58 protein-coding genes (2 of these 58 only partly in view) are annotated in these 54746 nt (G+C 66.6%); 27 read left to right on the forward strand and 31 right to left on the reverse strand.

Features of this window, described 5'->3' with window-relative positions:
* The 4 genes from dgoD to LFT45_RS18975 form a co-directional block, all read right to left on the reverse strand.
* A protein-coding gene (dgoD, locus tag LFT45_RS18960; protein ID WP_236805124.1) for a galactonate dehydratase crosses the window boundary here: on the reverse strand, positions 1–724 show its 5' portion. Its footprint begins 425 nt before the window's first position; the window shows 724 of its 1149 coding nt (coding positions 1–724); it begins with the start codon at positions 722–724; the stop codon falls past the left edge of the window.
* A gap of 10 nt (positions 725–734) precedes the next feature.
* A complete protein-coding gene (locus tag LFT45_RS18965) occupies positions 735–1625 on the reverse strand; it encodes a carbohydrate ABC transporter permease (RefSeq protein WP_236805125.1) in 891 nt (296 codons plus the stop codon).
* Positions 1622–2560: a carbohydrate ABC transporter permease gene (locus LFT45_RS18970; protein ID WP_236805126.1), complete on the reverse strand. Its 939-nt coding sequence runs from the start codon at positions 2558–2560 to the stop codon at positions 1622–1624. Before LFT45_RS18970 ends, LFT45_RS18965 begins: the two co-directional genes overlap by 4 nt.
* A gap of 85 nt (positions 2561–2645) precedes the next feature.
* Entirely contained in the window at positions 2646–3932 is a 1287-nt protein-coding gene (locus LFT45_RS18975; protein WP_236805127.1) for an ABC transporter substrate-binding protein, read from the reverse strand.
* A 131-nt stretch (positions 3933–4063) separates the two neighbouring features.
* Here LFT45_RS18975 and LFT45_RS18980 point away from each other — a divergent pair, with 131 nt between their 5' ends.
* Positions 4064–4798, forward strand: a complete 735-nt coding sequence (locus tag LFT45_RS18980; protein WP_236805128.1) for a FadR/GntR family transcriptional regulator — start codon at positions 4064–4066, stop codon at positions 4796–4798.
* A 9-nt stretch (positions 4799–4807) separates the two neighbouring features.
* Here the strand turns inward: LFT45_RS18980 and LFT45_RS18985 are convergent, their stop codons facing one another.
* A complete protein-coding gene (locus LFT45_RS18985; protein ID WP_236805129.1) occupies positions 4808–5680 on the reverse strand; it encodes an NAD-dependent epimerase/dehydratase family protein in 873 nt (290 codons plus the stop codon).
* 289 nt (positions 5681–5969) lie between these two features.
* Between LFT45_RS18985 and LFT45_RS18990 the strand changes: the two genes are divergently transcribed.
* Positions 5970–6713, forward strand: coding sequence for a GAF and ANTAR domain-containing protein (locus LFT45_RS18990; protein ID WP_236805130.1), 744 nt, complete (start codon positions 5970–5972; stop codon positions 6711–6713).
* A gap of 6 nt (positions 6714–6719) precedes the next feature.
* Here the strand turns inward: LFT45_RS18990 and LFT45_RS18995 are convergent, their stop codons facing one another.
* A complete protein-coding gene (locus tag LFT45_RS18995) occupies positions 6720–7208 on the reverse strand; it encodes an Hsp20/alpha crystallin family protein (RefSeq protein WP_236805131.1) in 489 nt (162 codons plus the stop codon).
* Between the two features lie 379 nt (positions 7209–7587).
* On the opposite strand from LFT45_RS18995, the gene LFT45_RS19000 reads away from it, so the two are divergent.
* Entirely contained in the window at positions 7588–7776 is a 189-nt protein-coding gene (locus LFT45_RS19000; RefSeq protein WP_236805132.1) for a hypothetical protein, read from the forward strand.
* On the forward strand, positions 7766–8257 hold the full coding sequence (locus tag LFT45_RS19005; protein WP_236805133.1) for a hypothetical protein: 492 nt from the start codon (positions 7766–7768) through the stop codon (positions 8255–8257). Before LFT45_RS19000 ends, LFT45_RS19005 begins: the two co-directional genes overlap by 11 nt.
* A gap of 60 nt (positions 8258–8317) precedes the next feature.
* Here LFT45_RS19005 and LFT45_RS19010 read toward each other — a convergent pair whose 3' ends face one another.
* A complete protein-coding gene (locus tag LFT45_RS19010) occupies positions 8318–8932 on the reverse strand; it encodes a TetR/AcrR family transcriptional regulator (protein ID WP_236805134.1) in 615 nt (204 codons plus the stop codon).
* Between the two features lie 156 nt (positions 8933–9088).
* On the opposite strand from LFT45_RS19010, the gene LFT45_RS19015 reads away from it, so the two are divergent.
* The 3 genes from LFT45_RS19015 to LFT45_RS19025 all read left to right on the forward strand — a co-directional run bounded on the left by LFT45_RS19015 (position 9089) and on the right by LFT45_RS19025 (position 10667).
* On the forward strand, positions 9089–9319 hold the full coding sequence (locus tag LFT45_RS19015) for a hypothetical protein (RefSeq protein ID WP_236805135.1): 231 nt from the start codon (positions 9089–9091) through the stop codon (positions 9317–9319).
* 154 nt (positions 9320–9473) lie between these two features.
* On the forward strand, positions 9474–9947 hold the full coding sequence (locus LFT45_RS19020; protein WP_236805136.1) for a sensor histidine kinase: 474 nt from the start codon (positions 9474–9476) through the stop codon (positions 9945–9947).
* Between the two features lie 54 nt (positions 9948–10001).
* Complete coding sequence (locus LFT45_RS19025; RefSeq protein ID WP_236805137.1) at positions 10002–10667, forward strand: nucleoside/nucleotide kinase family protein; 666 nt, start codon at positions 10002–10004, stop codon at positions 10665–10667.
* Here the strand turns inward: LFT45_RS19025 and LFT45_RS19030 are convergent, their stop codons facing one another.
* From LFT45_RS19030 to LFT45_RS19040, 3 genes are read right to left on the reverse strand one after another with little or no spacing between them, the layout of a single operon-like run.
* The gene (locus LFT45_RS19030; protein WP_236805138.1) at positions 10668–10913 is read right to left on the reverse strand and encodes a hypothetical protein; all 246 of its coding nucleotides are present in this window, start codon (positions 10911–10913) and stop codon (positions 10668–10670) included.
* Positions 10914–10953: 40 nt separating this feature from the next.
* Complete coding sequence (locus LFT45_RS19035; RefSeq protein WP_236805139.1) at positions 10954–11496, reverse strand: hypothetical protein; 543 nt, start codon at positions 11494–11496, stop codon at positions 10954–10956.
* Positions 11497–11536: 40 nt separating this feature from the next.
* Entirely contained in the window at positions 11537–12571 is a 1035-nt protein-coding gene (locus LFT45_RS19040) for an LLM class flavin-dependent oxidoreductase (protein WP_236805140.1), read from the reverse strand.
* 142 nt (positions 12572–12713) lie between these two features.
* On the opposite strand from LFT45_RS19040, the gene LFT45_RS19045 reads away from it, so the two are divergent.
* Positions 12714–13550 (forward strand): alpha/beta fold hydrolase, encoded by an 837-nt coding sequence (locus LFT45_RS19045; protein ID WP_236805141.1) that lies wholly within the window; start codon positions 12714–12716, stop codon positions 13548–13550.
* 300 nt (positions 13551–13850) lie between these two features.
* Positions 13851–14381, forward strand: coding sequence for a hypothetical protein (locus tag LFT45_RS19050; protein WP_236805142.1), 531 nt, complete (start codon positions 13851–13853; stop codon positions 14379–14381).
* A gap of 94 nt (positions 14382–14475) precedes the next feature.
* Here the strand turns inward: LFT45_RS19050 and LFT45_RS19055 are convergent, their stop codons facing one another.
* From LFT45_RS19055 to LFT45_RS19085, 6 genes are all read right to left on the reverse strand, one after another.
* The gene (locus tag LFT45_RS19055; protein ID WP_236805143.1) at positions 14476–16539 is read right to left on the reverse strand and encodes an Ig-like domain-containing protein; all 2064 of its coding nucleotides are present in this window, start codon (positions 16537–16539) and stop codon (positions 14476–14478) included.
* 315 nt (positions 16540–16854) lie between these two features.
* Positions 16855–17871, reverse strand: coding sequence for a magnesium and cobalt transport protein CorA (locus LFT45_RS19060; RefSeq protein ID WP_236805144.1), 1017 nt, complete (start codon positions 17869–17871; stop codon positions 16855–16857).
* A gap of 175 nt (positions 17872–18046) precedes the next feature.
* A complete protein-coding gene (locus tag LFT45_RS19065; protein WP_236805145.1) occupies positions 18047–18445 on the reverse strand; it encodes a cupin domain-containing protein in 399 nt (132 codons plus the stop codon).
* Positions 18446–18680: 235 nt separating this feature from the next.
* Complete coding sequence (locus LFT45_RS19070) at positions 18681–19025, reverse strand: hypothetical protein (RefSeq protein WP_236805146.1); 345 nt, start codon at positions 19023–19025, stop codon at positions 18681–18683.
* Positions 19026–19334: 309 nt separating this feature from the next.
* Positions 19335–20066: a glutamine amidotransferase gene (locus tag LFT45_RS19080; RefSeq protein WP_236805147.1), complete on the reverse strand. Its 732-nt coding sequence runs from the start codon at positions 20064–20066 to the stop codon at positions 19335–19337.
* A 4-nt stretch (positions 20067–20070) separates the two neighbouring features.
* The gene (locus LFT45_RS19085; RefSeq protein WP_236805148.1) at positions 20071–20772 is read right to left on the reverse strand and encodes a FadR/GntR family transcriptional regulator; all 702 of its coding nucleotides are present in this window, start codon (positions 20770–20772) and stop codon (positions 20071–20073) included.
* Between the two features lie 127 nt (positions 20773–20899).
* Between LFT45_RS19085 and LFT45_RS19090 the strand changes: the two genes are divergently transcribed.
* The 3 genes from LFT45_RS19090 to LFT45_RS19100 are packed head-to-tail and all read left to right on the forward strand — an operon-like array spanning position 20900 to position 25122.
* Positions 20900–22288, forward strand: a complete 1389-nt coding sequence (locus LFT45_RS19090; protein WP_236805149.1) for an SLC13 family permease — start codon at positions 20900–20902, stop codon at positions 22286–22288.
* 51 nt (positions 22289–22339) lie between these two features.
* Positions 22340–23578 (forward strand): CaiB/BaiF CoA transferase family protein, encoded by a 1239-nt coding sequence (locus LFT45_RS19095; protein WP_236805150.1) that lies wholly within the window; start codon positions 22340–22342, stop codon positions 23576–23578.
* Positions 23579–23598: 20 nt separating this feature from the next.
* The gene (locus LFT45_RS19100; protein ID WP_236809441.1) at positions 23599–25122 is read left to right on the forward strand and encodes an acetyl-CoA carboxylase carboxyltransferase subunit alpha/beta; all 1524 of its coding nucleotides are present in this window, start codon (positions 23599–23601) and stop codon (positions 25120–25122) included.
* 84 nt (positions 25123–25206) lie between these two features.
* Here the strand turns inward: LFT45_RS19100 and LFT45_RS19105 are convergent, their stop codons facing one another.
* On the reverse strand, positions 25207–25818 hold the full coding sequence (locus LFT45_RS19105) for an NADPH-dependent FMN reductase (RefSeq protein WP_236805151.1): 612 nt from the start codon (positions 25816–25818) through the stop codon (positions 25207–25209).
* A gap of 254 nt (positions 25819–26072) precedes the next feature.
* Between LFT45_RS19105 and LFT45_RS19110 the strand changes: the two genes are divergently transcribed.
* The 3 genes from LFT45_RS19110 (at position 26073) to LFT45_RS19120 (ending at position 28568) form a co-directional block, all read left to right on the forward strand.
* Entirely contained in the window at positions 26073–26234 is a 162-nt protein-coding gene (locus LFT45_RS19110; protein ID WP_236805152.1) for a hypothetical protein, read from the forward strand.
* A 65-nt stretch (positions 26235–26299) separates the two neighbouring features.
* Positions 26300–28165, forward strand: a complete 1866-nt coding sequence (locus tag LFT45_RS19115) for a Na+/H+ antiporter (protein WP_236805153.1) — start codon at positions 26300–26302, stop codon at positions 28163–28165.
* 103 nt (positions 28166–28268) lie between these two features.
* Positions 28269–28568, forward strand: coding sequence for an antibiotic biosynthesis monooxygenase family protein (locus tag LFT45_RS19120; protein WP_236805154.1), 300 nt, complete (start codon positions 28269–28271; stop codon positions 28566–28568).
* On the opposite strand, the gene LFT45_RS19125 is transcribed toward LFT45_RS19120, so the two are convergent.
* Positions 28565–28924 carry a hypothetical protein gene (locus tag LFT45_RS19125; RefSeq protein WP_236805155.1) on the reverse strand — a complete coding sequence of 120 codons (360 nt, stop codon included), beginning with the start codon at positions 28922–28924 and terminating at the stop codon, positions 28565–28567. The genes LFT45_RS19120 and LFT45_RS19125 overlap by 4 nt on opposite strands.
* Positions 28925–29186: 262 nt before the next feature.
* On the opposite strand from LFT45_RS19125, the gene LFT45_RS19130 reads away from it, so the two are divergent.
* The 3 genes from LFT45_RS19130 to LFT45_RS19140 are packed head-to-tail and all read left to right on the forward strand — an operon-like array spanning position 29187 to position 32347.
* Entirely contained in the window at positions 29187–31028 is a 1842-nt protein-coding gene (locus LFT45_RS19130) for an ABC transporter ATP-binding protein (protein WP_236805156.1), read from the forward strand.
* A complete protein-coding gene (locus tag LFT45_RS19135; RefSeq protein ID WP_236805157.1) occupies positions 31025–31984 on the forward strand; it encodes an NUDIX hydrolase in 960 nt (319 codons plus the stop codon). Before LFT45_RS19130 ends, LFT45_RS19135 begins: the two co-directional genes overlap by 4 nt.
* Before the next feature lie 39 nt (positions 31985–32023).
* A complete protein-coding gene (locus LFT45_RS19140; protein ID WP_236805158.1) occupies positions 32024–32347 on the forward strand; it encodes a DUF6221 family protein in 324 nt (107 codons plus the stop codon).
* A gap of 65 nt (positions 32348–32412) precedes the next feature.
* Here LFT45_RS19140 and LFT45_RS19145 read toward each other — a convergent pair whose 3' ends face one another.
* The 6 genes from LFT45_RS19145 to LFT45_RS19170 all read right to left on the reverse strand — a co-directional run bounded on the left by LFT45_RS19145 (position 32413) and on the right by LFT45_RS19170 (position 36676).
* On the reverse strand, positions 32413–33255 hold the full coding sequence (locus LFT45_RS19145; protein WP_236805159.1) for an HNH endonuclease: 843 nt from the start codon (positions 33253–33255) through the stop codon (positions 32413–32415).
* A 28-nt stretch (positions 33256–33283) separates the two neighbouring features.
* Positions 33284–33886, reverse strand: coding sequence for a J-domain-containing protein (locus LFT45_RS19150; protein ID WP_236805160.1), 603 nt, complete (start codon positions 33884–33886; stop codon positions 33284–33286).
* 183 nt (positions 33887–34069) lie between these two features.
* Complete coding sequence (locus LFT45_RS19155) at positions 34070–34321, reverse strand: hypothetical protein (protein ID WP_236805161.1); 252 nt, start codon at positions 34319–34321, stop codon at positions 34070–34072.
* 350 nt (positions 34322–34671) lie between these two features.
* Positions 34672–35181, reverse strand: a complete 510-nt coding sequence (locus LFT45_RS19160) for an ASCH domain-containing protein (RefSeq protein WP_236805162.1) — start codon at positions 35179–35181, stop codon at positions 34672–34674.
* Between the two features lie 139 nt (positions 35182–35320).
* On the reverse strand, positions 35321–36208 hold the full coding sequence (locus LFT45_RS19165; protein ID WP_236805163.1) for an LssY C-terminal domain-containing protein: 888 nt from the start codon (positions 36206–36208) through the stop codon (positions 35321–35323).
* Complete coding sequence (locus LFT45_RS19170; RefSeq protein ID WP_236805164.1) at positions 36209–36676, reverse strand: hypothetical protein; 468 nt, start codon at positions 36674–36676, stop codon at positions 36209–36211.
* A gap of 130 nt (positions 36677–36806) precedes the next feature.
* Here LFT45_RS19170 and LFT45_RS19175 point away from each other — a divergent pair, with 130 nt between their 5' ends.
* The 3 genes from LFT45_RS19175 to LFT45_RS19185 all read left to right on the forward strand — a co-directional run bounded on the left by LFT45_RS19175 (position 36807) and on the right by LFT45_RS19185 (position 39210).
* Positions 36807–38084: a pyridoxal phosphate-dependent aminotransferase gene (locus LFT45_RS19175; RefSeq protein ID WP_236805165.1), complete on the forward strand. Its 1278-nt coding sequence runs from the start codon at positions 36807–36809 to the stop codon at positions 38082–38084.
* A gap of 194 nt (positions 38085–38278) precedes the next feature.
* Positions 38279–38578, forward strand: coding sequence for a hypothetical protein (locus LFT45_RS19180; protein ID WP_236805166.1), 300 nt, complete (start codon positions 38279–38281; stop codon positions 38576–38578).
* Positions 38563–39210 carry a phosphatase PAP2 family protein gene (locus LFT45_RS19185; RefSeq protein WP_236805167.1) on the forward strand — a complete coding sequence of 216 codons (648 nt, stop codon included), beginning with the start codon at positions 38563–38565 and terminating at the stop codon, positions 39208–39210. The genes LFT45_RS19180 and LFT45_RS19185 overlap by 16 nt, the downstream gene beginning before the upstream one ends.
* Before the next feature lie 71 nt (positions 39211–39281).
* Here the strand turns inward: LFT45_RS19185 and LFT45_RS19190 are convergent, their stop codons facing one another.
* Entirely contained in the window at positions 39282–39968 is a 687-nt protein-coding gene (locus LFT45_RS19190; protein WP_236805168.1) for a DUF2848 domain-containing protein, read from the reverse strand.
* Positions 39969–40116: 148 nt separating this feature from the next.
* Between LFT45_RS19190 and LFT45_RS19195 the strand changes: the two genes are divergently transcribed.
* On the forward strand, positions 40117–41511 hold the full coding sequence (locus tag LFT45_RS19195) for an MFS transporter (protein ID WP_236805169.1): 1395 nt from the start codon (positions 40117–40119) through the stop codon (positions 41509–41511).
* 7 nt (positions 41512–41518) lie between these two features.
* Here LFT45_RS19195 and LFT45_RS19200 read toward each other — a convergent pair whose 3' ends face one another.
* Positions 41519–42175 (reverse strand): GntR family transcriptional regulator, encoded by a 657-nt coding sequence (locus tag LFT45_RS19200; protein WP_236805170.1) that lies wholly within the window; start codon positions 42173–42175, stop codon positions 41519–41521.
* Positions 42176–42207: 32 nt separating this feature from the next.
* Here LFT45_RS19200 and LFT45_RS19205 point away from each other — a divergent pair, with 32 nt between their 5' ends.
* Positions 42208–43002: a carbon-nitrogen hydrolase family protein gene (locus LFT45_RS19205; protein ID WP_236805171.1), complete on the forward strand. Its 795-nt coding sequence runs from the start codon at positions 42208–42210 to the stop codon at positions 43000–43002.
* Between the two features lie 74 nt (positions 43003–43076).
* Here LFT45_RS19205 and LFT45_RS19210 read toward each other — a convergent pair whose 3' ends face one another.
* From LFT45_RS19210 to LFT45_RS19220, 3 genes are all read right to left on the reverse strand, one after another.
* The gene (locus LFT45_RS19210; protein ID WP_236805172.1) at positions 43077–43892 is read right to left on the reverse strand and encodes a putative hydro-lyase; all 816 of its coding nucleotides are present in this window, start codon (positions 43890–43892) and stop codon (positions 43077–43079) included.
* Between the two features lie 14 nt (positions 43893–43906).
* Positions 43907–45268, reverse strand: coding sequence for an MFS transporter (locus LFT45_RS19215; RefSeq protein WP_236805173.1), 1362 nt, complete (start codon positions 45266–45268; stop codon positions 43907–43909).
* 334 nt (positions 45269–45602) lie between these two features.
* Positions 45603–46277 carry a GntR family transcriptional regulator gene (locus LFT45_RS19220; RefSeq protein ID WP_236805174.1) on the reverse strand — a complete coding sequence of 225 codons (675 nt, stop codon included), beginning with the start codon at positions 46275–46277 and terminating at the stop codon, positions 45603–45605.
* A 104-nt stretch (positions 46278–46381) separates the two neighbouring features.
* Between LFT45_RS19220 and LFT45_RS19225 the strand changes: the two genes are divergently transcribed.
* From LFT45_RS19225 to LFT45_RS19240, 4 genes are all read left to right on the forward strand, one after another.
* Positions 46382–47140: a LamB/YcsF family protein gene (locus tag LFT45_RS19225; protein WP_236809443.1), complete on the forward strand. Its 759-nt coding sequence runs from the start codon at positions 46382–46384 to the stop codon at positions 47138–47140.
* 157 nt (positions 47141–47297) lie between these two features.
* Entirely contained in the window at positions 47298–48971 is a 1674-nt protein-coding gene (locus tag LFT45_RS19230) for a carboxyltransferase domain-containing protein (protein WP_236805175.1), read from the forward strand.
* Positions 48971–50734 carry an acetyl/propionyl/methylcrotonyl-CoA carboxylase subunit alpha gene (locus tag LFT45_RS19235; protein ID WP_236805176.1) on the forward strand — a complete coding sequence of 588 codons (1764 nt, stop codon included), beginning with the start codon at positions 48971–48973 and terminating at the stop codon, positions 50732–50734. Before LFT45_RS19230 ends, LFT45_RS19235 begins: the two co-directional genes overlap by 1 nt.
* A 189-nt stretch (positions 50735–50923) precedes the next feature.
* Positions 50924–52105 (forward strand): NADP-dependent isocitrate dehydrogenase, encoded by a 1182-nt coding sequence (locus tag LFT45_RS19240; RefSeq protein ID WP_236809445.1) that lies wholly within the window; start codon positions 50924–50926, stop codon positions 52103–52105.
* Between the two features lie 83 nt (positions 52106–52188).
* Here the strand turns inward: LFT45_RS19240 and LFT45_RS19245 are convergent, their stop codons facing one another.
* Both LFT45_RS19245 and acnA read right to left on the reverse strand, forming a co-directional pair.
* Positions 52189–53280 (reverse strand): isocitrate/isopropylmalate dehydrogenase family protein, encoded by a 1092-nt coding sequence (locus LFT45_RS19245; protein ID WP_236805177.1) that lies wholly within the window; start codon positions 53278–53280, stop codon positions 52189–52191.
* Positions 53281–53294: 14 nt separating this feature from the next.
* Positions 53295–54746, reverse strand: partial view of an aconitate hydratase AcnA gene (gene acnA / locus LFT45_RS19250; protein WP_236805178.1) — the 3' portion only. It continues 1212 nt past the right edge of the window; 1452 of the gene's 2664 nt are visible here — the last part of the coding sequence; its start codon lies beyond the right edge, outside the window — the gene reads right to left on this strand; it ends in the stop codon at positions 53295–53297.

The following is a 54746-nucleotide window of genomic DNA, read 5'->3' on the forward strand; positions in this document are numbered from 1 at the left end:
GCCTGCTGTAAAGCCGCTCGCCGGTGGACACCGGCGTGGTGGTTGAGGAGGTGAATTCCCGGAGCAGGTGGGTGTTCTCGGGAACCACCGGTTCCTCAAGGAAGAACGGCCGGAACGGTTCCAGCAGCGGTGCCACGCGCCTGGCGTTGGCAAGGCTGAAGCGGCCATGGAAGTCGACGGCGACGTCCCGTTGGTCCCCCAGGACTTCCCGCGCGGCCGCAACCCGGCGGACCACGCCGTCGAGCTCGGCGACGGAGGCCACCGGACTCATCCTGCCGCTGGCGTTCATCTTGACGGCGGTAAGCCCGACTTCCAGCTGCGCGCTGATCTGGTCGGCCACCTCGTTGGGTTCGTCGCCGCCCACCCAGCCGTACATGCGGATCCGGTCACGGACGGGGCCGCCCAGCAGCTGGTGCACCGGCGCGCTGAAGTGCTTGCCGGCGATGTCCCACAGTGCCTGGTCAAGCCCGGACACGGCGCTTGCCAGGATGGGGCCGCCCCGGTAGAACGAACCCTTGGTCATGACCTGCCAGTGGTCTTCGATCCGGAGGGCGTCCTGGCCGATGAGCAGCTCGGCGAGCTGGTCGACGGCGGTGCGCACCGTCTCGCTGCGGCCTTCGCAGCTCGCCTCGCCCCAGCCCACAATCCCGCTGTCGGTCTCGATGCGGACAAACAGCCAGCGCGGCGGCACCAGGAAGGTTTCTATCCTGCTGATTTGTGTCATTTCCGAGCCCCTAGCCCTTGGTGGCGCCGGCGGTCAGACCGGAGACGATGTACTTCTGCGTGAACAACGCGATGATCATGATCGGGATGGTCACCACGGTGGCGGCCGCCATCAGCCCGCCCCAGTCGATGCTGGCGTAGGAGACGAAGTCGAAGATGGCCACGGGCAGCGTCTTCGTCTTCGAGCCGGACAGGACCAGGGCGAACATGAAGTTGTTCCACGAGAAGATAAAGGCCAGGATGCCCGCAGTGGCCATGCCGGCCACGGACAGCGGGAGGGTGATGTGGCGGAAGGCGCCGATCGGGGTGAGCCCGTCCACCTGCGCTGACTCCTCCAGTTCGACCGGCAGCGAGTCGAAGTAGCTCATCATGATGTACACGATCAGCGGCAGGGCGACGAACATGTGGCTGAGGATCAGGACTTCGAAGCCGCCCACCATTTTCAGGTTGGAAAAGACGTAGTACCACGGCACCAGCAGGGAAACGCCCGGGATGACGCGGGCCATGAGCACCACAAGCGCCGAACGGTGCATGGTGAACCGGCTCATGGCGTAGGCGGCCGGGACGCCCAGGACCAGTGACAGCGCGGTGGAGACGAAAGCCACCCAGAAGCTGTTGAAGATGAAGACGAAGTAGTTGTTCCGCTGCAGGACGTTGGCGTAGTTCTCGGCGGTCGGAGTGAACAGGAACGACTTCCCCGCATCGTAGATGTCAACGTTGGTCTTGAAGGAAGCGAGCAGCATCCAGAACAGCGGCGCGATCAGGAACAGCACCACCGCCACCAGTGCGGCGAAACGGAACACCTTGTACCCGCTGCTGCGCAACGGCTTCCTGCGGCGGGCCGTTCCTCGCCGCTGGCTTGCCGGCGTCTGGGATTCGGTGTTTTCGTGCAGGACGGTCATTTGCTTCCCGCTTTCTTGCGCATGGTCAGCAGCCACATGGAGCCAATGATGATCATGAAGAACAGGATCAACACGGCGGAGGAGAGCCCGTACTGGTTGTAGTCAAAGCTGAGCCCGTAGGCATACACGTTCAGCGTTTCCACCTCATGGAATGAACCGCCACCCTTGCCCTTTGTGGCGTAGAGGATATCGAACGTCTTGAGCGCGTCGATGCCGCGCAGCAGGATGGCCACGATCACGGTGGGCATCATGAGGGGCAGGGTGACGAAGAAGAAACGCTGGAAGGCGTTGGCGCCGTCCATGCGCGCGGCTTCATCCGGCTCCTCGGACAGCGAGGTCAGGCCCGCGAGGAGGATGAGCACCACCATGGGGGTCCACTGCCAAACGTCCATGAAGATGGTGGTGGGCAGGGCCGAGTCCTGGCCGGAGAGCCATGGCTGGGGTGGAATGCCAACGAGTCCCAGCAGCTGGTTGGCGAAGCCGATGTTCGGGTCAAAGATCAGGCGCCACATCATGCCTACTGCCACGGGGGTGGCAACGAGCGGCAGCAGAATGGCCACGCGGACCCATTTCTCGCCGCGGAACGGACGCCACAGGAGCAGTGCGATGCACATGCCGAGGACAACTTCGCAAACCAGGGCCACCAGCGTGAAGGACACCGTGCGGCCTACGGCGGGCCAGAACCTTTCGGTGTCCGTCAGCACGGTGAGGTAGTTTTCGAACCCCACGAAATCGGAGGCCGCGCGGACCGATCCCTGGGAGTCGGTCAGGCTCAGGTAGAGAGTCCAGGCAAGCGGAAAAACGATCAGGAGGCCCACGAAGATCATCGCGGGCGCTGCAAACAGCCATTTCCGGTGCCGGTTCGCCCAAGCGGAGAAATTAGCCCGGGTGCGCGCCGATTGTCCAGAGCTCCGGGCAGGGGTCAGTACAGACATGGTTCACCTAAGAGTCGGGGGTGACGGCGTTTCAAGTGCGACGGCGGAACAACAGCGGGGCTGTTGTGCCGCCGTCGCACATTACTTACTTGTTTTCGTCGTCCAGGAACTTCTGGAAGGCGGTGTTGGCCTGGTCGGCCGCGGCGGAAGCGTCAGCGCCCGTGATGGAAGCGACGATGGGCTCGCCCACGATTTCGCGGGCCTTGCCGACGGTGATGACCAGCGGACGGTCGTGGCCTACGCCCTTTTCAGCGCTGACTGCGATGGCGGCCGCAAGGTCCTTGGGGTAAGTGGAAGTACCGGCCGGGTCAGACCAGACAGAGGCCCGGGGCCCGGGGACGCCGGCCTTCTGTGCTTCGAGCGTCCGATCCTTGCTGGTGGCCCACTTGATGAACTTCCAGGCGTTGTCTTGGTTGCCCGAAGACTGGTTGATCGCGAGGCCCCACGACGGGATGTTGTACGGCTTGGAGCCCGCCGGTCCGGCCGGGAGCGGCGCGAAGCCAACGGTTTCGGCCACCTTGGACTTGGCGGGGTCCGTGGCGTTCTTGTAGAGGGAGTCCGCCTCCGTGTAGAAGGCGGCCTTGCCCTGGGTGAAGATTGCCATGGCTTCGGGCCAGCTCATGTCGGTGCTGACGTTCTTGGGACCGTAGTTCTTGATGAGCCCGCCGTAGAAGGCGTAGGCCTTCTTAGCTTCCTCGCTGCCGACGGCGGACTTGCCGCTTTCGTCGGTGAAGTCGCCGCCGAAGCTGTACAGGAAGCTGGAGAACTGGGTGACCGCGGTGGACTTGCCAGTGCGGGCAACGAAGCCGGCGGTGTCCGTGGAGGCGATCTTCTTGGCTGCCGCCTCGAGTTCCTCCATGGTCTTGGGGACCTCAAGGCCGGCGGCCTTCAGCAGGTCCTTGCGGTAGTAGAGCACCTCGCGTTCGGTGATGATCGGAACGCCCATGACCTTGTCTTCATACGTCGAAGCCTTGACGGGGCCGTCCTGGTAGTCCTTCCAGTTCCAGTCCGCGTCTTCGGCGACCTTGCTGGTCAGGTCCGCCAGATAGCCGTTCTTGCCGAAGGCCTTGCCCTCCTGAAGCGGCCGGTACATCATGACGTCGATTTCGTCGCTGCCCGCGTTAAGCTTGACGTTGTACTGGTCGGACAGCTGGTCTTCACCGAGCTGGGTCAGTTCCACTTTGAGGCCGGTGGACTTTTCGAATTCGGGGATCGCAGCCTTGATGCCTTCTGTCCAGACATGGTTGGCGAGGGTGACCCGGACCGTGTCCGACCCCTTCGAGTCGCCGCCTCCGCCCCCGCCGCAGGCGGTCAGCCCCATCGAGAGGGCCGCGGCAACGGCCGCGTACTTCACTACTGAACGTCGCTTCATTACGACTCCTTGACTCAGGACCAGAAATCCTCCGGCCACTCCAAACGCATCATTGCACTTGCTCAGGGTGCGATCATGGCAAATAAGGCGGACTTAAACAACCCTTGGCCTGGTTCCCGTATGCTTTATTTATGCAAACTCCACAGGCGGAGCCCTCCAGAGATTCGCCCGGGTCGTTTCTGGAACGGCTTGGCCTGGCGATTGCCGACGGCACGCTCCCGCCGCGCACGGTCCTCCGGATCGATGAGCTGGAAGCCGAGCACAAGGTGGCCCGGTCAGTGGTCCGGGAAGCAACGAAAGTGCTTTGTTCCATGGGCATGCTGGAGTCCAGGCGGCGGCTCGGAACTGTTGTCCAGGAAGAAGAGTGCTGGAATCTCTACGATCCCCAGGTCATCCGGTGGCGCCTGGCCTCCCCGGGACGGCTTGACCAGCTGCGCGCGCTGAACGAACTCCGCGGCGCGATAGAACCGCAAGCGGCACGGCTCGCGGCGGGCCGCATCTCGCTGGAGGACGGCAGCGAACTCGTATCGCTTGCAGCCCGGCTGTGGGCGGCCGGGCAGGGCGACAAACAGGAGCAGTTCCTCACCCTGGACATAGAGTTTCACGCTGCGGTGCTCAGGACATCGGGCAATCCCATGTTCTCCCAGCTGCACAACCTGGTGCGGGAAGTTCTCTCCGGCCGCACCGAACACGGCCTGGTGCCGCACCTTCCGCACCACGAGGCCCTGCAGCTGCATGTGGACGTGGCCAGCGCCATCCAGCGCGGTGAAGCCGAGGCTGCACACGCGGCCATGAGCAGGATCGTTGAGCAGTCCACCCAGGAAATGGGCGACATCTGGTCCCGGCATCAGGGGGATCCCGCTTAACCGCGCCGCTCAGTCCTCGGTGGGCGTGGTGCGGGTCGAGTGGTAGTTCCGCCAGCTGTGCTCGGGCGCGTAGCCGAGGAGCCGCTTGGCCTTGTCGATGGACAGCAGGGTTTCATGCTCGCCGAGCTCCTTCGTCACCTTCACCCGAGGGAACACCTCCGCCGCCAGGCTGGCGCTGGAGCGGCTCATGACGGTGTCCTCGTTGGCAATGATGAACGCCTCGAACCCCGGTGTGCGGTATTCCAGCGCGCGTGCCACCGCCTGCGCGCCGTCGCGCGCATCGATGTAGCCCCAGAGGTTCCACTTGCGCAGGGCCGCGTCCCGGTCAAAGGACGGAAACTCCTCGTAGTCCTCCGGATCCATGACGTTGGAGAACCGGAGGCCAACGATGCTCAGCGCCGGGTCCCACCGCGTCATCTGGACGGCCATCTGCTCCTCCAGGTGCTTCACCAGCGAGTAGGTGCTTTCCGGCCGGGCCGGATACTCCTCGTCCACGGGGATGTAGGGAGGGTCGACGTCGAACGGCAGTCCCAGCACCGTCTCACTGGACGCGTACACGATTTTCCTGATGCCGGCCCTGCGCGCGGCCTGGAACACGTTGTAGGTGGACAGCATGTTGTTTTCGAAGGTGGCGGCGTCCGGCACCAGGCCCGGAGCCGGAATGGCACCCAGATGGACTATCGCATCGAAGCCCTGGTGCCGGTCATCCAGGCCCATGATGACGTCAACGACCTGCCCGTAGTTGCGCAGATCCACGGCGGCGAACTGTGGACTCCGGCTCCCCGTCCGGTCCAGGTTGAGGACGGAATGGCCGTCCTCCACAAGCCTGCGGACCACGTTCCGTCCAAGTTTTCCGCTGCCTCCCGTTACGGCAATTCTCACCGCGGCCTCCTCCTGTTCGCTGGCAGGCCCTGGTCCGGGCCGCCGTGCTCCGATGGCCGCAGCGGCTATCGCCGCCCGGCGCCTTCCCCCAGCCTAGGGCCCGCAGCTGTAACCGCTGCCATGGCTCATGAAGAACTGGTGTATATTTTCTCGGTACGGTTTAGCAGAAGGCCGTTGGATTGTTGTTCGATCCGGCACCTTGCTTGCTGCTACCGCCCCGGCCACGGGGTCCCCTGCACTGCGCGCCCGCCGGTTCGTCTTGACCTGAGCGAAACGGTACCGAAAAATCGTGGCCAGCGAGTCGACCGCAAAACCTGAAACCTCAATCACGGAGCACCTCAACGAGCTTGTGCTCAGCAGCTCCGACGTGGGCGAATTCCTCCATGAACTTGCCCGGATCTCCGCCCGCAGCCTCTCCGAACCCGGCGACGAGGTCCTCTGCGGCGTGACCCTGCTGCGGCACCGCAAGGCAGCAACCGTAGCAAGCAGCAGCCCCGAGGCGCAGGCCATGGACGAGATCCAGTACGACTTCGGCGACGGCCCCTGCATGACGGCGTCGCGCGAGCAGGTCACGATCCATATCACGGACCTGGAAAACCACGATCGCTGGAAGAGCTACGCCGAGAAGGTCGTGGGGTACGGCGTGCGCTCCATCCTCGCCATCCCGTTTGTGCTCGAGGGCGAGACCCGGGCCGCCCTGAACCTTTACTCGCACCGAAAGGGCCGCTTCGAGGGCCGGGTCCTGGAACTGGCGCAGGACTTCGTCAGCCAGACCTCAATGGCCCTCCGGCTGGCCGTCCGCTTCGCCCATTACAGCGACGCCGCGGCCAACCTCAAGGCCACGCTGGAAACCAGGACGGTAATCGACGTCGCCGTTGGCGTGATCATGGCGCAGAACAGGTGCAGCCAGGAGGAAGCCTTCGAGCTGCTCAAAGCAGCGTCGAGCACCCGCAACATCAAGTTGCACAGCGTTGCGACGTCGATCGTTGACTCGCTGGGCCAAGGCCCGGCGAAGACCCACTATCAAGGCTAAGCCAGCCTAGGGGCCACCGAAACTCTGCCCTTCGGGTTCCTGACCCATGTCCCGTGAACCCCCGGTTCCGGTACCGCCAGTTCCCGCACCCCTGGAGACTCGGACCTTCCTGGCTCCGGCAGCGGGCTCCTCGGACAGCGGAACGCGAACTTCCAGAACGCCGTCGGTGTACGAGGCGCGGATGTCCTCCTGGTTCACCGGGCCGGGAAGGCTTACCGTTCGCGAAAACGTGCCGAAGCGAAATTCCGATCGGTACCCTTCCTTGTCCTTGTGCTCCGATTTTTCTTCACGGCGGACTGTGATCTGCAGCTGGCTGCCGGCGAGGGTGATGTCGACGTCATTGTCAGGATCGATGCCCGGTGCTTCGGCCTTTACCACCAAGGAACCGGCTTCCCGGTATTCCTCCACCCGGAGCCACGCGTCCATATCCCCCTCCAGGAAACGGCGGAAGGGTTCCGGGATATCCACGCCGGCCCGCCTGAATATGTTGGTCATCGCTCTTACCTCCTGTCAGCTTCCGGCCCCAATGCAGGATGCGGAGGACCGGAACGGGTCCCAACACCACAAAGCTACGCTCCTGCGGAGCGCTTGTTAAGGCGCAGTAGGGGCGCGTGCCAACCGCTGCCCATGCAGCCTCCGGCCCCGCCAGCAGGACACCGATCTGGCACCGATCCTGAGATTTCCTTGGGAAAACCCGGGAAGTTTCCGGCTGCAGCTCCAGGCCGTGCGCCAATGCGCACGTTTTCGCCGCCCGGACCCCCCAGAATCCGCACGGAACCTGCTATCGAGGGGTGCGGGCACCGAGCTTTTCACAGGAGGCATGCCGCACATTGGCACCATGCAAGGGATCAGGCAGCCAAAGGAGGAGCCCCCGGTGAAGACGCTGTTACTGCTGTGCATTCCGGTGGTCGCTTTCGCAGCACTCAACGTCTGGAACCAGGCGGTTGCGGAGCCCACGCCTCTTAAGGAACCAGGCGTAGTGGTGGCGGAGGCCTCCACATCAGCCAGTGCAGAATTCACGGCGGGAAACGAGACCATTCACGGAGGTCCTGATGGACGCTAACACTGCCACCCCTGGCGAGCCCAATCGGCTCACCGTCCCCTCCGAACGTGGGAGCTACCCCGAGGATGCAGCGAATGAGTTGGAGGAGTTCTGCAGCGAATCGCTGAGGTCGATCGACAAGACGGTGATGCGCGCCCAGGTCATCGAACTCATCCTGGACATCCTCGCCACCACGGATGTGGAATCGGAAGCCAGGCACCGACTGCTGCAGCACCTGGCCCTGCATCCGGGGTCCCCCGAGCAGGCGCTGCTGTGCCACCTGAGCGAGAACGCCTGCCTTCCGCCGGCCGCGGGCGGCGACAGCCTGGCGGCGGACGGAGACAGTCTTCCGGCGGGCGGCTTCCTCCCGGCGGGCGCAGACTACTTCGCGGCTGGTGCGGCGGACCGGCCCACGCAAGGCAGCGGGGACTCAGGTGAAGGATCGAAGTCGAGGTGGCTCCCGGCCCCGCTGCGGAACCTGCTGCGGCGCGAAGGATGTTGACCGGCCGCTGAAGAGGGCGGGCCGCAGGACGGGCCTGGCGGCGGCCGGCCTCCGGCAGTGTCAGCTCCGGTGGTGCCCGATCAGCCAGCCTGCCATCTGCTGCGCCCGCTTGGAAGCGAGGAAGTCGCCTTCCGTTGCGGAGATGATGGAGCCCTTCATCAGGATGTGCCAGGAGCGCGCGAATTCGTCAGGGCGTTCGAGTCCCGCCTCCTCGGCGAGCGCCTGGATGTGCCCGCGGATTCTGGCGAGGTAACCGATGCTGGCCTCGCCAAGCGGATGATCCGGGCCCATCTCCAGGAGGACGTTGATGAAGGTGCACGCCTCAAAATCGTCACGCTGGAACCAGTCACCGAAGACGTCAAAGATGGCCAGCAGGCGCCCTTCGGGGGTGGTCCCCCTGCGCCTCGCCTCGGAGACAATCAGGTCCACGGTCCAAACCTGGTCACGGAGTGCGAGAAAAGCCAGAACCAGTGCGTCCTTGGAGGGAAAGTGGCGGTAGAACGTGGACTTGGCCACGCCCGACCGTTCAATCAGCTCATTGATTCCGACGTCGCGGACACCACGGTGGGAAAAAAGTTCGTAGGCGGTGGCCAGGATCCGGTCCACTGGTTCACTATGGCCGGTACGCACTCCTAGAGGAAGCAAGGCATCCCCGGTTGCATCAGGAGCACTCATCAGAGAATCAGTGTACCTTGGTACTAGTAGAGACAGACCTGTCTGTCTTATTGTTTTAGGAACATGACCCTTCGTCTTGGAAACCGCGTCCTGGCAACAGCGCCGGATCCCGAGCCGCGGGCGTCACTGCAATGGGGCAGGAACAGGAGGGTACCGATGGACGAAGACATGCGCGCGGTGGAAGAGGCCGTGGCGACGCTGGAATCCGCAATAGTAGAGCACGACCCCGCGGCTGCAACCCTGCAGCACGCAGTGGCGGCGGCCGTAACCCACGGCAAGCCGATCCGCGAAGTAGCCGCGGCGGCACACATGACTGCCCTGGAGGTCCTGGACGCGGCCGACGCCGTCACGTATCCGCAGCAGGCGATGCAGCCATGGATGGCCTAGTAGCTGCGCGCAAGACCTCGCGGAAACTTGATTGCATCCCGGGGTAAACCTGCGGCGAGCCTGATCTGCCCGCGCCACCCTTAAGCATCAGCCCTGGAGGAGTGATTTTCCAGGGACAGCATGCAACAAGGACCGCCAGGAAGCGGGGGGCGTCATGAACCAATCAGCAACTCTCGAGGAAGTCGTCGAAGTCGGCGGTGTCATCACCGATCGCCAGCCGCTGGACTTTTACCGGCTGGGGCTCGCCGGCTGCATCGACAGGCTCACAGTCCCCCTGCGCCGCGAGGGTACCTGCGTGCACTGGGAGACTCCCCACCACGGCGTGGAGATCTCGTCCGGCTGCGCGTCGGTGCTTTACCAGTCCGCACAGGAGGCGCTGAGCAACACGTTCAGGCATGCGCACGCCACCGATGTCACTGTCCGGCTTACCGCCGTATTCCACGGCATCCGCCTCATGGTCGCCGACAACGGCACGGGCTTCGAATCGGTTTCGCCTGCAGCGGGACACGTCAACGGCCACGGACTCAGGACCATCTCGCAGGCGGTCGATGAAGTGGGCGGGACCGTGGACATCACCTCGGCTCCGGGCACCGGCACGGCCATCACCATCACCATTCCGCTCGACTGAACCGCAGCGCATCGCGGCACGCCTGCGTCCCGGGCCTCGCTTAGGATGCTGTACATGACCCTGCCGAACGCCGAGCCCCGCGCCGTCCGGGCTTTCGAATCCGTGGAAATCCAGCAGGCTCTGGCCGGACTACGCAGCCGGCTGAGCACTGGAAGGCGGATTCTCCTCGGTGTGGCTGGTTCCCCGGGGTCCGGAAAATCCACCTTCTCGGCCTGCCTGGCCGACGCACTCGGCCCCGAGTCCGCCCTTGTGGTGCCCATGGACGGTTTTCACCTGGGCAACGCCATTATTGACGGCACTCCCCTACGGCAGCGCAAAGGCGCGCCGGACACGTTCGACGTCGGGGGCTACCTTTCGCTCCTGCAGCGGCTTGCGCGCCGGGACGAGGACGTGGTGTATGCGCCCGACTTCCGGCGGACAATCGATGAGCCCGTGGCCGCATCGCTGGCCATCCCGGCCGCCCTCCCCGTCATCATCACCGAGGGCAACTACCTGCTCAGCTCCGATCCCCGCTGGCAGCAGGTGCGGGCACAGTTGGATGAGGTGTGGTTCATCGACACGCCGCATGAACTGCGCCTTGCCCGGCTGGTTAAACGGCACATGTTCTATGGCATGGACCGCGCTGCGGCCGAGGCCTGGGCAAACGGGCCGGACGCGGCCAATGCGCGCCTGATCGAAGCCACACGCTCCCGCGCCGACAGGATCATCCCCTGGTTTTAGCTACGTGTCCTCGGCGTCCCACATGCCGGATTCGTTCGCGGCCTCTTCCGGCTTATGCTCGCTCTCCGGCGCTCCACTGCCCACGTAGCTGGCGGGCACTGTTCCGCCCGGCTGTGTCATCTGTTCCTCACGGATGTTGCGTGCCGTACCCGCCTCGGGATGGGGCTGCTGCTGTTCGACGGCGTCCGGGTCGCCGGGGCCCCGGAGGTCGCTTGGTTCTCCCGCGTTGCGCTTGCTGTCGGTCATACCACTGCCTCTCACTGGGAAATGCCGGTCGCGTCCCAGTCTAGGCACCGGGCCTAGGATCTGCGCAGCGAGCTTGCCAGGAGCCAGAGCGTCCAGACCAGGATGAGCGCCACTCGAGCCAGCGCATGTCCTCCGCAGCCGCAAAGCGAACGGCTTTCTCGGCTCCTTGGGCGGCAGCCCAGGCGTCCACGGAGTGCTTCAATGCCACACCGTCCACTGCCTGAAGGGCACCATAGAGGGCAAGCGCGGCGGCCGCGGCCCAGTTGCCGAGCCGTGCCGGCCAGCATGAACGCACGGGTCTGCCGCCGGCTACGGACCCCAGCACCAGCAGTCCCGCAATCAAGGCTGCCATTCCCGCAAACTGCCGCAGGTGCACGACGATCCACAGATTGCTGCGGGCGTACTCGGCGAACGCTGCAGCGTGGTCGTTCGCATTCGCCCCTTCCGGATGCAGGGGGGCGGCGAAGGACACCACGACGCCGGCCGCGAGCAGGACCGCGGCCAGCCGCCGGGCGCTCTGGCCGCCGTCGTGATTCTGGCCGTAGTGGAGATTTTGGCCTGCAGGAGCGTGATCCGCGTCCATGGCAGCCGCCCTTCGGGAGGAACCGTCCGATCCCTGTAGATTACGCCCGCACGGGTGCCCATCCCAGCGCCGGGGCCACGTGCCGGGCGATGGTCCCCAGGAGTTTGGCGTTGTACTCCACGCCGAGCTGGTTGGGGACGGTGAGCAGGAGCGTGTCCGCGGCCTGCACCGCGGTGTCGGCGGCGAGTTCCCGGGCGATGACGTCCGGCTCCCCGATATAGCTTTTGCCGAAGCGGGAAAGGGTGCCGTCGAGGGCACCCACCTGGTCCCTGCCTTCGCGGAGGGCACTCAGGCCGAAGTACTGCCGGTCCTCGTCGTCGACCAGCGGCAGGACGCTGCGGCTGACTGAAACCCGCGGCTCATGGCCATGCCCGGCCGCCGCCCACGCTCCGCGGAACATCGCGATCTGCTCGGCCTGGAGCTCGTGGAACGGCACCCCGGTATCCTCGGTCAGCAGGGTGGAACTCATCAGGTTCATCCCCTGCTCGGCCGCCCAGACCGCCGTTTTCCGGGTCCCGGCGCCCCACCAGATCCGTTCGGGCAGCCCCTCGGACCGGGGCTGGACCGGCAGCAGCCCGGTGGCGCCGCCGGCGTACCGCGGGTCAGCCTCCACCACTCCTGCGCCGGCTATGGCCCGGCGGAACTCCTCCGCATGCCGGCGTGCCATGTCGGCGTCCGTCTCGCCGTTTCGCGGCACATGGCCGAATGCCCCCGCACCGTTCCGTGCGGGCTCGGGTGAACCCCTGCTGATGCCGAGCTGGAGCCGGCCGCCGCTGATGAGGTCCGTTGCCGCGGCCTCCTCCGCCATGTACAGCGGATTCTCGTACCGCATGTCGATGACCGCAGTGCCGAGCTCAATGCGGCTGGTGCGGGCTGCGGCCGCCGCAAGCAGCGGGAACGGTGACGCCTGCTGGCGCGCAAAATGGTGCACACGGAAAAACGCGCCATCGATGCCAAGCTCCTCCGCGGCCACGGCCAGCTCAATCCCCTGCAGCAGCGCATCCCGAGCAGTCCTTGTGCGGGAACCCTGCACCGGTCCCCAGTGGCCGAAGGACAGGAAGCCAATTCGTTTCATGCCGTTCTCAACATCCGGGCCGCCGCTGCCATTCCTGCAGGCTACGCCCTGTGACAGACCCTGCGCACCGGGGTGCGATCCCGATAGGTTGGTAACACCGCTTGAGGACGTCCGTTCTCGCGAGACCGAAGGGATTTTAGACATGGCTTTCATCACCGTTGGACAGGAAAACAGCACCGATATCGAGCTCTACTACGAAGACCACGGAACCGGACAGGCTGTTGTCCTCATCCACGGCTATCCCCTGGACGGATCCTCCTGGGAGAAGCAGACCGCCGCCTTGCTCGACGCCGGCTACCGCGTCATCACGTACGACCGCCGCGGCTTCGGCAAGTCCAGCAAGCCCACCGCCGGCTACGATTACGACACCTTCGCGGGCGACCTCAACACCGTTCTGACCACCCTGGACCTCAACGACGCGGTGCTGGTGGGCTTCTCCATGGGAACAGGCGAGGTGGCCCGGTACCTCTCTACGTTCGGGTCGGCCCGCGTGTCCAAGGCTGCCTTCCTGGGATCGCTGGAGCCCTACCTCCTGCAGGCCGACGACAACCCCACCGGGGTGCCGCAGTCGGTCTTCGATGGCCTTGCCGAGGCAGTCAAAGCGGACCGTTACGCCTTCTTCACCGAGTTCTTCAAGAACTTCTACAACAGCGACACCTTCCTGGGCACGCCCCGCCTGAGCGAGGAGTCCGTCAAGGCCAGCTGGAACCTCGCCGCCAGCTCCGGTGCATTCGCCTCGGTGGCCGCCCAGCCCACCTGGATCACCGACTTCCGCGCCGATATCCCGAAGATCGATGTCCCGGCCCTGATCGTGCACGGCACGGCGGACAACATCCTGCCGATTGACGCCACCGGCCGGGAGTTCACCAAGGCCCTGCCGGAGGCCGACTACGTGGAGATCGACGGCGCCCCGCACGGCCTCCTCTGGACCCACGCAGCAGAGGTCAACGAGACCCTGCTCGGCTTCCTGCGCAAGTAGCCCGCCGCAAAAGGAGGGGCAGCCGATGGCGGCACCCGGGTGCCGCCGTCGGCCTCGACAGGTGGCCAAAACCGTGTGAAACAACCGTTACTGGTTGACAGTTCCGGTAAATAAGGGTTGACACCCACTTCCGGGGGTAAAATTTGAACACCGGACCAGCAATAGTCTTGCGGGTCCGGTTACCAGGCCCACCCGGCTGCCCGGGTGGACGATCATAAAGCGGACAGAAGTGGTTGATAGGTCTCCACGCGTCACGTGATCGGCCAGCGATGCCCGAACACACACCTCGCAGGAGAAACAATGACAACCACCATGCCATCACGGCAGCGGCGCCCCATGGCAACCCGGCTCGCCTTGGTATCAGCGGCATCCCTGAGCCTTATCGGGGGTTCCCTTGCGGTCGCAGGTCCGGCATCGGCTGCCGGCTACGACGCCAAACCAGACAAAAAGATCGAGTGCTGGGTTAAGGCCAAGGACGTGCATGAGAAAGCGGACTACGGCAAGTACTCCAAGAAAAACTCGGCGGACGTAAAGTTCGAGTTCAAAGTCTGGTGCGACAAAAAGACCGACGTGAAGTTTGACCACTGGATCTTCCAGAAGAAACACGGCAAGTGGGTGCTGATCAAGGACCGCTCCGGCAAGATTGACAACGTTAAGGACAAGGTCACAAAGCACACCAAAGCCGAGGTCAAGGACACCGGCCGCAAGGGTGGCGAGGAGAAGGTCTACCACGTCGTCAAGATCAGCTACAAGGAAAAGGGCGGCAAGTACTCCCACACCGTAACCAAGAAAGACAGCGCCTATGGGACGGTCGACTTCGGCCGCTACTGACACGGCCAGGAGTTTCAGGCTGACCCTGTTTCCCAACTAACCGAAAAGTCCGACGGCGGCACCCGGGTGCCGCCGTCGGCCTCTGCGTGCTTTCTCAGAGAGAACCGGTGGTGAAGGTCCAGCCAGCCGATTTCAGCGGGTTGCCCGCCAGGTCACGGACGGCCGTGGAGCCCCCGGTCACGGTCACCGCGTATTTGGTCCGCGCGGCCAGGGTAGCCGAGGGGTCCAGAATCCACTGGTTCGTGCTGCCGTTGCGGGAAACGGTGGCCGTCACCGTGGCACCGGTGGCGGCGTTCTTGAGCGTGACGGTGGTGGTGCTTGCGCCCTGGATGGCCTCACTGAAGGTCACCGCGATGTTGCTGGGCCGTCGCACCAGCGTGGCGCCCGGACGCGGCGTCATGGCCGTGATGACCGGGGCGGGGCCGGTGGTGAACGTCCAGCTGGTAGTTGTCAGCGGGGTGCCTGCGGTGTCGCGGATGGCGGCGGCTCCCCCGCTGAGCGTCACCGTGTACTTGGCATCGTTGGCGAGGATGGCTGCGGGGTTCAGGGTCGCAGTCCGGGTGGTGGCGCTGTAGGTAACGGCAGCCGGCACCACGGTCCCGGCCGCGTTCTTCACGAGGAAGCTGTTGCCGGTAACGCCCTGGACAGCCGTGCTGAAGGTGGCCGTGATGTTGCTTCCGGCGGCAACGGCGGTGCCGTTCGCACCGGGCGTGCGCGCCGTGACCGTCGGGGCTGCGGCGGTGATGAAGGACCAGCTGCCCGTCACGAACGGGGTGCCTGCGGCGTCGCGGACGGCCGAGGGTCCGCCGGTCATTGTTGCCGTGTATTTCTGCGACGCGTCGAGCAGCCCCCCGGGGTTCAGCGTTGCGGTACGCGTGGCGGCGTCGTAGCTGACGGCAGCGGCCACCGCTGCGCCGGCGGCGTTCCGAAGGACGAAGGTGGAACCGTTTACGCCCTGGACGGCGGTACGGAAGGTGGCGGTAACGTTTGCTGCCACGGCGGCGCCTGAGGAGTTGGCCGCCGGGGTGAGCGCGGACACGGACGGTGCGGTGAGGACGGCAGCGGAAGAGTCGGTGAACAGCAACCGGTTAGGTGTTCCCGCGGTGGCTGCGGAGACCGCGCCGGAGGTGGCTTCGGAAAGCAGCTTCGCCGCCACGTCCGCCGGCGCCAGGCCCGGCGACCGGGACAGCACCACCGCTGCGGCGCCAGCAACGTGCGGGGATGCCATCGAGGTGCCGCTCATCAGGGCCGTCGCCGTGGTCGAGCTGGAGGAGGCGGACTTAATGCTGACGCCCGGCGCGAACAGGTCAACGCAGCTGCCGTAGTTGGAGAACGCCGCCTGCTTGTCCGCGGAGTCGCTCGCGGCAACGGTCAGCGCGCCGGCAACGCGGGCCGGGGAGCTGTTGCACGCATCGGTTGCGGAATTTCCGGCGGCTACCATTGCGGTGACGCCGTCGCTGATGATGCCCTGCACCGCAGCGTCCACCATGGCGCTGGTGCTGCTGCCGAGGCTCAGGTTAGCCACCGCCGGGGTTCCGGCCTGGTGGTGCGAGGCCACCCACTCCAGCCCGGCAATCACATCCGAGTTGAAGCCTGAGCCATTGCAGTCCAGCACGCGGACGGGAACCACGGTGGCCGCCTTGGCCACGCCGTAGGTCTTTCCCGCGATGGTGCCGGCAACGTGCGTGCCGTGGCCGTTGCAGTCCCCTGTGCCCAGTCCGTCGGAAATCGCCGACCACCCCGGAGCAACGCGGCCGCCGAACTCCGCGTGCGCAGACAGCACGCCGGAGTCGACCACGTACGCGCTCACGCCGGCGCCGGTGGACGCCGAGGTGTAGGTCCCGGACAGCGGCAGGGTGCGCTGATCAATACGGTCCAGGCCCCACGTTGCGGACTGCTGGGTGTCGGCGGCCGTCACAGGGGCATCCAGTTCGACGGCGGCAACGCCCGCCGAGCGTAACAGGCCTGCCGCCTGCCCGGGCGTTGCCGTCACCACGGCGCCCTTGATGGCTTTGGCGAACGTGCGTCCCACGGCGATGTTCCTCGAGCCCAGGTTCCGCACGGCCGAGGAAACGTCGGTCCCGGCGGAGTAGCGCACGATGTAGCGGGCAGCCGGTGCTCCCGCCCCGGTTTCGGAGGCGGCAGCACCGGCTGACACTCCGGCGATAGGGGCAGCCAGGGCCGTCAGCAGCAGCGCAGCCAGGGCAGGACGGAGAACAGACGAAGCGCTAATTGTGGGTTCCTTCGAACGAACTGAGGGCCGGCGGGGAAAGCCAGAGGAAGCTGATTCCAGTGTATTTTCCGCCGCCCGCCGCAACCCCGTTGCTGGCCCGAACCTTCGGCGAAGCTTTGAGGGCTGCGCTAAACCCGGCAAAATCCTGCGTTTGCCTGAGGAAAAAGGCAGACCTGCGGCCGGAGCCGCAGGTCTGCTGTTCCCACCCACATGGGGTGTCCGACGGGTGCGCCGTCGGTTCTAGATCCAGTTGTTGTGCTTGAACGTGGCGTACAGGACCAGTCCCATGCCGATCATCAGCCCCAGCGCCATGGGATAGCCGAAGATCCAGTCCAGTTCAGGCATCGTATGGAAGTTCATCCCGTAGATGGTGCCGATGAGCGTGGGGGCGAAGAGGATGGCCGCCCAGGAAGAGATCCTCTTGACCTGCTCGCTCTGCGCGAAGCTGGACTCGGTGAGGCGGCGCATCTCGTCGTTCTGGCGCTGGGCAACGAGGGCCGCATTGACCGCGAGCGCGTTCTGCAGCAGGGCCCGGAAGGATGCGATCCGGTCATTGAGCCGCAGGACGTGGTCCAGCACATCGCGGAGGTGGTCCTGGAGTTCGGGGCCGGGGTGGTGGTCCGGCGTTCCGGTGACCAGTGCCTGCAGGATTCCGGCGAGCGGCCCGGTGGCCCGCTGCACCGTGATGACCTGGCGGGACAGTTCGTAGATTCGGCGGGACACCTCAGGGTCCGCGCCGAACAGTTCGTCCTCGATCTCGTCGATGTCGTTTTCCAGGCCTGCCGCAACCGGCTCGTACTCGTCAACCACCTGGTCCAGGATGGCGTACAGCACGGCATCGGGACCCAGGGCAAGGAACTCCGGCTGCGATTCCATGCGGCGGCGGACCCGTGCCAGGTCCGGGGACTCCGCACGGCGGACAGTAACCACGAAGTCCGGGCCGGCAAAAACGTGGATCTCGCCGAACTCCACCTTTTCGACGTCGTCGAGGTACCGCGCCGGGCGCAGGACCAGGAAGAGCGTTTCACCGTAATGCTCCAGCTTGGCGCGCTGGTGCCCGGTCAGCGCATCTTCAACCGCAAGCGGGCTCAGGTCGAATTCGTCCGCCACTGACCGCAGTTCGCGCGGGTCCGGCCGGTAGAGCCCGATCCAGGCCATGCCCTCGCGTTGCCGCAGCAGGAAGTATGTCTCCTCCAGTCCTTCGGGATCCGCCGTCCGGTGCCCATCCACGTACACCGCGTTGTCGATGATGGCCACAGCGGCGCCTCCTCAGCTGGAACGGCATCCCATGGCAGTGACGTTATCCCTTCCCGGACGCCGTGCCAATAAGGTACGTGCCCGCGCCACAAGGACCGCCGGCTCAGCTGCCGGCGGCCAAGTGCTGGGGTTCAGGGTGGCAGGGTTCAGAGTGGCAGGGTTCAGGGTGGCAGGGTCAGATGCGGGCGTGCAGGCCGCGGCTGACCGGCCGCCCGAACGATGCCGCGCCGAGGAACTCAACGGCCACGAACGGCTCGGAACCCACCACCCACTCATCGTGTCCCGGAGGAATCGCATAGGTGTCATTGGCGCGGATCGAGGAGCGGGCCCCCTCAGGTGTCTCCACCTCCATGACACCGGAGATGCAGAACCCGAGGTGGTTGTGCTGGCAGAAGGGCGTTTGTTCGGTGGGCTTGGTGCATTCGGACCAGCGCCAGCCGGGGGCGAGGATCAGCCGGGCAACGGAGAAGTCGTTGACGCTGACCAGGTCCACCTCGGCTTTGTCCGGGCACCTCTTCTTGTCCGGTTCATTGAAGGATTTGACGGCAAGGGCGGTAACGAAATTGGCGGTCATGAACGGTACCTGCAGATTTGGTTGAGACCTGAAATTTGAAGGCGGCTTCCGGGAGAGGCCCACGCTGGCGAGGTGCGGGCTGCCGCCGAACGTGACAGCACAACAGCCGCATCTTTTTGGTGTGGCTTCCCCCTCGCCGCACGCGCACGCACTCAACAGATCACATGTTGAGGTAGTTCAACCGTAGACCTCTGCAGGATGAAGTCAATGGGAATTCGCCGGCGTCCGGCTGGTCCTATTGGTAGTCGGCCAGCCAGGGATCCGGACCGAAGACTTCGTACTGGATATCCTTTGCCGGGACGCCGGCGGCAATGAGCGCTGTGCGGACGGACTGCATGAAGACCACCGGTCCGCACAGGTAATATTCGGCGTCCTCCGGCAGGTTCGCGGCCCGGATATCCATGAATCCGGTGTGCACCTCCCCCTCCGCGCCGTCCGCCCCTTCCGGATTCAGGAGCCACGTTGACATGGAAGCATAAGGCATCTTCTTGAGGTCCGCCGCCACCTGGTTGCGGAGCGCGAACGATGCCATCGAGTCGCCCGCATGGAGGAACAACACTTTCCGTTGCGAGCCGGACATGGCAGCGACGGTTTGACCTCGCGCTCATCGGTGCGCTCGACCACGAAGGTGATGACGTCGTCGGTCTCCTGGATTTTTTCGGTGACCCGCCAGGTTGTCATGGACTATGTCGTACTGGTCGGGGCTCAGCCCCAGTGACACGTGTTTGTGGGCAATGCGGGACAGCAGATGGTCCGGCAGGTGGGTGGGGTCGTTGACGAGGAAGCCGGCAAACGCAGCCACAGAGCCGGCGAGCGCCTGCTGCTGCTTCCCGTCAGCCTGGTTGCCGCGGTTCCAGCGACAGGGCCCGCCCCGAGCCCGGGCCGGAGGTTACCGGCCGTAGAGCTTTACGAAGTTCCGCAGGATCTTCATGGGTTCGGTGGCCGTGTACGTCCGGGCTTCCGCCATCAGCTCCTCGGCGGATTCGGGCGGGAAGTATCCGGCGTGGCGGTAGATATCAATCCTGGTCACCAGGCCTTCGGCGTCGAGCTCCGGGTGGAACTGCGTGGCGTACAGGTTCTGCTTGATCCGGAACATGTGCACGGGGCAGGCGGCGGAGCTGGCCAGCAGCACCGCGTGCGCGGGCAGGACCGTGCACCCTTCCTTGTGGCCCGTGAACGCGGTGAACTGTGCGGGAAGGCCGGCCAGCAGCGGATCCTGCAGGCCCTCCGGACTCAGGCTGACGGTCACGCCGCCCAGCTGCTCGCCGTAGGTCCGGTCGATCACGGCGCCCTGGTGCAGGCCGAGGGTGCCGACGCCGTAGCAGGCGCCCAGGAACGGGAAGTCCTCCGCCACGATGCGGTCCAGCAGCCCGGACAGTTCGCGCTCCACCCGATGCTGGGCTTCGGTCTTCTTTTCGGGCGGGTCGCTCGAGGTGAACGGGCTGCCGCCCACGATGACGCCCGAATAGTCATCCAGATCCAGTTCCGGCAGGGGCGCGCGCTCCATCCGGATCCGCTTCAGCTGGTGCGGTTCCAGCCCGCAAAAGCGCAGGTACGACTCGTATTCATCGTCCGCGGCGACGTCCTCGGCCCGCGAGGCGAGCAGCAGAAACGGCTTCACGGGCTTATTTCAGCAGGGCGACGTCGGACACGAGGATGATGTGGTCCAGCATCGCCGCCGCGGCGGCCTCCGGGTCCTGGACCCGGATGGCGTCCGCGATTTTGCGGTGGGATGCAAGTGACTGCTCCGGCCGGCCGGGCTGTCCCAGCGATTCGAGCCGCGTTTCGAGGATCATCTCGGCGATGAAGGTCATGAGCTGGGCAAGCACGCCGGAGTGCGCGGCGGCGGTGATGGCCTGGTGGAACAGCTCGTCGCCGTGGGCCCCCTTCGCACCCGAGGCCACCTCTTCCGCCATGACGTCCAGGGCCTTGTCGATCGCCTGCATGTCCTCCTCGGTGCGGCGCTCGGCGGCAAGCTCGGCCAGCTTGACCTCGAGCGTGCTGCGGGCCTCGACAATCTCGGGAAGGCGGCTGCGGTGCTCCCGAAGTCCCTTGAGTACCGAGGGAACGTTGGGCCGGTAGACAAGCACCGCGCCGGTGCCGTGCTGGACATCGATCACGCCCAGGACTTCCAGGGCCACCAACGCCTGGGCAAGTGTGGCCCGCGAGACTCCCAGCCGCTCGGCCAGGTCCCGCTCGGCGGGAAGGGTGTCCCCGGGCCCCAGCTGCGCGGACTCGATGAAATCCATGAGCTGCTCCACGAGCTGTTCGTAGAGCCGGGGCCGGGCGACACGGGAAATCTGTTGCGTTGCTGTCTTCCTTGGCATGCGCGTCCTTCCGGCGTTTGGGTCCAGCTTAGCGGAGGAGTATTGACAAAGTCACCTAGTGTCTAGGAGGCTAGGCCAGTGGGCTTGTAAGCCACATCACATCATTTCTCACCCCGGAGGCACAACGATGTCCGCTCCCGTCCTCTCCATCATCATCCTGGCGGTGATGTTCCTGCTGGCCACTGTGCTGCCCCTCAACATGGGCGCCCTGGCTTTTGTAGGCGCGTTCCTGCTGGGCTCGGTGGTGCTCGGAATGTCCACCAGCGACATTCTCGCCAACTTCCCCGGCGGCCTGTTCCTGACGATCGTCGGGGTCACCTATCTCTTCGCGATCGCCCAGAACAACGGCACCATCGACCTGCTGGTCCGCGGCGCGGTCCGAATGGTGGGCAGCAAGGTGGCGCTCATCCCGTGGGTCATGTTCGCCATCACGGCTGTCATCACCGGCGTCGGCGCCCTGTCCCCCGCCGCCGTCGCGATCATCGCCCCGATCGCCCTGAGCTTCGCGGCGAAGCACAAGATCAATCCGCTGATGATGGGCATGATGGTCATCCACGGCGCGCAGGCCGGCGGCTTCTCCCCGATCGCCGTCTACGGCGTCACGGTCAACGGCATCATCGCCAAGACGGACCTGGAAGCCAGTCCGATGGCGATCTTCCTCGCCAGCTTCATCTTCAACCTCGCCATCGCTGTAGTGCTCTTCATCGTCCTGGGCGGCAGCAAACTGCTCTCCACGAAGACCGGCCGGCTCGTTGAACAGGCCGCCGAGTCCAGGATGGCCGTCAGCGTCGGCGCCCGCGCCGCCGGTGCCACCCTGAGGGGCTCCGGCACCGACATCTCCTCCTCCGGCGTGGCAGCCAAGGGAACCTCCGGCGCCTCTTCTGCCGCCAAGTCCGCCGATGCCGGCGGTGCCCGCGCCACTGTTCCGCAGCTGGTCACCATCGCCGGCCTGATCGCCCTGGCCGTCATCTCGCTGGGCTTCAAGGTGGACGTCGGCTTCGTCTCCATCACCATCGCCATGGTCCTGGCACTCGTCTCACCGGCCGCCCAGAAGGGCGCCATCAACAAGATCAGCTGGTCCACCGTCCTCCTCATCTGCGGCATGCTCACCTTCGTGGGCGTCCTCGAGGAAGCCGGTACCATCAAGTTCGTCTCCGACGGCGTCGCCCACCTCGGGATGCCCCTGCTCGCGGCCCTGCTGATCTGCTACATCGGCGCCATTGTCTCGGCCTTCGCCTCCTCCACGGCCATCCTTGCCGCGCTCATCCCGCTGGCCGTCCCGTTCCTGTCCAGCGGCGAAATCGGTGCCGTCGGCGTGATCGCCGCCCTGGCCGTCGCTGCCACCATCGTGGACGTCTCGCCGTTCTCCACCAACGGAGCCCTGGTACTGGCCAACGCCCCGGAGGACGTGGACAAGGACAAGTTCTACAAGCAGATCCTGGCGTACAGCGGCATCGTCGTCGTCGCCGGCCCCGCCATCGCCTGGCTGGTCATGGTCCTCCCCGGCTGGATGTAGCCGGCCCGAACAGCACCACCAGCCCCTCAAGCAAGAGAAGGAACACCCAGCATGAGCCATGAATCCACGCCCCAGCCCGAAGGGCCCCTCGCCGGCTACCTTGTGGTGGACCTGAGCCGCGCACTGGCCGGACCCCACGCCGGCATGATGCTCGCGGACCTCGGCGCACGGGTTATCAAGGTTGAGAACCCCGGCACCGGGGATGATACGCGCGGCTGGGGGCCGCCCTTCGTCGGCCCCGAGGATGATCCCCAGGCCACGTACTTCCTCTCCTGCAACCGCAACAAGGAATCCATCGCCCTGGACCTGAAGAGCGACGACGGGCGGACGGTGCTGCGTGAACTGCTGGAACGCGCCGACGTCGTCATCGAAAACTTCCGCCCCGGCGTGCTGGACCGGCTCGGCTTCTCCGCCGCGGAGATGCACGCGCTGAACCCTGCCCTGGTGGTCCTGTCCATCACCGGTTTCGGCCACGACGGCCCCGAGTCACGCCGCAGCGGCTACGACCAGATCCTGCAGGGTGAGGCCGGGCTGATGTCCCTGACCGGTTCCGGTCCGGACGATCCGCAGCGGGTGGGCGTTCCCATCGCGGACCTGCTCTCCGGCATGTACGGGGCGTTCGGCACGCTGGCGGCACTGCTGCAGCGCGAGCGCACCGGCCAGGGGCAGATCGTGCGGACGTCCCTGCTCGCCGCGCTGATCGGTGTCCACGCGTTCCAGGGCACGCGCGCCACCGTTGCGGGTGAGGTGCCCAAGGCGCAGGGCAACCACCATCCGTCCATCGCCCCATACGGCCTGTTCCACTGCCGGCAGGGCCGCGTGCAGATCAGCGTGGGCAGCGAGAAGCTGTGGCGCACGTTCGCTGCGGCGTTCGGTATCGACGCCGACCGTCCGGAGTTTGCGTCCAACGCAGAGCGCGTCCGGAACCGGGAAAAGGTCATCGAGGAGGTGGAGCGCGCGTTCGCCGATTACGAGGCGGAACCGCTGCTCGCGAAGCTGAACGACGCCGGGATCCCGGCCGGAAAGGTGCGGACCCTGGACGAGGTCTATGAGTGGGAACAGGTCCACTCCCAGGGACTGGTGATCGACGTCGCCCACAAGATCCTCGGCAACGTCACCCTGCCGGGTCCGCCGCTGCGCTTCTTCAGCGCCGCGGACACCGCGGAAACCACGCTCAAGGCCCACACGGCTCCGCCGCTGCTGGACCAGGACGGCGATCAGATCCGTCAGTGGCTGGGGCTTGTCCCGGCCGACGCCGCCGCTGCCGCCGCCTCCGGGGAAGGCCGCTGAGCATGGCGGCTGATCAGAGTATGGGCACAGGCCAGAAGGTTCGGCACCTTGATGCTGCCGAACTCATCGCCACCGTGCTCGATCCCGGCTCCTACCAATCCTGGGACTCGCCCGTGGTGGACCCGGATCCCAGCCCGGAATACCGGAAGGAGCTGGCGGCGGCCCGGGAGAAGACCGGCGTCGACGAATCCGTCCTCACCGGTGAGGGCCTCATCCGCGGCCGCCGGGTGGCCGTCATTGTCAGCGAGTTCCGGTTCCTGGCCGGCTCCATCGGCCTCGCCGCAGCGGAACGGATCGTGAACGCCGTCGAGCGCGCCACCCGGGAAGGGCTCCCGCTCCTGGCCGGTCCGGCGTCGGGCGGCACCCGCATGCAGGAGGGCACCATCGCGTTCCTCTCCATGGTGAAAATCAGCGCGGCGGTCCGGGCACACCGGCAGGCGGGCCTGCCGTACCTGGTCTATCTCCGGCACCCCACCACCGGGGGCGTCATGGCCTCGTGGGGCTCCCTCGGGCACATCACCGTGGCCGAACCCGGCTCCCTCCTCGGGTTCCTGGGGCCACGGGTCTACGAGGCGCTCTACGGCGCACCGTTTCCGGAGAACGTCCAGGTGGCCGAGAACCTCTTCGACAAGGGGCTCGTGGACGCTGTGGTCCCGCCGTGGCAGCTGTCCGACGTCGTCGACCGCGCCCTGAGCATCCTCGTCGCCGGCCCTCCCGCGCAGATCCGGCCGCCGCGGACACTGTCCGTAAAACCGTCCGACGCCGGAGCCTGGGAATCGATTGAAATCTCCCGGAACCCGCGCCGCCCGGACCTGCGGCAACTACTCGCCTACGGCGCCCGCGACGTGCTTCCACTCAACGGCACCGGCCAGGGCGAAAAGGACCCGGGGCTGCTGCTGGCTCTGGCCCGCTTCGGGCAGAAGTCCTGCGTGGTGATCGGGCACACCCGTCCCCGGCCCTCCCAGCAGACCGCCATGGGTCCGGCGTCGCTGCGCGAAGCCCGCCGCGGCATGCGGCTGGCCGAGGAGCTCGGGCTGCCCCTGGTGACGGTGATCGACACCGGCGGCGCGGCACTGTCCAAGGAAGCGGAAGAAGGCGGGCTCGCCGGCGAAATCGCGCGGTCCCTGCAGGATCTCATCGGCCTGAACTCCCCCACGGTGTCCGTCCTGATGGGCCAGGGCACCGGCGGCGGGGCGCTGGCGCTGTTTCCTGCCGACCGCACCATCGCGGCCCAGCATGCCTGGCTGTCCCCGCTGCCGCCCGAGGGCGCGAGCGCCATCGTGCACCGCAGCACCGAGTTTGCCCCGGCCATGTCCGAGGCGCAGGGCGTCAACGTCGCCTCACTCCACGCCCACGGCATGGTGGAGCACATCGTGGACGAACGCCCCGACGCCGCCCACGAGGGCAGGGCCTTCTGCCAGCGCCTGGGGCAGGCGATCGAGTACGAGCTGGCCGCGCTCTCGGCGGCCGGGGTGGACGAACTCCTCCCGCAGCGGCTCGAAAAGTACCGCAACCTCGGCGGCCTGGTCCCCCTCCCCCTCTAGAAACCGCCTCCGCAAGGAGTTTTTGTCCAGATAATGGGGCTTCGGAGCCTCCGAGCGGCCATTATCTGGACAAAAACTCGGGACTCAGCGGGAAAGCTTCTGGGTGTCGGGTTCCGGATCGCCGATGTGGCCCGGTGCATTGGCCGCCAGGACACGCTGGACGAAGGCGCAGTACTCCTCCATGTAGTGGCGCAGGAAGGCCGCAGTGGATTCGTCCTTGACCTCGCCGTCGCTGCCGAACACGTCCGGGTTGAACTTCACGTACGCCTCTGGGGCATTGAGCTGCGGGGCGTCCAGGAAGCTCAGCACGGCCCGCATGGAAGACTGCATCACCGCTGTGCCGATGCTCCCGGGCGAGGCGCCGATGATGCCGGTGGGCTTGCGGGCGAACGAGTTGGTGCCCCAGGGACGGGAGCCCCAGTCGATGGCGTTCTTCAGCGCCCCCGGAATGGAGCGGTTGTATTCGGGCGAGACAAAAAGGATGCCGTCGGAGCCTTCGACGGCCTCCTTGAGGGCACGTCCTTCGGGCGGGAAATCGGCGTCGTAGTCGTAGCTGTACAGCGGCAGGTCCTTGATGGGGATCTCGGTGAACTCGAGGTCCTCGGGGGCAAGCTTGATGAGTGCCTGGGAGAGCGTGCGGTTGATGGAGCCGCTGGCCAGGCTCCCTACGAAATAGCCGATCTTGTGCGTTGCCATAGTGGTGTTCCTTCCCAACAGCCGGCGCGGACCGGCTGGGTAAACGGTGCAAAGGGCAGTGCTGCGGCTGGCAGCCGCGGGGGCATTTCGGGTGCAACCCCGGCAGTTCAACCAGGGCGACCCCCACAGTTCAGCACAGAACACCAGCCCCGGCCAGAGCGCAGGCGCCGGTCCTTGACAGTGTGACTGGCGCGGTAGCTAGATGAACGTAAGCGATGGCCACACCACCCACCCGCAACAGAGGAGCGGCAGTCATGAGCGAGATCCCGGAGTCGCTGCAGCGCATCCACAGCGAGGCCCCAGCCGAAGGGGATGAAACGGCAGACCCCACCGACATCCGCATGCATTCGCAGGATCCGGCGGAAGGTGCTGACGACGTCGCAGAACCTGCGCCCAAGCCTGCGGGGACATCCTGACGGAAGTCCCCGCCCGCCGTCGGGCAGCTGCGTCCGTGCAGAGAATCGGTTGAGAGAATAGCCGCATGGAAGTCGCCCTGGGGTTGCTGGCGCTCGCCGCGGTGGTCTGCGCGGTCAGTGCGCTGGGCCGCAAGCTTGACGTGTCGGTCCCGCTGCTACTGGTGCTCGCCGGGGTGGCCGGCTCCTTCCTCCCGTTCGTGCCCCGGGTCGACCTCAACCCTGAGCTTGTCCTCGTGGGACTGCTGCCGCCCCTCCTTTACGCCGCCGCCCTGCGGACCTCGCTGTTCGACTTCCGCTCCAACCGGCGGGCCATCGGGCTGCTCTCGGTGGGCTACGTCATCTTCGGCACCATCGTCGTCGGGCTGGTGGTCTGGTGGCTGTTCCCGGAGATACCGCTGGCTGCTGCCATCGCACTCGCCGCCGTGGTGGCGCCGCCGGATGCGGTGGCTGCCACGGCCATTGCGCGCAAGGTGGGGATGCCGCGCAGGATCGTCAGCATCCTGGAAGGCGAATCGCTGGTCAACGACGCCACCGCCCTGGTGTGCCTGCGCGCAGCCGTCGCCGCCCTTGCCGGAGCCGTGTCCGTGGTGGAGATCGGCGCCGACTTCCTGCTGGCCGCCGGCGGCGGGCTGGTGGTGGGACTGGCCGCAGCCTACGTCCTCACCCAGTTGCGCCTGCGGATCCGCAACGTTGCCATCAATACCTCAACGTCCCTGATGGCGCCCTTTGTGGCGTACCTGCCCGCGGAGGCAATCCACGCGTCGGGCGTCCTGGCCGTGGTGGTCACCGGCCTGATCATGGGCACCAAGGCGCCTTCCATGCCCAACGGTGCCGCCCGGCAGAGCCAGCGGAGCAACTGGGAGACGGTGCAGTTCCTGCTGGAAAACTCGGTGTTCCTCCTCATCGGCCTGCAGGTGCGCACCATCATCGAGGGTGTCCAGGACGACTCCCTGGGCGCTGCCAGAATCTGGGCGGGCTGCGCTGTGATCCTGCTGGCCGTGCTGCTGCTGCGGCCGGTCTGGGTGTTTCCGGCCACCTACCTGCCCAGGCTTATTCCCGCTGTGGCCCGGAAGGACCCTTCGCCGCCCTGGCAGTACCCGGCCATCATCTCCTGGGCCGGCATGCGTGGCGTGGTGACGCTCGCCGCAGCCCTCACGCTGCCCAAGGACCTGGAGCACCGCACCGTGCTGATCCTCGCGGCGATGGTGGTGGTGGCCGGCACCCTGGCGCTGCAGGGGTTCACGCTGCCGGCCCTGGTGCGGCTGCTCCGCGTGCAGGGGCCAGATGCGGGCGAGGACGCGCTGGCCCAGGCCTCGCTGACGCAGCAGGCCACGGCGGCCGGAGTGGAGCGGCTGCACGAATTGCGGACCGACGATGACCCTCCGGAGGTGGTGGCCATGCTCAAGCGGCGGACGCTGGAGCGCGGGCTGGCAGCGTGGGAACGCCTGGGCAGGCCGACGGCGGAGGCCGCCACTCCCAGCCAGCGCTATGCCCAGCTGCGGCTCGCCATGCTCGAGGCGGAGCGGGCGAAGGTCCTCGAACTCAGGAGCGGCGGAAACTACGCGCACGACGTTCTGAGCAACGTCCTGGAGAGGCTCGACGTCGAAGAGTCGATGCTTGACGCCGTCATCGAGGAGGCCGATGTTTCCGGCTCCCGCGCCGTCGCCAGACCGGGAGGCGACTGCACGCATCTGGAGGCCGCACCCGATCCCGAGGTTCCCCGCGACGCACGCTGTGACGCGTGTGTCCGCGAAGGCACCGTCACGGTCCATCTGCGCATGTGCCTGGAGTGCGGGAATGTGGCCTGCTGTGACTCCTCGCCCGCCACCCACGCGTCCCGGCACTTCAAGGCGACCGGACACCCGGTCATGCGCAGCATCGAACCGGGCGAGGACTGGCGGTGGTGCTACGAGGACGATCTGCTCGGATAGTGACGTTCCTGCCCGCCCAGCGCAAGGCTGGCCTGCCCTCCCCTCCTCCATGCCGCGGACCTAAGATTGTCGTATCCGGCATCTTGGAAAGGGTGTGAGACCGATGGCAGAGCATTACGCCTCGGGGGTCTGGCAGGTCAAACAGGGCAAGGATGACGAATTCGTGGAGCGGTGGCGGGAGTTTCTGCAGTGGTCGCGGGAAAACCATCCAGGCATGGTAGAAGCGAAACTGCTCCGGGACAGGGGCACCGCCGGTCATTACGTCTCGTTTTCCGAGTGGACCGATGAGGCGTCGCGGGACGCCTGGAAGCAAGCACCTGAGTTCAAGAACCGCATGGGTGCGTGCGTGGCCCTGTGCGAGAACATGCACGGCGCCGATTTCGACCTCGCGGTATCCGTCTAGGTGCTGGCCGCCATCGGCGCGGCCGGCACAGACACGCCTGCAATGTCCGACGCCGGGGTGAGGATCCAGCGTTCCCCGTGCTCTTCGTAACTGATCACCATGGCCGCGGCGGCAGTGCTTGCGGCGTCTATGGCGAGCAGCAGTGCCGCCTGCATGCGGCTGGCATGACCGAACCTTGAGCTCACCGTGCCCTCGAAGTCGCTGTTGTCGACGAGGATATAGGCCTTGCCCTCGGCCACCGCTTTGATCGAGTACCCGCGCTCCTCATGAACCGAACCGCGGGACGAGGCGATCTCCGTTACCTTATCGGCCCGCACCAAGCTATGGCTGATCGTGCGGATCCACACGTCACCCATCGGGTCTCCTTTGCTGCCGGAGGCTTGAATTTGCCTCTACTTGCAAACGGTAGTCCGTGAAAGCCCGGATGTAAGCCCCCCAATCCGTGCGGCCGCCGTCGGGATCCAAACTGCCAGCAGGTTTTCCCCAAGCTCCGGCAGGTTTTCCCAAGGCTCCTCAGGCAATAGTGGGCCGGACCAGGGATCAACCCTGGCCGGTCTCAGAGCACAGCCAACGCAAGCGTTCGGTTATGCTCCTGGCCGCCGGTTTTGAGGGGGAGAGATGTTGCAAACCTTTTGGCGGTTCCGCGGGGCGATAGCCCCGCATATCTGGGCGTTGGCAGGAGGCGCGCTGCTGGTGGTGTTCGTCGCCGCCATGGAAGTGGCCCTGCCCTGGCCCATGAAGGTCATCGTCGACGACGTGCTGCAGCCGACAGGCAGCTCCAAGGTCCACGAGATGCCCGCGTTCCTCGGCCTGGCTGGCCTAAGCCAGCTCCAACTGCTCCTGCTCGCGGCGTCGGCACTCCTTGCCATGACAGTGCTCAACGCGGGAGCGGATTACCTCGGCACCCGCCTGCTCAACGGCGTTGGTGAGAAGGCCATGGCCACCATCCGGGCCGAAGTCTTCACCCATCTGCAGCGGCTGTCCCTGGCTTTCCACGACAAGCAGCGGCTGGGCGACCTCGTGACCCGCACCACGACGGACGTCGACTACGTGCGGGCGCTCATGGTGTCGATCCTGGCCGTGCTGCTGCCCAACATCTTCATTCTGGGGTTTGTCATCACGATCTGCGTGCTGATCGATCCGACCTTCGCACTGATCGGCCTGGCGGTGGCACCGCTGCTGTTCACCACGGTCCTCTTCTACCGGCGGCGCATCAAGGGCGCGTCGAAGGAGGCCCGCAAGAGGGACAGCGATATCGCGGCCACAATGTCGGAGACGTTCGCCTCGGTCCGGGTGATGCAGACCTACACCAGCGAGGCGCGCCACGAGGAGGACTTCCGCACCCGGAACAACGGACGGCGGGACGCCGGCCTGAGGGTCATCCGGCTGCAGTCCATGTTCTCGCCTTTGGTTGATGTCATCGCGACCCTGGGCACGGTGCTGGTCCTCTGGATCGGTGCCCAGCGGGTAATGGACGGGACCCTGACGCTGGGCCTGCTCCTCGTCTTCATCGCCTATCTGAAGGCCATGTATTCCCCCATGAAGGCCCTGGCCAAGCTCACCACCGTCATCAGCCGCGGCCAGGCCAGCGCCGAGCGCATTCTGGAAATCCTGGACACCGCACCGGCCATCTCGGACCTGCCCGGCGCGCGGCCGGCCCCGCCGCTGGCCGGTTCAGTGGAACTGCGCTCCGTGAGCTTCGGCTACCAGGGGGCCCGGCATGTGCTGCACGGGATTGACCTCAAGGCCGAACCAGGCAGCGTCGTGGCGATCACGGGCCCGACGGGCGCCGGCAAGTCCTCCGTCGTCAGCCTGATTCCGCGGCTCTACGATGCGGACGAGGGGGAAGTTCTCCTTGACGGCATCGATGTGCGGGACCTGCAGGTGGCAACCGTGCGCAGGCAGATATCCATCGTGCTGCAGGAATCGATCCTGTTCCGCGGGACCATCTACGACAACATCGCCTACGGCTCGGAAGGCGCCAGCAGGGAGCAGGTTCTGGCCGCAGCCGAGGCAGCCCACGTGGATGAGTTCGTCCGCAACCTGCCCCTCGGATACGACACCCCCGTGGCCGAACGGGGCGTCACGCTTTCGGGCGGGCAGCGCCAGCGAATCGCCATTGCCCGGGCGCTGGTCCGGGACACCCCCATCGTCATCCTCGACGAACCGACGTCCGGCCTGGACGCGATCTCGGAGCAGTACGTCATGCGTGGCCTGGAGAGGCTGATGGCAGGGCGCACCGTGATCGTCATTGCGCACCGGCTCTCGACGCTCAAACGGGCCGACTGCATCTACGTGCTGGACCAGGGGCGGATCGTGGAAAGCGGCAGGCACGCGGAACTCGCCGCGTCCGGGGGCCTGTACAGCCGGTTGGACAGTCTGCAGCACGCCAAAGTCGCCCCGGCCCTCACCCTCGTTCCTGCCGAGAGCGGCAGCCTTCAGACGGAGACAAGCGCATGAGCAAGACGAAGGCACCCACGTACGGTGCACTGCCCTGGCGGATCGGAAGAAAGGGAGCCCTTGAGGTGCTCCTGATCCACCGGCCGGCGCACGGCGACTGGTCCATCCCCAAAGGCAAGGCGGATCCCGGGGAAACCGGCCGCGAATGCGCGGAACGTGAGGTGCGGGAGGAAACGGGGCTGCGTTGCCGCCTGGGCACGGAACTGCCCAGCATCCGCTACGAGGACAGCAAGCACCGGATAAAGACCATCCGTTACTGGGCTGCCGCGGCGGAGTCAGGCCGCTTCACCGCTAATGAGGAGGTCGACGCCGTCCGGTGGCTTTCGCTGCCGGAGGCCTTGCGCACGGTGACCGAGCCGCGGGACCGGCCCGCCATTATTGCCCTGGGCAGCCTGCTCCAGCTTGAGCTGGGCGTCCATCCGGCGGTCAGGCGGGAAAAAATGCTGCTGCTGGTCCGCGGGGCCGAAATGACGAAGCGGGACCAGTGGGATCCGGCAGCAGGCAGCCGGCCGCTGGCGCCGGCCGGCGAGCAGGCCGCCACGTCGCTGGCTTCGCTGGGAGCCATGTTTGCCATCGAACGCATCCTCGCCGCGCCTTCGGACCGCTGTGTCGAAACCGTGGCGGAACTTGCGCGGCGGGAATCTCTCGAAGTGGAGCGTTCAAACCACCTGGCCGGCGGCGGGCTGGCGGCAACGCTGGATCTCGTGGCCCAGGCCCGCGGGACAGGAACGGTCCTGTGCACACACGAGGATGTCATGGCAGATGTCCTGACCCACCTCGTCCATCACGACCGGACGCTCCTGACCAAGCGCTTTCGCGTCCGCAAGGGATCGGCCTGGGTGGTGACCGGCGACCGCACCCGCTACCGTTCCGCCTACTACCTGCCATTGTCCCCGGCGGACCTCAGCACGGCATTGGACCTCAGCCCCGCTGCGGATCTTCGCCCCGCTGTCTAGCTTCGTGTGCCGGCATTGCGGCGGGCGTACGCTCAAACAGTGGACATTGTGGAGTTCCTGTCCGCGCGCATTGCCGAAGACGAGGCCGTGGCGCGCAAGCTGCTCGGCGACCGCACCACGTCGGAATCGGGTAAGTGGTACGAACGCCGGCTGCTGCTGGAGTGCGAAGCCAAGCGGCGCCTGATCGGCATCGTCGAGGCGGCCAGGCAGACCGCTCTGGCCACGCTCGTGAGCGATCCCTTCGGCGACGAGACCGAGTGGATTCCGCAGGCGCTGGAGTGGACCACCCTGTCCCTGAATGCGCTGGCAGTCCCCTACAGTGACCATCCCGACTTCAACCGGGACTGGCTCTGGTCCCCGTAGGCAGAACGCCGTAGGCAGAACCCAGACAGGCGGAACGCAGTCAGGAGGAACGCAGTGGGCGCGGTTTAGGTGGTGCCCAGGATGCGGCGGGCATCGGCCTGGGCGTCCAGCTCCTGCTGGGACACGACCGACCCGCTGATGTACCCCGCGCGGGCCCTCATGGCGCGGAGTTCCGCCACGGTATAGGGGATCCGGCGCCGGTGCGCCATGGCGTGGCAGTTGGGGCACAGCGGCACCAGGTCCCCCACAGGATCCAGCTCGTAGCCGGGGCCCAACTGGGCAGCCGGGACCAGATGATGGACATGGATGAAGCCCTCGCCCTCCGGGCCGTACGCGGCCTCGAAGGAAAACCCGCAAACGGCGCAAGAGGTTCCGTGGTGCGCCAGGCAGATACGCCGCGCGTGCGGGTTGCGCTCGTAGCGGTTCACCCATACCCGGGCCAGTGCGCCCTGCGGCAGCGTGCCGGGCACCGGCAGGACAGGATCGATCTCGTCGGCCGGCCGGCACTCTGCCCAGAGTTCCCGGACGGCGCGTGCCTGCTCCTCCGGAACCGGTTGGCACGCGCCCGTCGCAACAGCAGCCCAGTCCGTCAGCGGCGCACGGGCGGCCAGGATGTCCACCGGAATCTGGTCTCCGAGCGGCAGCAGCACGTCAAAGTCCACGTCAACGCACGGTTCGGCCCCAGCAAGATATGGCGCGGAGGCCACAACGCCGTGGCCAATGAGCCCGCTTCCTGTCTTTCCATGCAAAAGGAGCCACGCGTCCGCTCCCGGCTCCGGCTGGACGCCGGTTCCGGTGGGCCACACGCGGCGGTGCACGCCGGCAGCGCCCAGCTCATCCACCACCCGCGAATAGCCCGGCCAGGTATCGCCTACACCCGGGTTCCAGCCCAGCAAAACAGCCACCATTCCCTTATCGTGCCACCTGATATGGCTTTTAGGAGGAGCGGTTGCCCAGGCGCCGCCACCACTTCGGTTTGGCTTCCGTGGCAGGTTCCGGTTCGGCCGCGGCCGCCGCTGCCCGGCGCTCGCGCCACCGCTGCACCTCGGCGTCGGCGTCACGGGTGTTCGTGACCACGGGCGGTCCTCCCTGCAGCTGCCGGCGGGCGTTGATGACGCGGGCATTGAAGTCCTCAACCATGCCGCGCACCTGCTTTTCCGTGAACTGGGCGTCCAGGCTGGCGTCCAGCTCCGCGTCCTCGGTGCGCAGCAGGATCGCAGCTGGTCCCAGGCCGCTAAGGTGCTCACGCTCAATGAGGCCCTTGACCCACCAGTCGGGGTCGTAGCCCTCCCCCAGCCCGGGAATCGGTTTGCCGGAGTATTTCAGGTTGTCGAATTTTCCCTGCGCCATCGCGTCCCGGATCAGGTAATCAGCCCGGGCCGCATTGCCGACCTTCCGGCGCTTGTCCCGCAATTCCGCCTCCGCGGCGGACAGCTCCGCGTCATCCTCCGCTGTCCCGCCGGAGTACCGGAGGGCGCGGAGTTCGGCCGCGCGCTCCACCTTCCGCCTGAAGTTGCCGCCTGCTGCTGAACCCGTCACGTTTTCACCGCCCCTGCCGCCGGACACTGTCCCGTTTCCAGTATTCCGGCGCGTGCCGGAGTCTTCAACGGAGCGTTGCGTCCAGGGAGTGCTTTTCTGCACTGGCAGCAGTAGTGGCAGGTACGGGCTATAACAACGACGGCGGGACTTCCCGTCGTCGTGCGCGTGCAGTGTGGACCCGGCTCACATGGGATCGGGCCAGTTGCCGATGTTCGCACGCGCCGGAACGGCGGCGACCTCGTCGCCTTGGGCCCGCGCGCCCGCACCGCTGGGGGCGGCGGCAGCCGAACCGTGACCGGGCGGGGCCTGAGTTGTCGCAGTTTTGCGGGGCCCGGCTGCTGCGGCCGGGCCGGATGGTTGGTCGGGGATCACCTTCACAGGTGCCGTTTTCACAGCCGCCGTGATGGCGGGAAGTTCAGACCTCGGAATCTTCATGGGGGCCCTCGCAGGTGGGGCGGCAACTTTAGGCCGGATCGGGTACTCAACAATGATCGCCGGCCCTCAGCCGGGGCCTTCCGGGCCCTTCGGCTAGATTCTCAGCGATCACCGACGTGCCGAATCAGCCGGGGGGACCGGCCGGTCCGGCAACAACCGTGGCGGCCGTCCCAGCCCAGAGCGTGCCGGCATTTGCTTCCACCGTCACTCTTTCCGCCACCCAGTAGGTCAACCCTAGGGGCTGAGACGCGAAACGGCACCGGAAGCAGGTACTCGAATTTACGCGGCGGCCGCTACTTGGGCACTCGTTGGGGCGGAGCGAGCCGGCCAGGCTGGCCCGGCCGGCGGACCTAGGCCGGGTCCGCCAGCTCGGCCGGCCAGACCACCCGAAACCGTTCGAAAACAATCTCGTCGGATTCCGTCCATTCCAGGCCACGGCGGGCGCGGGTCCGGGTCCAATACTTACGGTGCTCCGCCTGCCAGCTGGTTAGCGACCCGTCATCCTCGCCCTCATCCCGCGCGAAGCCTTCGTCGGCGCTGGTAAACGGGCCGAGGCGCAGCTCGACGGTCCGCAGCACGACGCGCGGGATGCCGGCACCGTCACAGGCTATCCAATGCGACCCGATGCGGGGCAGGCTGTCCCCGGCCGCAAGGAATTCGTCGGCGAGTTCAGAGGTGGCGCGCTTGGGCCCCTCCGTCACTGCCCGCAGCAGCTCGTCGGCCAGGGCCGCGGAATCCCCGAAGCGCTCCACCGTGTAGTCAGGGCAAAGGCGGACGGCTCCGGGGCAGGCGGCGGCATATTCGGACCAGAAAAGCTTGGCCGCCGCTGTGTCCACGCCGGAAAAATCTGTGCCACTCACGCGAGCGCCTCCTTCAGCCAGCGGTCAGGAACAGGCGCCGGCACGCGGTCAATTCCCACGGCCATTGTGGCAAAGAAAAATAGTGCCAAGGCGAGAGGACGACGCCGGGTGCGTCCCGCCGTCGTTCTCCCGCCCAGTACTAAAAGGGCCCCACTGGGTCCGTCCGGCCGGGCGGGCGGAGGTCGATGATCGGAAGGTGCCCGTCCGTGCGGATGCTGTCCCCACCACCGTTGCGGTGGTGGTATCCGGAGGAGAAATGCCTAATCACGTGCACGGATTCCACGGCCTTTGCCGCTTGCAGCGTGCCGATGATGAAGTCGCGCTCTTCATCGGTCCCGTCGGCGATCTTGTGTGTAATTTGGAACGTGAAGAGCGAGAGGCCAACGCTTTTGTCGTAGGTACCGGCGCCCACCCAGTCGACGGCGAACCCGCCGGGAAGCATCCAGCCGTCCGGGCATTTCCAGAACCGCACATGGTGCCGCTTGCGCGGGTTGCCATCGATCTCCCGCTGGAACACCATGTCCTGCTTGTTGCCGAAGACATACAGGGCGCTGACGGGCGACTGCGCATAGCTCCGGCCGAGAAGGGTCGCGGTGAGCGTGCGCCAGGCGGTGGCCGGGGTGACGGGGTCGGCCTCAATCCATCCTGCCGTGAGCATCGCGGTGCGGAGCTCGTCCGCGGGTCCGATGACAGCGAGGTTGACCGGATCGCCCAGCACGCCGTCGCCGGTGCGGGCACGCCCGATGAAGTAATTCGGCAGGTACAGGCTGCTGAAGATCTTGTGGACGCGGGGCAGGAAGGCATAGGCCGCAATGAGCCAGACGGGCAGAAACACCCACACCTGCTCCGGTCCCCTGGCCAGCCGGGCGAGCAGGAAGAAATAGACCGCCCAGCCCATGGCTCCGGTGATGGCCACGTACAGCAGCCGCTGGAGGACGGCGACGACCGTGGCCCAGCGGGTGCCCCAGCGCGCCTTCCGGCTGTCCGGCCGGGAGTGCTCCGGCTCCTGAATCGTTTGGCTGGCCACCTACTTGGGCAGGTGCTCCAGCAGGTGCCCCGTGACAGCGCCGTATGCGGCGTGGGGCACGATGTCGCTGACCCAGTCCGCGGCACTCCAGGTCCGCGGATCAGTCACGCCAAGGGCGGTCATGGGCACGTTGGAGACGAGCAGGGCGGCCACGGAGGCCACCGCCACCGACCGGACTGGCCCGGTGCGCACGCCCAGTGATCCGGCCGCCCCCAGCACAGCGCCGAGGCCCATGCCCGTGGCGATCCCGAGCAGCGGGCCAAGGGCTTCCACCCGGTTCCCTCGCTGGGCTTCGGTTCCCGGAATGGTCACACCTGCCCGTTCCGCCAGCCGCTCCACTGAGTCGGAGGGCGTCGTGCTGGCCGCCCGGCCCCGCCACACCATGTCCAGGTAGCTGACGGCATTGAGCGCCGTGGTTCCTGCCGCGCCGGCGAGCGCTCCGTTCACGAGTCCTTTGAACAGGGACATCCTCAACTCTCCTTCTGGCCGTGTGCTGGGCACTCCTACGCTGAAACTTACGTGTTGTCCCGTGATGGCGGCAACGCCAGCTTCAGGGCTTCACGTTGTCCGGAGCGGCGCGGCTGTGAAAACATGCCTCATGCGCGCCATGCAGAATTCCAGCCGATTGCAAGATGTCCGGTACGACCTCAGGGGTCCGGTGCAGCACGCGGCGAAGAAGATGGAGGCGGAAGGCCACAGCATTCTGCGCATGAACCTCGGGGATCCGGCGCCGTTCGGCCTGCATGCGCCGGAGTCCATCGTGGTGGACATGATCCACCACCTGCGCGAGGCGCAGGGCTACAGCGATTCGAAGGGCATTTTCTCCGCCCGGACCGCCATCTCGCAGTACTACCAGACCAAGGGCCTGATGGAGATCGGCGTCGAGGACATCTTCATCGGCAACGGCGTCAGCGAGCTCATTTCCATGACGCTGCAGGCCTTCCTGGAGGACGGCGACGAGGTCCTCATCCCGTCCCCGGACTATCCGCTGTGGACTGCCGCCACGGTGCTCTGCGGCGGCAGCGCCGTGCACTACATGTGCGATGAGGAGAACAACTGGTGGCCGGACATGGCGGACGTCGAGGCGAAGATCACTGACCGCACGCGTGCCATCGTGCTCATCAACCCCAATAACCCGACCGGGGCCGTCTATCCCCGGCACGTCCTCGAGGGGTTCGCCGATCTGGCCCGCCGCCATGACCTGGTGCTGTTTTCCGATGAGATCTACGAGAAGATCCTGTTCGAGGACAAAGTCCATATCCACACGGCTTCCGTGGCCCGGGACATTCCGGTACTGACGTTTTCCGGCCTGTCCAAGGCGTACCGGATGCCCGGGTACCGGGCCGGCTGGGTGGCCGTGAGCGGGCCGCGCTGGGCAACCGCCGCGTACCGGGAGTCGCTGGAGCTGCTGGCCTCGCTCCGGCTCTGCCCCAATGTTCCCGCGCAGCACGCCATCCAGACGTCGCTGGGCGGCTACCAAAGCATCACGGACCTGATCCGGCCCGGCGGGCGCCTGCGCGAACAGCGCGACCTTGCCTGCCGGCTACTCAACGAGATCCCCGGCGTGAGCTGCGTGCCGGCGGCCGGTGCGATGTACCTGTTCCCGAAGCTGGATCCGGAGATGTACCCGTTCGTGGACGACGAGCAGTTCGTCCTTGATCTGCTTCAGGACCAGAAAATCCTGGTCTCGCACGGGACGGCGTTCAACTGGCACGCGACTGACCACTTCAGGTTCGTCATCCTGCCCGCCGTTGACGACATCCGCGAGGCGGTCCGCCGTATCTCCACCTTCCTGTCCTCGTACCGGGCCAAAGCGGGCCGCGCCCGCGCCATGTCCGGCAACGCCCACCACGGTACGGACGAACTGAGCGCCTGAACACTGCCGCCCCAGCGGCCCAGGAAAGCGGACGACGGCGGGAGGCTCCCGCCGTCGTCCGCTTTTGTGTTCGGCGTGCCCCCTGTTCCCTGGGCGGCTGGTCGCGTGGACGGCCCGGCAAGCAACCAGTAAGGTTGCTTACTAATTGGCCTGGTGCGTGTGCGCTGCCACCGACGAGAGACAGGAACCCCCCGTTGCCTGACGAACCGCTGACTGACAAGCCGTTGACGGACAAGCTCCTGACGGGAAGCCCCTTGACCGATCAACAGGGAACACCGCAGACAGGCGTGCGCGGCGAACTCCGCCAGGACACAACCGTCGGAGGCAAGGACCTCACCCGCTGGCAGAGCCGCTTCGGCCGCCTTCTGGTCGGGGCCGTCCAGCGCATCAGCCAGTTCCTGGGCCCGCACGGTGCCCTGGTCCTGACCCTGATGCTGGGGGGGTCATCGCCGCCGCCCTCACCGCAGCCTTTGCCGAGGTGTACGAGTCAGTAGTTGAAGCGGACGGGGTTGCCGGCCTGGATCACCCTGTCCTGGCGGCCGGCAAGAGCATGCGCTCCCCCGGACTGGATGCCGCCATCACCGCCTTCACCGATGTGGGCGGTACCATCGGCATGCCCGTCCTGGCCTTGGCGGTCATGGGTGTCCTTGCCTACCGGCGGCGGTCCTGGACTCCAGTCATTCTCATTGTCACCGCGGGCCTGGGCTCCCTTCTGATGACCATCGCGGGCAAGCGGCTGATCGGCCGCACCCGCCCCGACCTCAGCGACGCAGTTCCGCCCTACGAACACTCGGCGTCATTTCCCAGCGGCCACTCCCTGAATGCAATAGTGGTCGCGGGAATTGTGGCCTACTTGGTCATCCTGCGGCTGAAGACCGCGCGCAGCCGCATTCTCGCCGGCGCGGCCGCCGCCGTCTTCGCCGCAGCCATGGGCTTGAGCAGGGTCTACCTCGGCCACCACTGGCTCACCGACGTCCTCGCCGCGTGGGCACTCGGTGCGGCCTGGCTGGCCCTCGTGATCACGGCCCACCGGCTCTACCTGACAGTGCGGAAGCGGCGGGCACGCGGTGAGGTCCCGGCGGGAACGGCGCCCGGGGCAGTTGCCCCTAAGGCAGGACGCGCCTAAGCACCCGAATCCAGGCAGGCGGACGACGGCGGGAGGCTCCCGCCGTCGTCCGCCTGCCTTTGCTGCGAGCGCTAGCCGATCGGTTCAGCCATCTGTTCCACGACGTACTGGACGTCGACGGAATTTCCGGCCACGGGATCGGACATTTCCACCTTCCAGCTCCGGGCGAACTGGTCCACTCCGCTGGTCATGGCCACGGTGCCGGAGATGAGGACGGTCCCGGGTGCATTCAGGCCGCGTTCGGTGAGGACGTCCAGCCAGTAGTCCGGGGTCAGCAGGGCCTCGAGGGAACTGTCCTGGATAAGGGTGTCAGGGGTATCCCCTTCCCCCACCCAGGCCTTGAGCGTGATCTGGTCCAGGTGCCCCCGAACGTCGTCCAGCTTCCAGGCCTTGCGCCCCAGCACATCCGGGCTGGCGTTCTTGCTCCAGGCCACGCCGTGCACCTCCAGCGCCCGGTCCGTGTGGTCGCAGGCGACCGTGAGCAGCACACCGGCCTCGGTAATGACCAGGGCCCATTCAGCCTCGCCGGAAGTCCGTCCATGCTGAACCCGAACTTCCGATACCTGCTGGGCCAGATAGGGGGACACTGGATACAGGGCGGGAGTGGTGGTGGGACCCGGAACGCCGAGTTCAGCGAGCTCAGCAATGTGGGCCTGGACCTCATCCTGCTCACGCCCTGCGTAGCCGGCATTCAGGAGGTGCTTGACCTCCACGTCCTGCGTCCGGCCATCGGGTAGTTCAAAGCTCAGAGTCGTCATCGTGGATCCATCCTTTGCATGTGCTGCTGCGGAAATTTACAGATCGGAAACCGGAAACGGTCGCCAATGTACATCCAGTATGCGTAATGTATACATTTAACGCCAGCGTGACAGGCGTCACTATAAGAACCTCGTGGAGGACAACACCATGGCCAACGCTCCAGTTCCGGATCCGGGCACAACGCCGCATCCACACGCCACCCCTCACCCTGCGGTGCACCCGAAGGGCCTCTACAAGGCCTTCGCCGCCAGCCTCACCGGCACAGCACTCGAGTGGTACGACTTCGCCGTTTACTCGGCGGCGGCCGCCGTCGTATTTCCCGTCGTTTTCTTCCCCGCGACCGATCCCCTGACCGGAACCATCCTCGCCTTCTCCACCTACGCCGTGGGCTACGTGTCCCGCCCGGTCGGCGGCATCATCTTCGGCCGGCTCGGGGACCGCATCGGCCGCAAGAAGGTCCTGGTGACCACCCTGATGATCATCGGCGTGGCCACGGTGCTGATCGGCGTGCTGCCCGGCTACGCAAACATCGGTGCCACGGCAGGAATTCTCCTGGTCCTGCTGCGGTTCGCGCAGGGCGTGGGCGTGGGCGGCGAATGGGGCGGCGCCGTCCTGCTCTCCAGTGAATACGGCGACCCGCACCGCCGCGGGTTCTGGGCTTCCGCTGCGCAGGTGGGACCGCCCGCCGGCAACCTGCTGGCGAACGGCGCGCTCGCCGTCCTGACCGTTTCCCTCACCGAGGAGCAGTTCCTGAGTTTCGGCTGGCGCATCGCGTTCCTGGTCTCCGCAGTGCTGGTTGGCTTTGGCCTCTGGATCCGGCTGCGGCTTGAGGACACCCCCATCTTCAAGGCCATTGAGGCCCACGGCGAGCAGCCGCATGCCCCCGTCCGCGAGGTCTTCAGCAAGGAACTGCGCCCGCTGATCGCGGCCATCCTGTGCCGCGTGGGCCCGGACGTCCTGTACGCCCTGTTTACCGTCTTCACGCTCACCTACGGCATCCAGGTCCTCGGCTACGAACGCAACCAGGTACTGACCGCCGTCCTGATCGGCTCAGCCTTCCAGCTGTTCATGATCCCGCTGGCCGGCGCCGTCTCCGACCGCTTCAACCGCCGCCTGGTCTACGGCGTCGGCGCTGTGGTGGGAGCAGTGTGGACGTTCATCTTCTTCGGCGTCCTCGGCGGCAACAACCAGCCGATGCTCATCGTGGGCATCGTCCTCGGCCTCATGGCGCACTCCTTCATGTACGGCCCGCAGGCCGCCTTCATTGTGGAGCAGTTCTCGCCGCGGCTCCGGTCCACCGGCAGCTCGCTGGCGTACACCTTCGCCGGCGTCATTGGCGGCGCGATCGCGCCCCTGCTGTTCACCGTGCTGCTGGCCGAATTCGGAACCTGGATTCCGGTGGCCATCTACGTGGCGGTGGCAGCAGCCGTGACGCTGGTGGGACTGGCACTTGGCCGGGACAACGACACCATCGAGGACCTGGACTACCGGCTGCTCCTGGAAGGCTCGGCCTCGGCGCGCCAGCAGTCCGGCGCGGTCTAAAACTCCATCAGGTGCGGAGGAGGATGTCGCGAGTGACGGCCAGGTGGTGGTCGATGGCCTCCTGCGCCTTCGCGGCATCTCCGGACACCAGGGCATCGAGGATGCCCTGGTGTTCGGAGCACACCTGCTCGCGCCGGCCGCCGGTCCGGAACAGGGCGGAAACCCCGACGACGATCTGCCGGACGTGCAGCTTGCTGTAGGTTCGGGAAATCAGCTCGTTGCCCGCCGCATCAATCAGCTGCTGGTGGAAGAGCGTGTCGAGGCGGATGAACTCCTGCGCAGCCTCGGCCCCCTGGCCTTCGGGCAGTTGGGCCTGCTGGTCGAGGGTGTCCCGCATCTTGGCTGCCGGCACGCTCCGGTGCTCAATGACCAGACGGGCGGCGTGGCTTTCCAGCACTCCGCGCAGCTCCATCAGTTCCGCGATTTCGCGGCCGGTCACCGGCGGAACATAAGCGCCGCGCTGCGGAATCAGCTCCACCAGCCCGTCGGAGACCAGCAGGAGGAGGGCCTCCCGGACCGGGGTGCGCGAAACACCGATTTGGGCGGCCAGCTCCTGTTCATTGAGGAAGCGCCCCTGCATTTCCGGGTCGGTCAGGATGTTCTCGCGCAGGTACTCGTAGGCCTTCTCCCGGCCGGACGCGGCCGTCCCCGAACTTTTTCGCATACATCAGGTATACAACAGAGAAGAGCATATTCATGCGTTTAGCAGTCGCCCAGATCGTCAGCAGCGCCGACCTCACCGCCAATCTGGAACTGGTCCGAGATTACGCCACCCGGGCAAAAGCGGCAGGCGCCGAACTCGTGGTGTTCCCCGAGGCCGCCATGCGCGCCTTCGGTAATCCGCTGGCGGAAATCGCTGAACCGCTGGACGGGCCGTGGGCCACAACGGTACGGGCCATTGCCGCGGAACTGGGCATCGCCGTCGTCGTTGGCATGTTCACGCCCGGGGCGGGAGGACGGGTGCGGAACACCCTGCTGGTGACCGGCCTCGGCATAGACACGTCCTACGACAAGATCCACCTCTTTGACGCGTTCGGCTTTGCCGAGTCGGATTCGGTGGATGCGGGAACATCGCCCGTCACCTTCGAAGTCAACGGCACGGTGATCGGCCTGGCTACCTGCTACGACGTGCGCTTCCCTGCGCTGTTCACGGCCAACGCGAGGGCCGGCGCCGCCGTCAACATTGTCTGCGCGTCCTGGGGTGCGGGCGAAGGAAAGGCCGAGCAGTGGGACCTGCTGGTCCGCGCCCGGGCCGTGGACAGCACCACGTTTGTGGTGGCCTGCGGGCAGGGCGATCCGGCCAGCATCGGGCTACCGTCCGCCGGCACCGCGCCCACCGGGATCGGCCACAGCGCCGTGATTTCCCCGCTGGGTTCTCCACTGGTGGCGCTGGGCGGCGAACCCGAACTTGCCGTGGTGGACATTGATCCGGCCATCATCCCGGAGGTCCGCGGAAAGCTGCCCGTGCTGGCGAACACCCGGAGTTTCTAGTCCGGACCGTTTCCGGGAATCACGACGGCGGGGCGTGGCCACCATGGGTGTCCACGCCCCGCTTCTTCCTCTAACTAGTGCCCTGCCGGCACGCGGTACGTGCTTTCCGGGATGTCCGTGATGAACATGTGCCCCGGGGCGTGGCTGATCGCGAAGGCCGGCCGGGACGCCATCACGGCGCTCTGGGGCGTGACGCCGCAGGCCCAGAAGACCGGTACTTCTCCGGGCCGGATGTCCACGGCATCGCCGAAGTCAGGGCGGGAAATGTCCGCAATGCCCAGGTCCTCTGGTGATCCGACGTGGACTGGCGCGCCGTGGACCTTCGGCACCTCCGCGGTGACGCTGATGGCGGTTTCCACCATCTCGGCCGGCATCGGACGCATCGAGACCACCATGGGGCCGTGGATCCGCCCTGCCGGGGTGCACTCGATGCTGGTCCGGTACATCGGCACATTGCGGCCCATTTCAGTGTGGCGCAGGGGGATGCCCGCGCTGGCCAAGGCGGCTTCGAAGGTGAAGCTGCAGCCGATCAGCACACCCACCATGTCATCCCGCCAGAGCGGGGTGGCGTCCGGGACCTCGGCGGAAAGGACGCCGTCCTCCCACACCCGATAGGCGGGGATGTCGGTGCGGATGTCCGAACCCGCGGCGAGGGAACTTTCGAACTTCCCGGCAGGAATGACGTCGATGACAGGGCAGGCCTTGGGGTTGAGCCGGCAGAACTCGAGGAATTCCTCGGCGTAGTCGGCCGTCACCGCTATCAGGTTCGCCTGCGTGTAGCCATCGCTCCAGCCGGAGGTGGGGGTGACCAGACCGCTGCGGAACTGCCGGCGGGCTTCGGCCGGCGCCACGAGTCCGTTCGACTGGCTGATGGCATACTCCTGGCTCATGGCGTTCTCCTGGCTCATCGGGTGCCGCTCTCTACTACGTCGGTGGATCCGTTCAGGTACTCCTCGTCCTCCGCCACATTGGAGTCCCGGCCGATGGCCAGGCCCACGATGGTCAGCAGGCAGGCGACGCTGAGGTAGACGGCCACCGGGACCCAGCTGTGGAAGGTGCTCTGCAGCAGGGTGAACATGAACGGTGCAATGGCTCCGCCGATGATGCCCGCGAAGGTGTAAGCCAGCGAGCTTCCCGTGGAGCGCAGCCGCGGCGTGAACTGCTCGACGACGAACGCGGCCTGCGGGCCGTACATGAAGGAGTGGCAGAGCAGGCCGAGCACGGTTCCCACCACGAGCATCACCGGCGAGCGGCCGTCGAGCACGATGAAGAACAGGTAGGCCCAGACAGCGGCAGCAACTGCCGCGATGCCGTAAACGAGACGCCGGTTGATCCGGTCGGAGATGGCGCCCGCGAGCGGCATGGTGAATAGCTGGAGGCCTGAACCGACCAGCACCGCCACCAGCACCTGGCCACGGTCGAAGCCAAGTTCCTGGATGCCGTACGTCAGGGTGAAGACGGTGCACAATGCGTAGGTGACGTCCGGGCCGATGCGGCTGAGCATCGCGGCAAGGAGCGGACGGCGCTGCGTGGTGAGGACTTCCCTGATCGGGGCCTTGGGCTGGTCGCCCCGGGCTTCCATGGCCTTGAAGATGGGGGTGTCCTCGAGCTTGAGGCGGATCCACAGCCCGAACGCCACCAGAAGGGCCGAGATCAGGAACGCAATGCGCCAGCCGTAGTCCAGGAAGGCCTGCTCGGACAGGGTCAGCGTGAGGACGGCGAGTGCGCCGTTGGCCAGCAGGTTGCCTGCGGGCGGGCCGATCTGCGCCGCGGAAGCCCAGAAGCCGCGACGGCTGGGTTCACCAAATTCGCTGGACAGCAGGACAGCGCCGCCCCATTCGCCGCCCACGCCCACGCCCTGCGCGAACCGCAGGAAGACGAGGATGGCCGGGGCCAGGATGCCGATGTTGCCATAGGTGGGCAGCAGGCCGATGAGGAAGGTGGCGACGCCGATCAGCATCAGCGTGATGACCAGAATCTTCTTGCGGCCGATCTCGTCGCCGAGCCGGCCGAAAATAATGCCGCCGACGGGCCTGGAAATGTAGCCCACCGCGTAGGTGGAGAATGCCAGGAGAGTACCCGTCACCGGGTCCGACGCCGGGAAGAAGATCAGCGGGAAAACAATTGCGGCCGCGGCGGAGTAGACCGCGAAGTCGTAGAACTCCAGCGCGGTACCGGTGAGGCTGGCCGCGAACGCTTTGTACATGTCCTTGCGCCCGACAGCGGGCCTCGAACCTGCGGAGGCCATTGCGGATTGATTGGCCATTTGTTCCTCCAGAAAGAGTGTGGATGCCATCCGTCGTGCTGCGGATGCGCTGGTGTACAGCCCGCCCGGGCCTGCGACGTTGACAAGGCGCGGGCACTGAGGCTGGTTGGCGGCTTCCCCGGGAGAGCCACCGAATGCGGAGCGTTCTGTTGGATTGTGGAAATGTAGAACAATCCAAACTTGTTGAACAATGTACGCGACCTGCGTCACACCGTCAAGGGGCACCAAGGCTGCGCTGGTTAAGCGCGAACGGACACTTGTGGCCCCTGGGAAGCGTTTCCCAGGGGCCACAAGTGTCCGCTCGCGCTGTATGGGCGGCTGCGGAGAGGATCAGCTAGGACGTGTGGACTGCGGCCTGATGCTCTTCGGACCTGGCGAGGTAAGACAGGAGGCGCTCGGCCGCGAGGTCATTGTCCCCCGCTTCGAGGGCGCTGCAGATCCGGTCGTTGTCAGCCAGGTAGTCCTGATAGAAGCCACCGTCTATGGAGGCCTTATGGAAGAACAGCCGCATTTCAGCCAGCACCTGCGACATGATGACATTCAGGCGTTCGCTGCCGGCCATCGCCACGAGGGCGCCGTGGAAATGCGCGTTCGCACTGCCCAGCCCCTCGCTGTCGCCGGCCGCGGCAGCGCGCTTCCCCTCCTCCACGGCTGCGCGCACGGCGGCGATGCTATCGGCACTCCCGCCGCCGCGGACGGCGCTGACTTCGATGGCGCGCCGGACGGCGTAGACGTCATGGATGTCGCTGACCTCGAGGCTGGCGACGAAGACGCCGCGGTTCGGCTGGCGGACCACCAGGCGCTCGCTGGCGAGCTCGGCGAACGCCTCGCGGACGGTGTTGCGTGAAACCCCGAGCTCCTCGGAGAGCGCCTCTTCCTTCAGCTTCGTCCCGGGAAGAAGCGCACCTTCGGCAATTTGGAGCCGCAGCTCACTCGCAACGCGGGTGGCCACCGCGGGCACGGCGACGCGTAGCCGGGCTACGCCTGAACTCGGATTGACTGTGGCCATACCCCGAATTTACACGAACCAACCACAATTGGATTGTTGAATTGTTGAACATTTTCCCCGGAGGGTGCATCCTTGTGTAAGGACGAGTTGAGATGAGGGTCACAATGCACGCAATTGATTTGAACAGTGACGTCGGTGAATCCTTCGGGCGATGGAGCCTGGGCGACGATGCGGCCATGATGGCTTCCGTGTCCAGCGCCAACGTGGCCTGCGGATTCCACGCCGGGGACCCCAGCGTCATCCGGGCAACCTGTGAGGCCGCCGCCAAGTCCGGCGTGGTGGTCGGGGCGCATGTCGGCTACCGCGATCTGGCCGGATTCGGCCGCCGGTACATGGACGTCGACCCGCGCGAACTGGCCGACGACGTGGTGTACCAGATCGGCGCGCTGCAGGCACTGGCCGCAACGGCCGGCACCCGGGTCCGCTACGTCAAGCCGCACGGCGGCCTGTACAACGCGATAGTCCACAACACGGCGCAGGCACGCGCCGTGGTGGACGCAGTGAAGTCGGTGGATCCCGGCCTCCCTATCCTTGGCCTGCCCGGATCCGAGGTGCTGCGGCTCGCGGAGGAAGCCGGGCTCCGCGCAGTCTCCGAGGCGTTCGCTGACCGTGCCTACAACCCGGACGGCACGCTGACGTCGCGCTCCCAGCCCGGTTCCGTCCTGGAGGACCCCGAGGCGGTTGCCGCCCGGGTCCTGCAGATGACCACCGGGGAGGCCATCACGGCGATCGACGGCTCCGGGCTGACGATCAATGCGGAATCGGTCTGCGTCCACGGGGATTCACCCGGCGCGGTGGCCATGGCTGTCGCCGTGAAGAGGGCGCTCGACGCCGCCGGCATCACCATCAAGGCCTTCGTTTAGCATGAAGCGACGGATTCAGGACCCGATGGCAACCCCCAACATTGACGTGCCCTCCGCGTCAGGCCAGCCCGCGCCGGAGGCAATCCCAAACACTCTGCCCCCAAACACTCCGCCTTCGAGCGTCGCCCGCCCGGGCCGGGTGCGGGCGGTGCGGCCAGTGGGAACACGCACGATCCTCGCCGTGGTCTCCGGAACGCAGGATGTCCTCGCCCTGCAGGCCGCCCTCCTTGAGGCCCCGTTTCCGGGCCAACAGGATGTCCTGGCCGCCGCGGAGACCGTCATGGTCAGGGCCGAATCCCCCGCAGCTGCACGGCGGATCGGGCAGGCACTCCTGGAGCTGGACCTCATGGCACCGGCGGAGCAGGCCGGCGGCTTGGTGGTCATCGACACCGTGTACGACGGCGAAGATCTCGCCGAAGTGGGGCAACTGACGGGCCTCGGTGCCGACGGCGTGGTCGCAGCCCACACGGGTCAGGTCTGGACTGTTGCCTTCGCGGGCTTCGCACCCGGCTTCGGGTACATGGTGGGCGAGAACCAGGCGCTGGAGGTTCCGCGCCGGAGTTCCCCGCGCACTGCCGTCCCGGCGGGATCGGTGGCGCTGGCCGGCAACTATTCCGCGGTCTACCCGCGCAAGTCGCCGGGTGGCTGGCAGCTTATCGGCCGCACGGGAGCCAAAATGTGGGACCTCGACCGTTCTGAACCCGCGCTGGCCAGCCCCGGGCACCGGGTGCAGTTCCGCGCCGTCCGTGACGTGGTCCGGCTGGCAGGCCAGGACAGCCAGCAGGATGACAGCACCCCAGCCGCCAGCCGGCAGACAGTCCCTGAAACCACCTCCGGACTCCGTGTCCTGTCGGCCGGGATCCACAGCCTCATCCAGGACCTTGGCCGGCAGGGGCATTCGGCCCTTGGCGTCTCCGCCGCCGGTGCGCTGGACCGCGCGTCGCTCCGCCGGGCCAACCGCCTCGTCGGGAATGCGCCGTCGGCCGCCGCCATCGAGACGGTATCCGGCGGGCTGAGGCTCCAGGCCGTCGGTGACCAGGTCCTGGCCGTTGCGGGGGCGCCGTCGGCGCTCACCGTTGTGACGCCGTCGGCCTCCCCCAGCGAAACGGACACCGACGCGACGGAACCCGGCGATGCAGAGGCGCGGCAGCGCACCGTTCCGGCGGCCGCGCCGTTCGCCCTGCTCGACGGCGAAATCCTCACCATCGGTGTTCCGGACGCCGGCTTCCGCAGCTACGTCGCTGTCCGGGGCGGCGTGGACGCACCGCCGGTCCTGGGCAGCCGCTCCACGGACACGATGTCCGGAATCGGTCCCGAGCCGCTGGCAGCGAACCAGTTGCTGCCAGCAGGCGGCGCCGCCGAATCCGGCGTCGTGGGCAGCCCGGAAATCCAGCCTGACTATCCCGGCGAGGACGTCACCCTGCTGGACATCATCCTCGGACCGCGCGCGGACTGGTTCGACCAGGCCGCGATCGACTCCCTCTGTGCCCAGGACTGGACAATCAAGCCGGAGTCCAACCGCGTAGGCATGAGGCTGCAGGGAACACCCCTGGAGCGGAGCCGCACCGGTGAGCTTCCCAGCGAAGGAACGGTGGCCGGAGCCATCCAGATGCCGCCCGAAGGCCTGCCCGTGCTCTTCCTCGCCGACCATCCCATCACGGGCGGGTATCCGGTGATCGGCGTGGTGGTGGACCACCAGCTCGACCTGGCCGCCCAGGTCCCGATCGGCGGCAGCATCCGCTTCCGCATCGCGCCCGAACCTGCCGCCCCCGCCGGCTCCTCCGAAGAGACTTCACACGAACAGACTCCAGAAAGAAAAGCGAGCAACTGATGCACAAGGTCCTCATTGCCAACCGCGGCGAAATCGCCGTCCGCATCGCCCGGGCCTGCGACGACGCGCAGCTGGCCTCCGTGGCTGTGTATGCAGACATCGACGCGGACGCCATGCACGTCATCGCCGCGGACGAGGCCTTCAGCCTCGGCGGCAACTCCCCGGCGGACACCTACCTGAACATCGACAAGCTCCTCGGTGCGGCGGCCGCATCCGGAGCCGACGCGGTCCACCCCGGGTACGGTTTCCTGTCCGAGAACGCGGACTTTGCGCAGGCCGTGCTGGATGCCGGACTCGCGTGGATCGGGCCGACTCCGGAGGCCATCCGCCAGCTCGGCAACAAGATCACCGCCCGCGAGATCGCCGTCCGCGCCGGCGCCCCGCTCGTGGCGGGCAGCGACGGGCCGGTGGAATCCGCCGCCGAGGCCCGCACCTTCGCGGAGGAGCACGGGCTCCCCATCGCCATCAAGGCAGCCTTCGGCGGCGGCGGCCGCGGCCTCAAGGTGGTGCGGAACATGGAGGAGGTCGAGGAGGCCTTCGACTCCGCCGTGCGCGAGGCGGTGGCTGCGTTCGGCCGCGGCGAATGCTTCGTGGAACGCTACCTGGACCGGCCACGCCACGTCGAAGCGCAGGTGCTGGCCGATACTCACGGCAACGTCTTCGTCGTCGGAACCCGGGACTGCTCCCTCCAGCGCCGCCATCAGAAGCTGGTGGAGGAGGCCCCGGCGCCGTTCCTCAGCCACGGGCAGCGGACACAGATCTACGACGCCGCCAAGGCCGTCTGCCGAGAAGCCGGCTACTCGGGTGCCGGGACAGTGGAGTTCCTGGTCGCCGCCGACGGGACCGTCGCGTTCCTCGAGGTAAACACGCGGCTGCAGGTGGAACACCCCATCACCGAGGAAACCACCGGGATCGACCTGGTCCAGGAACAGTTCCGGATCGCCGCCGGTGAGCGCCTGTCCCTTACGGAAGACCCGGCTCCGCGCGGCCATGCCTTTGAATTCAGGATCAACGCCGAGGACGTGGGGCGCGGCTTCCTGCCCTCCCCCGGCACCATCAGCGAGTTCACCGCACCCACCGGTCCCGGCATCCGGCTGGACACCGGGGTCCGCTCCGGCTCCTTTGTGGCACCGCAGTTCGACTCGCTGCTGGCGAAGCTGGTCGTCACCGGCGCCGACCGCCAGCAGGCCCTGCGCCGCGCCCGCCGGGCACTGGCCGAGATCAGCATCGGCGGCGTGGCCACCGTCCTGCCCTTCCACCGGGCCGTGGTGGAGGCAGCGGACTTCACGTCCGAGACCGGCCTGGACGTCCACACCCGCTGGATCGAGACCGACTTCGCCGACAGCATTCCGGCCGATCCGGACTTCAGCGCCGCCGGTCCCGCAGGCCGCCGGCGCACCATCACGGTGGACGTGGACGGCCGCCGGCTCGCCGTCGGGCTTCCGGCCGACCTGCTGGACGGATGGGCCCGTTCGGGGCAGGCGCTTCCGGGCGGACTGGGTGCCTCGCCGGCCGCTGGCTCTCCCGACGGCGGGTCCGGCACCTCCGACCCGGCCGAACTGCGCGCCGCCATGAGCGGCACCATCGTGAAGTGGCTCGTGGAGCCGGGCGCCGAGGTGGCTGCCGGTGATCCCGTGGTGGTTCTGGAAGCGATGAAAATGGAGACCAGCGTCCCCGCCCACCGGGGCGGCGTCCTCTCCGGCGTCGCCGCCGGCCGCGGTGACGTGATCGCCGCCGGCTCGGTTCTGGCACTCATCGGCTAGGGCCGGTCAACGGGAAAGGCAACGAGAGGACGACGGCGCGACCACCCGCAGTCGTCCTCTGTCGTGGTGCGGTTCCCACGTCAGACCCATCCCCCGGACTTCATAGCTTATAATCTATAACCAAAGAATATTCTCAATGAGGAGGCTTTGGTGCCAGAGAAAATCAATGTGGCCGGACCCGTGGTGGAGATGGATGGCGACGAGATGGCGCACGTCATCTGGGAGTTCATCCGGGAGCGCCTGATCCAGCCCTATCTGAACATCGACCTGCGCCGCTACGACCTCTCCCTGCAAAACCGCGACGCTACCGGCGACCAGGTCACGCTGGACGCTGCGCATGCGGTCCGGGAGCACCGGGTGGGCATCAAGTGCGCCACCATCACTCCCGACGAGGCCCGCGTGGCGGAGTTCGGACTCAAGAAGATGTGGTCCTCCCCCAACGGAACGGTCCGGAATGTGCTGGGCGGCGTGCTGTTCCGCGAGCCGATCATCATCTCCAGCATTCCACGCCTGGTCCCGGGCTGGAACAAGCCGATCGTCATCGGCCGCCACGCCTTCGGGGACCAGTACCGCGCCAGCAACTTCCGGGTCCCCGGGCCCGGGACGCTCACCCTGACCTTCACACCGGCCGACGGCGGCGAGGAGATCCGGCAGGAGATCGTCACCTACCCCGAGGGCGGCGGCGTGGCGTTGGGCATGTACAACTTCAACGACTCCATCCGCGACTTCGCCCGCGCGTCCTTCGCCTACGGCCTGCAGCGGAGCTACCCGGTGTACCTCTCCACCAAGAACACGGTCCTGAAGGCCTACGACGGGCAGTTCAAGGACCTGTTCCAGGAGGTGTTCGACGCCGAATTCAAGGACAGCTTCGACGCCGCGGGCCTGACCTACGAGCACCGCCTGATCGACGACATGGTGGCGTCTGCCCTCAAATGGGAGGGCGGCTACGTCTGGGCCTGCAAGAACTACGACGGCGACGTGCAGTCTGACATCGTGGCCCAGGGCTTCGGCTCTCCGGGGCTGATGACCTCGGTACTGATGACGCCGGACGGCAGCACGGTGGTGTCCGAGGCCGCCCATGGCACTGTGGCGCGCCACTTCCGCCTTCACCAGCAGGGCAAAGCCACGTCCACCAACCCGATCGCCCTGGTCTTCGCCTGGACCAGGGGGCTTCTGCACCGCGGGAAACTGGACGGCACGCCCGAGGTTGTCCGTTTCGCCGAAACGCTTGAGGACGTGGTCATCAGGGCGGTCGAAGCCGGCAGCATGACCAAGGACCTGGCGCTGCTCATCGGCCCGGACCAGCCCTTCCTGACAACCGAGGACTTCCTCGCCGCCGTGGACGCCACCCTGCAGCAGCGGTTGAACTAAGCCAAAAAGGGCGGCCCCGCCTTCTACGGAAGGCGGGGCCGCCGTCGTCGTTTATTGAATCCGGCTAGACGCGCCCGACGGCGCTAGACGAGTTCAACGGCGGCAATCCGGGCGGCGACGGCGTTGGCGAAGTCGCTGGTGCCGGCGGTGCCGCCCATGTCCTTGGTCGTGGTGCCGTCCAGGACGGTGGCCTCGATGGCTTTTTCGACGAGGTCGGCGGCCTGGAGGACCAACTCGTCCCCGAATTTCGCCCCGAGCCAGCGCAGCAGCATCGCGGAGGAGAGGATCATCGCGATGGGGTTGGCGATGTTCTTTCCGGCGATGTCCGGCGCGGAGCCGTGGGAGGCCTGGGCCATGGCGTGGGTGTCGGAGGAGTTGATCGACGGGGCGATGCCCAGGGATCCGGCGACTTCACCGGCGAGGTCCGAAAGGATGTCGCCGAACATGTTCTCGGTGACGATGACGTCAAACTTGTTGGCGCGGCGGACCAGGTGCACGGTCATCGCGTCGATGTGGAAGTCGTTGACGGCCACGTCCGGGTACTGGGCCGCAACCTCTTTGCAGACGTCGCGGAACAGGCCGGTGGTCAGTTTCAAAACGTTGGCCTTGTGCACGATGGTCAGCCGCCCTGAGCGGGACTGGGCCAACTGGAACGCGGCGTGGGCAATGCGTTCGGTGGCGGCGCGGGTGATGATGCCGTGCATGATGGCCACGTCCGGGGTGGGCATGAACTCGCCGGTCCCGGCGAAGGTGTTCCGGTCGGCGTAGAAGCCTTCGGTGTTTTCACGCACGATGACCAGGTCGGTGCCTTCGACGATGGCGTTCCCGCCGGGGAAGGCCTTCGAGGGGCGGATGTTGGCGAACAAACCGAAGTGCTTGCGGATGGTGCCCGAGGGGTTCAGCGCGGACCTGTGCGGTTCCGGGTAGGAGGCGGAATCGTGCGGGCCGAGCAGCCAGCCGTCCACGGTGTTCAGTGCTTCGAGGGTTTCGTCCGGGACGGCGGTGCCGTGGGTGTCGATCGCCGAACGGCCCAGCGGCAGTCCGGTCCATTCGATCGTTGGGGCGCCGGCGGCTTCCATGGCGGCGTCGAGGATCGTCACCGCGGCCGGGACAATTTCCGGGCCGATGCCGTCGTCGTGCAGAACTGCCAGCCGGTACTGCTTTGATGCGCTCATCTGTAACTCCTTCGTCAGTTGGTGGTTGGGGCGCCGGTCTCTGCCAGCGTCCGCCGCAGGATCATGGGGATGACGCCGCCGACGGCGAGGAGGTCGCATTCCAGCCCCGTTTCCACGGCAGCGGTGGCCGTGAAAGGCTCCCTCGTGCCGTCCGCGCGAACAATCGCCGCGGCGATCCCGGCGCGGGGATGGATGCGCTCCGCGGGGGCGTCGAGCGCAATTGTGTCGCCGGGTGCGAGGCTGAGGAGCTTCTCCCTCATGTCCGCCGGCATGACCAGCGGCAGGATGCCCATGCCAATCAGGTTGGATCGGTGGATCCGTTCAAAGCTGACGGCGATGACCGCCCGGACACCAAGCAGCCGCTGGGCCTTCGCGGCCCAGTCCCGGGACGAACCCATACCGTAGCGCTCGCCAGCCACCATGACCACGGATTCGCCGGCTTCCCGGTACCGTTGGGCGGCATCCCAGATGGGCAGGGTTTCGTTCGACGGCGAGTGGATGGTGTGTGCCACCGGCGCCTCGGGCTGCAGAAGGTTCCTGACGGATTTGTTGTGGAAGGCGCCGCGGACCATGACCTCCCAGTTGCCACGGCGGGAGGCGAAGACGTTGAGGTCACCCCGGTCCTCGCCCCTGTCCACCAGGAAGTCTGCTACGCCGCAGGCGGGCGGGATGGCACTGGCCGGTGAAATGTGGTCGGTGGTGATGTCGTCGCCGAGCACCAGGAGCGGATGCGCGGTGAACTCCCCGAGGAGGCTGCCCTCGGTCAGGGCGGCGAAGGGGGGACGGCGGAGGATGGTGGAGCCGTCATCCCACGGGTACTGCGCCCCGTCCGGTGCTTCCACCCGCTTCCACTGGGGATCGCGGCTGGCGATAGCGAAGTCCCGGCGGAAATCGGCGGGGTCGTTGGCCTTGACCACGAAGGCATCGATCTCGTCGCGCGACGGCCAGAGCTCGCTGAGGTAAACGGGCGTGCCGTCTGCGGCGTCCTGGACCGGCTCCTCGCTGAGGTCCCGCTTGGCGTCACCGGCAAGCGCGAAGGCCACCACCAGCGGGGGCGACATGATGAAACTGAGTTCGACGTCGGGGTGCACCCGGCCGGGGAAATTGCGGTTGCCGGACAGGATCGCCACCGGTTCGCTCACGCCGTCGGCCTGGGCCCTGGCAATCACCGGCGTCAGCGGGCCTGGGTTGCCGATGCAGGTGGTGCAGCCGAACCCGACGATGTCGAACCCCACGGAGGCCAGGTCGTCCGTGAGCCCGGCACGCTTGAGGTAGCTGGCCGCCGCTGGTGAGCCCGGCGCCAGCGAGGTTTTGACCCAGTCCGGCACGGTCAGCCCGCGGCGGCGGGCATTGCGGGCGAGCAGCCCGGCCGCAATGAGCAGGCGCGGGTCCGAGGTGTTGGTGCAGCTGGTGATGGCGGCCAGGGAAACAGGGAAGGCGGGCAGGGCGCCGGTGTGCGCGGCCCC

The sequence above is a fragment of the Arthrobacter sp. FW305-BF8 genome (genome assembly GCF_021789315.1).
In the GTDB taxonomy this organism is placed as follows: Bacteria; Actinomycetota; Actinomycetes; order Actinomycetales; family Micrococcaceae; genus Arthrobacter.

Coding starts and splice junctions, on each gene's coding strand:
- LFT45_RS18965 (WP_236805125.1), bottom strand. CDS start 1,625: ATGACCGTCCTGCACGAAAACACCGAATCCCAGACGCCGGCAAGCCAG.
- LFT45_RS18970 (WP_236805126.1), bottom strand. CDS start 2,560: ATGTCTGTACTGACCCCTGCCCGGAGCTCTGGACAATCGGCGCGCACC.
- LFT45_RS18975 (WP_236805127.1), bottom strand. CDS start 3,932: ATGAAGCGACGTTCAGTAGTGAAGTACGCGGCCGTTGCCGCGGCCCTC.
- LFT45_RS18980 (WP_236805128.1), top strand. CDS start 4,064: ATGCAAACTCCACAGGCGGAGCCCTCCAGAGATTCGCCCGGGTCGTTT.
- LFT45_RS18995 (WP_236805131.1), bottom strand. CDS start 7,208: ATGACCAACATATTCAGGCGGGCCGGCGTGGATATCCCGGAACCCTTC.
- LFT45_RS19005 (WP_236805133.1), top strand. CDS start 7,766: ATGGACGCTAACACTGCCACCCCTGGCGAGCCCAATCGGCTCACCGTC.
- LFT45_RS19010 (WP_236805134.1), bottom strand. CDS start 8,932: ATGAGTGCTCCTGATGCAACCGGGGATGCCTTGCTTCCTCTAGGAGTG.
- LFT45_RS19015 (WP_236805135.1), top strand. CDS start 9,089: ATGGACGAAGACATGCGCGCGGTGGAAGAGGCCGTGGCGACGCTGGAA.
- LFT45_RS19020 (WP_236805136.1), top strand. CDS start 9,474: ATGAACCAATCAGCAACTCTCGAGGAAGTCGTCGAAGTCGGCGGTGTC.
- LFT45_RS19025 (WP_236805137.1), top strand. CDS start 10,002: ATGACCCTGCCGAACGCCGAGCCCCGCGCCGTCCGGGCTTTCGAATCC.
- LFT45_RS19030 (WP_236805138.1), bottom strand. CDS start 10,913: ATGACCGACAGCAAGCGCAACGCGGGAGAACCAAGCGACCTCCGGGGC.
- LFT45_RS19035 (WP_236805139.1), bottom strand. CDS start 11,496: ATGGACGCGGATCACGCTCCTGCAGGCCAAAATCTCCACTACGGCCAG.
- LFT45_RS19040 (WP_236805140.1), bottom strand. CDS start 12,571: ATGAAACGAATTGGCTTCCTGTCCTTCGGCCACTGGGGACCGGTGCAG.
- LFT45_RS19045 (WP_236805141.1), top strand. CDS start 12,714: ATGGCTTTCATCACCGTTGGACAGGAAAACAGCACCGATATCGAGCTC.
- LFT45_RS19050 (WP_236805142.1), top strand. CDS start 13,851: ATGACAACCACCATGCCATCACGGCAGCGGCGCCCCATGGCAACCCGG.
- LFT45_RS19065 (WP_236805145.1), bottom strand. CDS start 18,445: ATGACCGCCAATTTCGTTACCGCCCTTGCCGTCAAATCCTTCAATGAA.
- LFT45_RS19070 (WP_236805146.1), bottom strand. CDS start 19,025: ATGTCCGGCTCGCAACGGAAAGTGTTGTTCCTCCATGCGGGCGACTCG.
- LFT45_RS19085 (WP_236805148.1), bottom strand. CDS start 20,772: ATGCCAAGGAAGACAGCAACGCAACAGATTTCCCGTGTCGCCCGGCCC.
- LFT45_RS19090 (WP_236805149.1), top strand. CDS start 20,900: ATGTCCGCTCCCGTCCTCTCCATCATCATCCTGGCGGTGATGTTCCTG.
- LFT45_RS19095 (WP_236805150.1), top strand. CDS start 22,340: ATGAGCCATGAATCCACGCCCCAGCCCGAAGGGCCCCTCGCCGGCTAC.
- LFT45_RS19100 (WP_236809441.1), top strand. CDS start 23,599: ATGGGCACAGGCCAGAAGGTTCGGCACCTTGATGCTGCCGAACTCATC.
- LFT45_RS19105 (WP_236805151.1), bottom strand. CDS start 25,818: ATGGCAACGCACAAGATCGGCTATTTCGTAGGGAGCCTGGCCAGCGGC.
- LFT45_RS19110 (WP_236805152.1), top strand. CDS start 26,073: ATGAGCGAGATCCCGGAGTCGCTGCAGCGCATCCACAGCGAGGCCCCA.
- LFT45_RS19115 (WP_236805153.1), top strand. CDS start 26,300: ATGGAAGTCGCCCTGGGGTTGCTGGCGCTCGCCGCGGTGGTCTGCGCG.
- LFT45_RS19120 (WP_236805154.1), top strand. CDS start 28,269: ATGGCAGAGCATTACGCCTCGGGGGTCTGGCAGGTCAAACAGGGCAAG.
- LFT45_RS19125 (WP_236805155.1), bottom strand. CDS start 28,924: ATGGGTGACGTGTGGATCCGCACGATCAGCCATAGCTTGGTGCGGGCC.
- LFT45_RS19130 (WP_236805156.1), top strand. CDS start 29,187: ATGTTGCAAACCTTTTGGCGGTTCCGCGGGGCGATAGCCCCGCATATC.
- LFT45_RS19135 (WP_236805157.1), top strand. CDS start 31,025: ATGAGCAAGACGAAGGCACCCACGTACGGTGCACTGCCCTGGCGGATC.
- LFT45_RS19145 (WP_236805159.1), bottom strand. CDS start 33,255: ATGGTGGCTGTTTTGCTGGGCTGGAACCCGGGTGTAGGCGATACCTGG.
- LFT45_RS19155 (WP_236805161.1), bottom strand. CDS start 34,321: ATGAAGATTCCGAGGTCTGAACTTCCCGCCATCACGGCGGCTGTGAAA.
- LFT45_RS19170 (WP_236805164.1), bottom strand. CDS start 36,676: ATGTCCCTGTTCAAAGGACTCGTGAACGGAGCGCTCGCCGGCGCGGCA.
- LFT45_RS19175 (WP_236805165.1), top strand. CDS start 36,807: ATGCGCGCCATGCAGAATTCCAGCCGATTGCAAGATGTCCGGTACGAC.
- LFT45_RS19190 (WP_236805168.1), bottom strand. CDS start 39,968: ATGACGACTCTGAGCTTTGAACTACCCGATGGCCGGACGCAGGACGTG.
- LFT45_RS19195 (WP_236805169.1), top strand. CDS start 40,117: ATGGCCAACGCTCCAGTTCCGGATCCGGGCACAACGCCGCATCCACAC.
- LFT45_RS19200 (WP_236805170.1), bottom strand. CDS start 42,175: ATGCGAAAAAGTTCGGGGACGGCCGCGTCCGGCCGGGAGAAGGCCTAC.
- LFT45_RS19205 (WP_236805171.1), top strand. CDS start 42,208: ATGCGTTTAGCAGTCGCCCAGATCGTCAGCAGCGCCGACCTCACCGCC.
- LFT45_RS19210 (WP_236805172.1), bottom strand. CDS start 43,892: ATGAGCCAGGAGTATGCCATCAGCCAGTCGAACGGACTCGTGGCGCCG.
- LFT45_RS19215 (WP_236805173.1), bottom strand. CDS start 45,268: ATGGCCAATCAATCCGCAATGGCCTCCGCAGGTTCGAGGCCCGCTGTC.
- LFT45_RS19220 (WP_236805174.1), bottom strand. CDS start 46,277: ATGGCCACAGTCAATCCGAGTTCAGGCGTAGCCCGGCTACGCGTCGCC.
- LFT45_RS19225 (WP_236809443.1), top strand. CDS start 46,382: ATGCACGCAATTGATTTGAACAGTGACGTCGGTGAATCCTTCGGGCGA.
- LFT45_RS19235 (WP_236805176.1), top strand. CDS start 48,971: ATGCACAAGGTCCTCATTGCCAACCGCGGCGAAATCGCCGTCCGCATC.
- LFT45_RS19240 (WP_236809445.1), top strand. CDS start 50,924: ATGGATGGCGACGAGATGGCGCACGTCATCTGGGAGTTCATCCGGGAG.
- LFT45_RS19245 (WP_236805177.1), bottom strand. CDS start 53,280: ATGAGCGCATCAAAGCAGTACCGGCTGGCAGTTCTGCACGACGACGGC.